Annotated in this window: 51 protein-coding genes (1 of these 51 only partly in view); 26 read left to right on the forward strand and 25 right to left on the reverse strand. The window is 75.0% G+C overall.

Annotated elements, in window-relative coordinates; all coding sequences use genetic code 11:
• From OG550_RS01300 to OG550_RS01310, 3 genes are all read right to left on the reverse strand, one after another.
• Window positions 1-183, reverse strand: the beginning of a protein-coding gene (locus tag OG550_RS01300; protein ID WP_327673569.1) for a sigma-70 family RNA polymerase sigma factor. 1467 nt of this gene lie to the left of the window's left edge; the window shows 183 of its 1650 coding nt (coding positions 1-183); its start codon is at window positions 181-183; the stop codon falls past the left edge of the window.
• Between the two features lie 215 nt (window positions 184-398).
• Window positions 399-1421, reverse strand: a complete 1023-nt coding sequence (locus tag OG550_RS01305; protein ID WP_327673571.1) for a CAP domain-containing protein — start codon at window positions 1419-1421, stop codon at window positions 399-401.
• 480 nt (window positions 1422-1901) lie between these two features.
• Entirely contained in the window at window positions 1902-2390 is a 489-nt protein-coding gene (locus OG550_RS01310) for a GNAT family N-acetyltransferase (RefSeq protein WP_327673573.1), read from the reverse strand.
• Between the two features lie 383 nt (window positions 2391-2773).
• On the opposite strand from OG550_RS01310, the gene OG550_RS01315 reads away from it, so the two are divergent.
• From OG550_RS01315 to OG550_RS01335, 5 genes are all read left to right on the forward strand, one after another.
• Window positions 2774-4318 carry an ATP-dependent DNA ligase gene (locus OG550_RS01315; RefSeq protein WP_327673575.1) on the forward strand — a complete coding sequence of 515 codons (1545 nt, stop codon included), beginning with the start codon at window positions 2774-2776 and terminating at the stop codon, window positions 4316-4318.
• A gap of 274 nt (window positions 4319-4592) precedes the next feature.
• Entirely contained in the window at window positions 4593-4829 is a 237-nt protein-coding gene (locus OG550_RS01320; RefSeq protein WP_327673577.1) for a ferredoxin, read from the forward strand.
• 69 nt (window positions 4830-4898) lie between these two features.
• The gene (locus OG550_RS01325) at window positions 4899-6113 is read left to right on the forward strand and encodes a cytochrome P450 (protein ID WP_327673579.1); all 1215 of its coding nucleotides are present in this window, start codon (window positions 4899-4901) and stop codon (window positions 6111-6113) included.
• A 476-nt stretch (window positions 6114-6589) separates the two neighbouring features.
• Entirely contained in the window at window positions 6590-6751 is a 162-nt protein-coding gene (locus OG550_RS01330) for a hypothetical protein (protein ID WP_327673581.1), read from the forward strand.
• A 362-nt stretch (window positions 6752-7113) separates the two neighbouring features.
• Window positions 7114-7410 carry a hypothetical protein gene (locus OG550_RS01335; protein WP_327683625.1) on the forward strand — a complete coding sequence of 99 codons (297 nt, stop codon included), beginning with the start codon at window positions 7114-7116 and terminating at the stop codon, window positions 7408-7410.
• Between the two features lie 284 nt (window positions 7411-7694).
• On the opposite strand, the gene OG550_RS01340 is transcribed toward OG550_RS01335, so the two are convergent.
• The 4 genes from OG550_RS01340 to OG550_RS01355 all read right to left on the reverse strand — a co-directional run bounded on the left by OG550_RS01340 (window position 7695) and on the right by OG550_RS01355 (window position 9811).
• Complete coding sequence (locus OG550_RS01340) at window positions 7695-8582, reverse strand: hypothetical protein (protein ID WP_327673583.1); 888 nt, start codon at window positions 8580-8582, stop codon at window positions 7695-7697.
• A gap of 103 nt (window positions 8583-8685) precedes the next feature.
• Window positions 8686-8970 (reverse strand): DUF427 domain-containing protein, encoded by a 285-nt coding sequence (locus OG550_RS01345; RefSeq protein WP_327673585.1) that lies wholly within the window; start codon window positions 8968-8970, stop codon window positions 8686-8688.
• 203 nt (window positions 8971-9173) lie between these two features.
• Window positions 9174-9410, reverse strand: coding sequence for a DUF6296 family protein (locus OG550_RS01350; RefSeq protein WP_327673587.1), 237 nt, complete (start codon window positions 9408-9410; stop codon window positions 9174-9176).
• Between the two features lie 164 nt (window positions 9411-9574).
• Window positions 9575-9811, reverse strand: coding sequence for a DUF2277 domain-containing protein (locus OG550_RS01355; RefSeq protein ID WP_327673589.1), 237 nt, complete (start codon window positions 9809-9811; stop codon window positions 9575-9577).
• A 145-nt stretch (window positions 9812-9956) separates the two neighbouring features.
• On the opposite strand from OG550_RS01355, the gene OG550_RS01360 reads away from it, so the two are divergent.
• Complete coding sequence (locus OG550_RS01360) at window positions 9957-11324, forward strand: MFS transporter (protein ID WP_327673591.1); 1368 nt, start codon at window positions 9957-9959, stop codon at window positions 11322-11324.
• 170 nt (window positions 11325-11494) lie between these two features.
• On the opposite strand, the gene OG550_RS01365 is transcribed toward OG550_RS01360, so the two are convergent.
• Together OG550_RS01365 and OG550_RS01370 are read right to left on the reverse strand one after the other, a co-directional pair.
• The gene (locus OG550_RS01365; RefSeq protein WP_327683627.1) at window positions 11495-12046 is read right to left on the reverse strand and encodes a gamma carbonic anhydrase family protein; all 552 of its coding nucleotides are present in this window, start codon (window positions 12044-12046) and stop codon (window positions 11495-11497) included.
• A gap of 146 nt (window positions 12047-12192) precedes the next feature.
• On the reverse strand, window positions 12193-13542 hold the full coding sequence (locus tag OG550_RS01370) for a serine hydrolase domain-containing protein (RefSeq protein WP_327673593.1): 1350 nt from the start codon (window positions 13540-13542) through the stop codon (window positions 12193-12195).
• A gap of 633 nt (window positions 13543-14175) precedes the next feature.
• On the opposite strand from OG550_RS01370, the gene OG550_RS01375 reads away from it, so the two are divergent.
• On the forward strand, window positions 14176-15039 hold the full coding sequence (locus tag OG550_RS01375; RefSeq protein WP_327673595.1) for a DUF6551 family protein: 864 nt from the start codon (window positions 14176-14178) through the stop codon (window positions 15037-15039).
• Window positions 15040-15387: 348 nt separating this feature from the next.
• Here the strand turns inward: OG550_RS01375 and OG550_RS01380 are convergent, their stop codons facing one another.
• Window positions 15388-15954, reverse strand: coding sequence for a DJ-1/PfpI family protein (locus OG550_RS01380; RefSeq protein ID WP_327673598.1), 567 nt, complete (start codon window positions 15952-15954; stop codon window positions 15388-15390).
• 240 nt (window positions 15955-16194) lie between these two features.
• Here OG550_RS01380 and OG550_RS01385 point away from each other — a divergent pair, with 240 nt between their 5' ends.
• The 4 genes from OG550_RS01385 (at window position 16195) to OG550_RS01400 (ending at window position 19139) form a co-directional block, all read left to right on the forward strand.
• A complete protein-coding gene (locus OG550_RS01385) occupies window positions 16195-16740 on the forward strand; it encodes an RBBP9/YdeN family alpha/beta hydrolase (protein ID WP_327673600.1) in 546 nt (181 codons plus the stop codon).
• 177 nt (window positions 16741-16917) lie between these two features.
• Window positions 16918-17187: a hypothetical protein gene (locus OG550_RS01390; RefSeq protein WP_327673602.1), complete on the forward strand. Its 270-nt coding sequence runs from the start codon at window positions 16918-16920 to the stop codon at window positions 17185-17187.
• A gap of 34 nt (window positions 17188-17221) precedes the next feature.
• Complete coding sequence (locus OG550_RS01395; protein ID WP_327673604.1) at window positions 17222-17647, forward strand: hypothetical protein; 426 nt, start codon at window positions 17222-17224, stop codon at window positions 17645-17647.
• Between the two features lie 205 nt (window positions 17648-17852).
• Complete coding sequence (locus tag OG550_RS01400) at window positions 17853-19139, forward strand: glycerophosphodiester phosphodiesterase (protein ID WP_327673606.1); 1287 nt, start codon at window positions 17853-17855, stop codon at window positions 19137-19139.
• 116 nt (window positions 19140-19255) lie between these two features.
• Here OG550_RS01400 and OG550_RS01405 read toward each other — a convergent pair whose 3' ends face one another.
• Window positions 19256-21610 (reverse strand): transglycosylase domain-containing protein, encoded by a 2355-nt coding sequence (locus tag OG550_RS01405; protein WP_327673607.1) that lies wholly within the window; start codon window positions 21608-21610, stop codon window positions 19256-19258.
• A 314-nt stretch (window positions 21611-21924) separates the two neighbouring features.
• The gene (locus OG550_RS01410; RefSeq protein ID WP_327673609.1) at window positions 21925-23016 is read right to left on the reverse strand and encodes a hypothetical protein; all 1092 of its coding nucleotides are present in this window, start codon (window positions 23014-23016) and stop codon (window positions 21925-21927) included.
• 121 nt (window positions 23017-23137) lie between these two features.
• On the opposite strand from OG550_RS01410, the gene OG550_RS01415 reads away from it, so the two are divergent.
• Together OG550_RS01415 and OG550_RS01420 are read left to right on the forward strand one after the other, a co-directional pair.
• Window positions 23138-24223 carry an SPFH domain-containing protein gene (locus OG550_RS01415; RefSeq protein ID WP_327673611.1) on the forward strand — a complete coding sequence of 362 codons (1086 nt, stop codon included), beginning with the start codon at window positions 23138-23140 and terminating at the stop codon, window positions 24221-24223.
• A complete protein-coding gene (locus OG550_RS01420) occupies window positions 24220-25245 on the forward strand; it encodes a hypothetical protein (RefSeq protein WP_327673613.1) in 1026 nt (341 codons plus the stop codon). Before OG550_RS01415 ends, OG550_RS01420 begins: the two co-directional genes overlap by 4 nt.
• 78 nt (window positions 25246-25323) lie before the next feature.
• On the opposite strand, the gene OG550_RS01425 is transcribed toward OG550_RS01420, so the two are convergent.
• The 3 genes from OG550_RS01425 to map form a co-directional block, all read right to left on the reverse strand.
• Window positions 25324-26163, reverse strand: coding sequence for a universal stress protein (locus OG550_RS01425; protein WP_327673615.1), 840 nt, complete (start codon window positions 26161-26163; stop codon window positions 25324-25326).
• Between the two features lie 123 nt (window positions 26164-26286).
• Window positions 26287-27330 (reverse strand): universal stress protein, encoded by a 1044-nt coding sequence (locus tag OG550_RS01430; RefSeq protein WP_327673617.1) that lies wholly within the window; start codon window positions 27328-27330, stop codon window positions 26287-26289.
• A gap of 291 nt (window positions 27331-27621) precedes the next feature.
• Complete coding sequence (map, locus tag OG550_RS01435; RefSeq protein WP_327683629.1) at window positions 27622-28389, reverse strand: type I methionyl aminopeptidase; 768 nt, start codon at window positions 28387-28389, stop codon at window positions 27622-27624.
• Window positions 28390-28783: 394 nt separating this feature from the next.
• Between map and OG550_RS01440 the strand changes: the two genes are divergently transcribed.
• Both OG550_RS01440 and OG550_RS01445 read left to right on the forward strand, forming a co-directional pair.
• Window positions 28784-29050: a hypothetical protein gene (locus OG550_RS01440; RefSeq protein WP_327673619.1), complete on the forward strand. Its 267-nt coding sequence runs from the start codon at window positions 28784-28786 to the stop codon at window positions 29048-29050.
• 262 nt (window positions 29051-29312) lie between these two features.
• Window positions 29313-30083, forward strand: coding sequence for a class I SAM-dependent methyltransferase (locus OG550_RS01445; RefSeq protein ID WP_327673621.1), 771 nt, complete (start codon window positions 29313-29315; stop codon window positions 30081-30083).
• Window positions 30084-30386: 303 nt separating this feature from the next.
• On the opposite strand, the gene OG550_RS01450 is transcribed toward OG550_RS01445, so the two are convergent.
• A complete protein-coding gene (locus OG550_RS01450) occupies window positions 30387-32561 on the reverse strand; it encodes a hypothetical protein (RefSeq protein WP_327673623.1) in 2175 nt (724 codons plus the stop codon).
• Window positions 32562-32795: 234 nt separating this feature from the next.
• Here OG550_RS01450 and OG550_RS01455 point away from each other — a divergent pair, with 234 nt between their 5' ends.
• Window positions 32796-33065 carry a helix-turn-helix domain-containing protein gene (locus OG550_RS01455; RefSeq protein WP_327673625.1) on the forward strand — a complete coding sequence of 90 codons (270 nt, stop codon included), beginning with the start codon at window positions 32796-32798 and terminating at the stop codon, window positions 33063-33065.
• Window positions 33066-33191: 126 nt separating this feature from the next.
• Here the strand turns inward: OG550_RS01455 and OG550_RS01460 are convergent, their stop codons facing one another.
• Both OG550_RS01460 and OG550_RS01465 read right to left on the reverse strand, forming a co-directional pair.
• The gene (locus OG550_RS01460; RefSeq protein WP_327673627.1) at window positions 33192-33962 is read right to left on the reverse strand and encodes an SDR family NAD(P)-dependent oxidoreductase; all 771 of its coding nucleotides are present in this window, start codon (window positions 33960-33962) and stop codon (window positions 33192-33194) included.
• A 233-nt stretch (window positions 33963-34195) separates the two neighbouring features.
• Entirely contained in the window at window positions 34196-34786 is a 591-nt protein-coding gene (locus OG550_RS01465) for a TetR/AcrR family transcriptional regulator (protein ID WP_327673629.1), read from the reverse strand.
• A gap of 161 nt (window positions 34787-34947) precedes the next feature.
• Between OG550_RS01465 and OG550_RS01470 the strand changes: the two genes are divergently transcribed.
• Complete coding sequence (locus OG550_RS01470) at window positions 34948-35364, forward strand: GNAT family N-acetyltransferase (protein WP_327673631.1); 417 nt, start codon at window positions 34948-34950, stop codon at window positions 35362-35364.
• Between the two features lie 134 nt (window positions 35365-35498).
• Here the strand turns inward: OG550_RS01470 and OG550_RS01475 are convergent, their stop codons facing one another.
• Window positions 35499-37016 carry a SulP family inorganic anion transporter gene (locus tag OG550_RS01475; protein WP_327683631.1) on the reverse strand — a complete coding sequence of 506 codons (1518 nt, stop codon included), beginning with the start codon at window positions 37014-37016 and terminating at the stop codon, window positions 35499-35501.
• 1187 nt (window positions 37017-38203) lie between these two features.
• On the opposite strand from OG550_RS01475, the gene gcl reads away from it, so the two are divergent.
• The 4 genes from gcl (at window position 38204) to OG550_RS01495 (ending at window position 42783) form a co-directional block, all read left to right on the forward strand.
• Window positions 38204-39985, forward strand: coding sequence for a glyoxylate carboligase (gcl, locus tag OG550_RS01480; RefSeq protein WP_327673633.1), 1782 nt, complete (start codon window positions 38204-38206; stop codon window positions 39983-39985).
• Between the two features lie 176 nt (window positions 39986-40161).
• Window positions 40162-40665, forward strand: a complete 504-nt coding sequence (locus OG550_RS01485; RefSeq protein ID WP_327673635.1) for a pyridoxamine 5'-phosphate oxidase family protein — start codon at window positions 40162-40164, stop codon at window positions 40663-40665.
• Window positions 40666-40811: 146 nt separating this feature from the next.
• A complete protein-coding gene (locus tag OG550_RS01490; protein ID WP_327673637.1) occupies window positions 40812-41300 on the forward strand; it encodes a glutathione peroxidase in 489 nt (162 codons plus the stop codon).
• A gap of 247 nt (window positions 41301-41547) precedes the next feature.
• Window positions 41548-42783 (forward strand): IS30 family transposase, encoded by a 1236-nt coding sequence (locus OG550_RS01495; protein WP_442906122.1) that lies wholly within the window; start codon window positions 41548-41550, stop codon window positions 42781-42783.
• A gap of 168 nt (window positions 42784-42951) precedes the next feature.
• Here the strand turns inward: OG550_RS01495 and OG550_RS01500 are convergent, their stop codons facing one another.
• The 3 genes from OG550_RS01500 to OG550_RS01510 all read right to left on the reverse strand — a co-directional run bounded on the left by OG550_RS01500 (window position 42952) and on the right by OG550_RS01510 (window position 47301).
• The gene (locus tag OG550_RS01500) at window positions 42952-43938 is read right to left on the reverse strand and encodes a hypothetical protein (RefSeq protein ID WP_327673639.1); all 987 of its coding nucleotides are present in this window, start codon (window positions 43936-43938) and stop codon (window positions 42952-42954) included.
• Window positions 43939-44053: 115 nt separating this feature from the next.
• Window positions 44054-46033: a serine/threonine-protein kinase gene (locus tag OG550_RS01505; protein WP_327673641.1), complete on the reverse strand. Its 1980-nt coding sequence runs from the start codon at window positions 46031-46033 to the stop codon at window positions 44054-44056.
• A 281-nt stretch (window positions 46034-46314) separates the two neighbouring features.
• Window positions 46315-47301, reverse strand: a complete 987-nt coding sequence (locus OG550_RS01510) for a LysR family transcriptional regulator (protein ID WP_327673642.1) — start codon at window positions 47299-47301, stop codon at window positions 46315-46317.
• 109 nt (window positions 47302-47410) lie between these two features.
• On the opposite strand from OG550_RS01510, the gene OG550_RS01515 reads away from it, so the two are divergent.
• The 3 genes from OG550_RS01515 to OG550_RS01525 are packed head-to-tail and all read left to right on the forward strand — an operon-like array spanning window position 47411 to window position 50807.
• A complete protein-coding gene (locus OG550_RS01515; RefSeq protein ID WP_327673644.1) occupies window positions 47411-48115 on the forward strand; it encodes a succinate dehydrogenase cytochrome b subunit in 705 nt (234 codons plus the stop codon).
• Window positions 48112-50070, forward strand: a complete 1959-nt coding sequence (locus OG550_RS01520; protein WP_327673646.1) for a fumarate reductase/succinate dehydrogenase flavoprotein subunit — start codon at window positions 48112-48114, stop codon at window positions 50068-50070. Before OG550_RS01515 ends, OG550_RS01520 begins: the two co-directional genes overlap by 4 nt.
• On the forward strand, window positions 50067-50807 hold the full coding sequence (locus OG550_RS01525) for a succinate dehydrogenase/fumarate reductase iron-sulfur subunit (RefSeq protein ID WP_327673648.1): 741 nt from the start codon (window positions 50067-50069) through the stop codon (window positions 50805-50807). Before OG550_RS01520 ends, OG550_RS01525 begins: the two co-directional genes overlap by 4 nt.
• A 95-nt stretch (window positions 50808-50902) precedes the next feature.
• Here OG550_RS01525 and OG550_RS01530 read toward each other — a convergent pair whose 3' ends face one another.
• Together OG550_RS01530 and OG550_RS01535 are read right to left on the reverse strand one after the other, a co-directional pair.
• Entirely contained in the window at window positions 50903-52699 is a 1797-nt protein-coding gene (locus OG550_RS01530; RefSeq protein WP_327673650.1) for a sulfatase, read from the reverse strand.
• Window positions 52696-53310, reverse strand: coding sequence for a PadR family transcriptional regulator (locus OG550_RS01535; protein ID WP_327673652.1), 615 nt, complete (start codon window positions 53308-53310; stop codon window positions 52696-52698). Before OG550_RS01535 ends, OG550_RS01530 begins: the two co-directional genes overlap by 4 nt.
• Window positions 53311-53489: 179 nt before the next feature.
• On the opposite strand from OG550_RS01535, the gene OG550_RS01540 reads away from it, so the two are divergent.
• Window positions 53490-54452, forward strand: a complete 963-nt coding sequence (locus tag OG550_RS01540; protein WP_327673654.1) for a formylglycine-generating enzyme family protein — start codon at window positions 53490-53492, stop codon at window positions 54450-54452.
• A 281-nt stretch (window positions 54453-54733) separates the two neighbouring features.
• Window positions 54734-55036 (forward strand): hypothetical protein, encoded by a 303-nt coding sequence (locus OG550_RS01545; protein WP_327673656.1) that lies wholly within the window; start codon window positions 54734-54736, stop codon window positions 55034-55036.
• A gap of 78 nt (window positions 55037-55114) precedes the next feature.
• Here the strand turns inward: OG550_RS01545 and OG550_RS01550 are convergent, their stop codons facing one another.
• A complete protein-coding gene (locus OG550_RS01550) occupies window positions 55115-56113 on the reverse strand; it encodes an alpha/beta fold hydrolase (RefSeq protein WP_327673658.1) in 999 nt (332 codons plus the stop codon).
• Window positions 56114-56178 lie beyond the last annotated feature (65 nt).

The raw sequence follows: 56178 nt of genomic DNA on the forward strand, positions 1-56178 counted from the left end.
GGCCCGGATCATCGTCTCCTGCGCGACGTCGTCCACGTCGGCATGGCCGTTCAGCGCCCGGCCTGCGACGTTGTAGACCAGCGGGAGCCAGGCGGCGACCAGCGCCTCCCGCGCCTGCGGGTCGCCCGCCTGGGCCGCGAGCACCAGGGTCGTCCCGGTCCTGCTCTGCACGTCAACGTTCATGGGTCCGCACTCCGTCTTGCTGTCGTCCGTCCGCCGTTGCCTCCTCGGAGACCTCTGGGGAGTGCTCAGATAACAACAATTCGCGCGGATTCGGAAAACCCGAGGTCAGCGGGGGTGTTCTCGGCGGCCGGTCCCGGCCCGGGGAGGAGCCGGAACCGGGGCCGGAACCGGGGCCGGAGCGGGGACCGGAGCCGGCCCCGGACCAGGGCCCGGGGTCACGACGGCGAGGCGAAGACCTGCGTCCACCAGGGACCGCCGGAGCCCGTCCGGACGCCCACCCCGATCTGCTTGAAGGAGCAGTTGAGGATGTTGGCCCGGTGGCCGGGGCTGTTCATCCACGACTCCATCACCGCCGCCGGGTCCTTCTGGCCGCGCGCGATGTTCTCGCCCCAGCTGCTCCAGCGGTAGCCGGCCGCCTCGATGCGCTGGTCCGCGTGGTTGCCCTCGGGGCTGGCGTGGTCGAAGAAGCCGCGGTTCGCCATGTCCTCGCTGTGGACCTGGGCGGCGGCGGTCAGCTTCGAGTCGACGGAGAGCGGGCCGCAGCCGGCTTGGGCGCGCTGGGCGTTGACCAGGTCCGCCACCTGCTGGGCGAACTGCGCGTTCGCCCCGCCCGGACCGGCGGTGGTGGTCGGCCGGGCGCTGGTCGCGGACGGCTTGGCGGTGGTGGGGGCGGCGGTGGTCGTGGCGGCCGGGGACTCCGGCTTCGTGGGGGAGGGGGCGGTCGGGCTCGCGGTGGGGTTGCGCGGTGTGCCGGAGGCCGAGGACGGCGCGGCCGAGGCCGACTGTCCGGGCGTGCCGGTGGAGGCGGAGGGCGTCGCGGACGCGGTGCCGGTGGCCGGGGCCGCGGTCGCCGCGTGGGCCGGATCGCCGGCGGGCGGGCTGCCCGCCGCCGCGACGGCGGCCAGGTCGCCGATGCCCGCCCCGGGGACCTGGATGCCGTTCTGGTCACCGGCTTCCGCCGCGATCAGCGGCTCGTAGGCCACGGCCACGGCCTGGTCCCCGCCGTCCTCGCCTTCGTCGCCCCGGTACACCGCGTACCCGGCACCGGCCAGGGCGGCTATCACCCCGGTTCCCGCGACGGCGGCGACCACCGCCACCATCGGTCCGAGGCCGCCGCGCCGCCGACCGCGGCGGCCGTGCCCGCGGCGCCGCTCGGCGCCCCGCCGCGCGGCACGCCCACCGGCGCCGCCGTGGCGTCCGGTAGCGGGGAGGATGGTCGTCCGGTCTTCGCTGTTCACCTGCGCACGCTTCCTGTGTCCGGGTCCGTCGGGAGGGTACCGACACCTGGGAGACCTCGGGGCGGAAGCGGGATAACAAAAAGTACGAACGAATTTCCGAGAACCTTCGGAGAACCGTGGCGAGGGGTGGGGAAGGAGCGCCCGGCCGCGGTTCCACGCCCCGCCCCCGCCCTCACCCCGGACGTCCGACGGACGTCGGCCGCCGCCCCCGACCACCGGGCGCCGGACCGTGGCTCCGCTCCGGTCAGGTCGCCCGCCGCCGGGCCCGCCGCGCCTCGCGGTCGACGGCCCGCCGACGGGGAGGCGGACGCTCGTCAGCCGGTCCGCGGGCGAGCACGGCACCGTGGCCCTCGTCTACGACCGGCTCCGTTGGGCCCGCTGACGGGGCCGGCCGGCGGACGCGCTTCCCGGCGGGGTCCGCGTCCCGGCGGGCGGATCCAGGCGGGCGGCGGGCGGCCGCGGGTGCCCCGCAGGATGCCGTCAGCGCCCGGCGGCGGAGTCGCCCGGAGGCATGTCGTAGGTGACGAACATCGTGCGCGTGGCGACCTGGTCGTACTTGCTGCGGGCCCGGTGGTTGTCGTCCGCGGTGATCCAGCGGACGGTGTTCCAGCCGCGTTCGGCGGCGATCTCGCGCAGTCGGGCGAGCAGGGCGTCGACCGCTCCGGCGCCCCGGGCGGACGGGGCGACGAAGAGGTCGTCGAGGAACCCCGCGACGGCGCCGTGCAGGGGCCGGACGAAGGGGCGGTAGTGGGCCAGGCCGACCGGCGTGCCGTCGGTGTCGCGGACCACCAGGCCGTCCAGCTCGTGGGCCGGGTCGGAGAGCCACGACCAGACCAGCCCGGCCTTCTCGTCCGACGCCGGCACCCGGTAGAACTCGCAGTACCCGCGGAACAGTTCGCGCCAGGCGGCGAAGTCGCCGCTCCCCGGCGCCTCGACGGTCCAGCGGGCGGCGGTGGTCACGGACGTCATACGGGCTCCCCGGTGTGCGCGGCGGTTCTGCGGTCGCGGGACAGCATGACGGTCCGTCGGGCCGCGGCCGATCGACAGTCCGGCCAAGAACGCCCCGGGTACCGCTCCATCCGGGCAGCGTCCGGCGGGCGCCGCGCCGCCGAACGGCGATCGCCCCGACCGGCGGCGTCCTTGCCACCGTGGCGTCCGGACGGGCGGGGCGGTGGGCGAGACACGGCGGTGGGCAGGCGCAGGACGACCGGCGGGTGCAGAGCGACCGACGGGCGCAGCGGCGAGCCGGGCGTGTCCGCCTCGCGCGATCGGCCCGCGTCGCCGATGCTGGACGCCCGCCTCCGTCACTCCCCCTCCCCCTCCCCGCCTCCCTGTCTCCCGAGGAGCCCGCGATGCTGCTGCGGCACCTGGCCCTGACCTCCCGCGCCGTGGCGGCCGAGCCCGGGCGACGGGCCAAGACCGACCTGCTCGCGGAGTGCCTGCGCGACCTCGGCCCGGAGGAGGCCCCGGCAGCGGTCGTGCTGCTCTCCGGCGAGTCCCAGCGGCTGCGGACCGGCATCGGACCGGCCGCCCTGCGGGACCTGCCGCCGCCCGCCGCCGAACCGGTGCTCGGGGTGCGGCAGACGGAGCGGATCCTGGAGGAGATCGCGGCCGTGCACGGCGCCGGAGCGCAGGCCGGACGGCACCGGCTGCTGGCCGGACTGTTCGAGCGGGCCACCGACGTCGAGCAGGGATTCCTGCGCGCGGTCCTGGTCGGCGACCTGCGCCAGGGTGCGCTGGACGCGGTGGTGGCCGACGCGGTGGCGCGGGCCGCCGGCGTCCCGGCGGCAGCGGTGCGCCGGGCACTGATGTTCCGCGGCTCGGCGCGGGCCGTCGCGGCGGCGGCGCTGACGGGCGGCGTCCCGGCGCTGGCCCGGTTCCGGCTGGAGGTGGGCCGCCCGGTCCGGCCGATGCTGGCGGCCTCGGCACCGGAGGTCGGGGCGGCGCTGGAGCGGATCACCGGTCCGGCCGCGCTGGAGTGGAAGCTGGACGGCATCCGGCTCCAGGTGCACCGGGACGGCGGCGAGGTCGCGGCGTTCACCCGTTCGCTGGACGACATCACCGCCCGGGTCCCCGAGGTGGTGGAGGCCGCCCTGGCCCTGCCGGTCCGGTCGGCGGTGCTGGACGGGGAGGCCATCGCGCTCGGCGCGGACGGGCGTCCGCGCCCCTTCCAGGAGACCGCCGCCCGGACCGCCGCCCGCCGCGATCCGGACCGGCTGCGCGCCGAAGTCCCGCTCAGCGCGCACTTCTTCGACCTGCTGCACCTGGACGGCGAGGACCTGGTGGACCGGCCGGGCCGGGAGCGCTGGGCCGCGCTGTCCGGGGCCGTCCCGGCGGAGCTGCGGGTGCCGCACACCGAGACCGGCGACCACGACGAGGCACTGGCCTTCTTCCGGGCCGCCCTCGCGCGCGGACACGAGGGGGTCCTGGTCAAGGATCCGGACGCCGGCTACCAGGCGGGCCGGCGCGGCGCCGGATGGATCAAGGTCAAGCCGCGGCACACCCTGGACCTGGTGGTGCTCGCCGCCGAATGGGGCAGCGGGCGGCGGCGCGGCTTCCTCAGCAACCTGCACCTGGGTGCCCGGGCCGGGGGCGAGGCCGGTCTGGGCCCGTGGGTGATGCTCGGCAAGACGTTCAAGGGACTCACCGACGAGACGCTCGCCTGGCAGACCGGGGCCCTGCTGGCCCGCGAGGTCGAGCGGGACGCCCGGGCGGTGCGGGTGCGGCCGGAACTGGTGGTGGAGATCGCCTTCGACGGCGTGCAGCGCAGCCCCCGCTACCCGGCCGGGCTGGCGCTGCGCTTCGCACGGGTGGTGCGCTACCGGCCCGACAAGGCCGCGGCCGAGGCGGACACCGTGGCCGCCGTCCGGGAGATCGCGGCAGCTGAGGGACTGTGAGGACGGCCTGCCCCGGCCGGCGGCCCCGGTGGACTCCCGCCCGGGCCGTGCGGCAGGTAGCCGTCCCCCGCGGCAGCACCTCGGCGGATCCGACGGTCACTCAAACTTCCTTTTCCTCAAGCCCGTTCAGCATCAGAGATGGAAACCGGCCATTCTGCGCAGGGCCGCCGCTCACTCTTCGTATGCGACAAGGGCTGCGGCTAGGTTGACACCGACAACAAGGGGCGGCACGGCCTGGGCCGTCCGGTGCCACACCAATGAGAGGTGTCCGACCATGCAGGTGAGCGTCGATCCGGACCGTTGCTGCAGCTCCGGCCAGTGCGTCATGACCGTGCCGGGGTTCTTCGAACAGGACGACGAGGACGGCCTCGTGAGGATCCGTCCGACCGCTCCGGAACCGGCGCAGTACGCCGATGTCCGGCTCGCCGCCGAGCTCTGCCCGGGCGGCGCGATCACCGTCACCGAGGGCGCCGAGCCCGTCGGGCACGCCGGGCACGGCCCCGCCAGGTAGCCCTGAGGCCCCGCCGCTGCCCCTCCCCCACCACAACGTGCCCACGTCGTCATCCAAGGAGACCTCACCTTGACGAGCACACCCACCACCCAGGCCCCGCTGCTCCCGGCCCGGCACGACACCCGCTGCCCGTTCAACCCGCCGCCCGCCTACACCGAGGCGGCGGCCACCGGCCCGGTCAGCCGCGCCGAGCTGCCCGACGGCACCTCCTGCTGGCTGGTCACCGGCTACCAGGAGGTCCGCACGGTCCTCTCCGACAGCCGGTTCAGCGCCGACGTCCGGCGGCCCGGGTTCCCGTTCCTCACCACCGGACAGCGCGAGATCCTCGCCGTCACCCCCTCCTTCGTCCGGCTCGACGACCCCGAGCACGCCCGACTCCGCCGGATGGTCACCGGCGACTTCCTGATCAAGCGGGTGGAGGCGCGGCGCCCCGCCATCCAGCGGATCGTGGACGAGGCGCTCGACCGGATGACCGCCGCGGGCGCGCCCGCCGACCTGGTCACCCACTTCGCGCTGCCGGTGCCCTCCCTGGTGATCTGCCTCCTGCTCGGCGTCCCGTACGCGGACCGGGAGGCGTTCCAGGAGCGCAGCCGGCTGCTGCTCAGCATCGAGGCCGGGCGGGAGGAGACCGCCCGGGCGCGGATCGAGCTGCTCGACTACCTCGGCGAGCTCGCCGTCCGGAAGCGGGAACACCCCGGTGACGACATCCTCAGCCGGCTCGCGGCCCGCGACGACCTGACCCCGCGGCAGATCGCCACGACCGGTGTGCTGCTCCTGGTCGCCGGCCACGAGACCACGGCCAACATGATCGGACTCTCCACCGCCATGCTGCTGCGCCATCCGGAGCAGGCCGCCCGGCTGGCCGACCCGGCGGCCCTCCCCGGAGCGGTGGAGGAGCTGCTGCGGCTGCTCACCATCGCGCACGCCGGCGTACCCCGGGTGGCGTTGGAGGACGTCGAGCTGGGCGACACGCTGGTCCGGGCCGGGGAGGGCGTGATCGCGATGCTGTCCACCGCCAACCGGGACGAGGAGCTGTTCGGCGGCGGGGACCGGCTGCCCACGGACGAGCTGGACCTCGACCGGGACGCGCGACGGCACGTCGCCTTCGGCTTCGGGGTGCACCAGTGCCTGGGCCAGCCGCTGGCCCGGGCGGAGCTGCAGATCGCACTCGCCACGCTGTTCCGGCGGCTGCCGGGGCTGCGGCTCGCGGTGCCGGAGAGCGAGCTGGAGTTCCGCACCGAGGCGGTGATCTACGGACCGAAGTCGCTGCCGGTCGCCTGGTGAGGTGACGGGGCCCGCCCCGGGTCCGGCCGTCGCCCGCCGGTGCCCGCGGGCGGGCCCGCTTCGCTCCGCCTCCACCGGCCCGGCCCGACGCGGTCGCGGCGTGCGCGGGCGGGATCGGTCGTCGCGCGCGGGATCGGCGGGTTGAGGGCGGGACCCGAAGGCGGAGGCCCGGCGGGAGCGGGAGCGGCGGGTGCGGCGGGAGTGGCGGGTGCGGGAGCGGCTAGGAGGACCCTGCCCGAGCGGACCGGGAGGGCAGGAATAGTCCCCCGGCGACCGGGCAGACGAGACGGCGGGCGGGCCTGGAAACCCTGGACCGGGCCCGCCCGCCCGACGTCCGGACCGGTCCGGTTGGCCGTGGCGCGGGCACAGGGGCAGGCTTGAGGGGCGAGACAGCACACCGGTCCGGTGGCCGCCCGGCGCCACGGCGTGTCGGAGCGGATCCGGGTGGCCCGGCCGGCCGAGGAGAGGAGCCCGCGATGACCGACATGAGCGCACGCTCCGAGGTGGGCGCCGACCGGGACGAGGACGTCCGTGCGGCCGACCCCGAGGAGGGCGTCACCTCGATGCAGAACCAGCACGCGCAGGACACCTCCCAGGCGGAGGGCGAGCCCGTGGAGGAGCCGGGGGCGGGCGGCTGACCGCCCCGACGCGAGAGTTGCCACGAGGCCGCCCGCTCCCCGGGCGGCCTCCGCGACCGCCGGTGCCACCCCGTGAGCGGCGGCGGACCGGCTGGGTCCCCTCCTTCGGATCCCGTCGGATCAGCGCACGGTGTCGGAGTGCGTGCACCGGCGGTGCGGAGGACGGGGGCACCTCACGGCCGAAGGCCGGGGGCCGTCGGCGGCCGGCGACGAGCCGGCGAAGTGCGTGCTCCGGCGGCGCGACCCCGGCAAGATCCGAAGAGACAGGACCCAGGGAGGATGGGCGCATGACCGAACAGCAGCAGGGCGCAGCAGGGCGGAACGCGGCCGGGCAGGTCGGTGCCGGGGCGGTGGAGCCCCCGGTGGATCCGCGGGCCTCGTGGGCCACCTGGACCACCCAGTCGATCATCAGCGGGCCGGGCGGGGTGACCACCACGGAGGTCGGCCCGATCTCCGGCGACCTCACCGTCCACACCACCTGGGTGGACGGCGAGGCGCGGCTCACCGTGCAGTACACGGGGGCCCTGGACTGGTACAGCGTGGCGGGAAGCCCGGTTCCGGCGGCCGACGAGAGCACGGCGCGGGCCGTGCACCAGGCGATGGTCAACGCCGTGAAGTCCGGGCGGGGCGCCGGAGCGCCGGCGGCACCGGCGGGCTGACGGCGTTCCCCGGGGGCCACTCGCCCCCCGGTTCCCGGGGCCCTGGCTTCACAGGGCCCCGGCTCTCGGGGTCCCGACTCTCGGGGTCCCGACTCAAAGGCCCCGGCCCCGGCGGTCCCGGCTCCTATGCTCCCCGTCCCGGCGCGCCCAGCCCCTGCGGCCTCCACCGCGCGGCCCTCGACCGCGGAGCGGCCGACGACGGCACGGTCGGTCGCGGGCCCCGGCGGTCGCCGGACGGCGGTCGTAGGGGCCCGCGATCGCCGTCCCGCCCCCTCGGGGCGCGCTCAGCCGCCCGCGCCTCCGCGGTGCGCCGGGGCGGCGGCCTCCCAGTAGCCCGGGTCCACCGGGAGCCGGCCGCGCAGGTCCGCGCGGACCTCACGGGCCACCTTGCGGGTGTCGCGGCGGTTGACCGTGGCACCGATGCCCGCGCCGACCAGCAGGGGGGTCAGTGAGGGCAGCCGGCGCAGCGAGCTGCGGGTGAGCCGGCGGCGGACCTGCTGGCGCACCTCGGAGCCGAGCGCCATCGCGGCCAGCCCCGCCGGTTTGACCAGGAGGGTGGCGTCGATGCCCCGCCGGTTGGCCCAGGCGGTGACGTAGGCGGTGGCCCGCTGGGTGGTGGTGCCGTGGGCGGGGACGCCGTAGACCTCGTGGAGTTCCGCGATCAGCTTGATCTCGACGGCAGCCACCGCGAGCGTCTCGGCCGCGATCTCGACCGGCATCGCGGGCGGCACCGGGAGCATCGCCGCTGCGCCGACCCCGGCACCGAGTGCGCTGGACGCCCTGGAGGCGCCGAGGACCAGCAGCTCGGCGAGCTTCTCGGGGTCGGTGGCCTTGGGGTGCTGGGAGCGCAGCGTCGCGAGGTTGCGGACCGGGATGCGCGGCGCGGCGTGGAGGAGCTGGTCGGTGAGGGCGCGGCCGCCGTACGCGGCGCCCTTGGCCGCGGCCTTGCCGCCGGTGCCGAGCCGGCGGGCGATGTCGGAGACCAGCCGGGCGCCGCGCCGTCGGCCGTACTCGACGCCCGCGCCGTACTCGACCACCTGTCCGACGGGGCCGCCGGGCGCCTCCGGTGCGGGACGCTCCAGCTCCTCGACCAGTTCGGCCAGCTCGTCGGCCACGCGGTCCGGGGTCGGCTCGGGCTCGCCGCCGCGTCCCGGCTTCCTGAAGATTGCCATGTTCTGCCGGTACCCGGCCGGGCGCCGCAGTACGCGCCCCCGGTGTCCGGGTCCTGTGACGGTCCCGCTACCGCGACGTGCCGCCCGGCCCGGCCCGGCCCGACTACTCGGTGATCTCGACGCCGCGCCAGAACGCCACCCGGTCCCGGACGTGCTCCGCCTCGGGCTTCGGGTCGCTGTAGTACCAGGCCGCGTCGGGGTTGGTCAGCCCGCCGACGTCCAGGGTGTAGTAGGCGGCGGTGCCCTTCCACCCGCAGACGGTGGTGGTGTCGGAGGGCCGCAGGTACTCCGCGCGGACCGAGTCCGCCGGGAAGTAGTGGTTGCCCTCGACGACGGTGGTGTCGTCGCTCTCGGCGATGATCGCGCCCTGCCAGCTCGCTGTGGTCATGCCCGCGATTCTGCCCGACGGCGTGCCGGGGGCGCCGCCGGTCCGGCGGGTTCAGGACAGCGGCGGTACGGCGCGCCGACGGGTACGGCCCGACGGCCGCGCGAGCGGGTGCGTCGGCGGGTACGGCGGCAGGCGCGTCGGCAGGCGCGTCGGCGGGTGCGTCGGCGCGGAGGCGGCCACCCGCGCGGGGCACGGGAGACGGATCAGGGCAGCGGCTCGGCGTGGACCGGGAGGTGCGGTGTCTGGTGGCCGCCGCTGGCGAGCATCCGGACCTCCCCCGCGTCGCTGATCTCGGCCCGGACGATGCCGCTGGCGTCCTCGTACACCGGGTGGCCGCCGGGGCCGGTCGCGCTGGTGCGGGCGACCACCACGACGTCCTGCGGCGCCTGGGTACCGGGGGTGCCGGGGAAGGTGAGTGCGTAACGGATGGCTGAGCTCATCGCCGGCCTCCTGGTTCCTGCTCGTCACTTCCGGTCACGGGTGACCGTTCCACATCGCCCGCCGTCGCCGCGTTCGCCGCGGCGTCCGGCGGTGTCTCCGCCCCGGCGACCGGCCCTGCACCGTCCACGACCGTCCAGGACCGCCCTGAAACCGTCCCGACCGTCTAGACCGTGGCCTTGGCGGGACTCGCGGTGCCGCCGCGGACCTCCAGCTCGGCCAGCAGCCGGGCGGTGGCCTCGGTGACGGCGTCCACGGCCCGGTCGAACGCCTCCCGGTTGTGCGCGGCGGGGGCCCGGAATCCGGAGACCTTCCGCACGTACTGGAGGGCTGCCGCCCGGAAGTCCTCCTCCGAGGCATCGGGCGTCACCGGCGGTCTCAGCGTCTTGATACTGCGGCACATGGTCCCAGTCTCGCGCGCGAGCGCCCGACTGGCGACCCCCGAAGGTCACCGGCCCGCCATGACGGCCACACAGTGTGGTCATCCGACCGGATTAGGATTTCGCCCGAACAATCCTGACTCCTCCCGCTCGTTCCGGAGTATCCCCTTGCCTCTCGCGCTGGTCGCCCTGGCCGTGACCGCCTTCGCCATCGGAACCACCGAGTTCGCCGCCATGGGGCTGCTCCCCCAGGTGGCCGACGGTCTGGACGTCTCCATCCCGCAGGCGGGCTGGCTGATCTCCGCCTACGCCGTCGGCGTGGTGGTCGGCGCCCCGCTGCTCACCGCGCTCGCCGCCGGGCGGCCCCGGAAGGCGGTGCTGGTCGCCCTGGCCGGGTTCTTCGCCGCCGGGAACCTGCTCTGCGCCCTCGCCCCCGACTTCTGGTCACTGGCCGCCGCCCGGCTCATCACCGGACTCCCGCACGGCGCCTTCTTCGGTGCCGGGGCGGTCGCCGCGGCCGAACTGGTCGCCCCGGACCGGCGCGCCCGCGCGGTGGCGGTGATGTTCTCCGGTCTGACCGTGGCCAACATCATCGGCGTCCCGGCGGCGACCCTGCTCGGCCAGCACCTGGGGTGGCGGGCGACGATGCTGGTGGTGGTCGTGATCGGGGTGGCCGGCACGGTGGCGATCGCGCGGCTGGTCCCGCACCTGCCCTCCCCCGCCCAGGGCGGGCTCCGGCACGAACTGGGTGCGTTCCGCAACGGGCAGCTCTGGCTGGCGCTGGCCACCGTGGTGTTCGGCTGCGGCGGGTTCTTCGCCTGCTACAGCTACATCGCCCCGCTGCTCACCGAGGTCTCCGGCTACGCGACCGGGTCGGTGACGCTGGTGCTGGCACTGTTCGGGGTGGGGATGACGATCGGCAACGTGCTCGGCGGGTACGCGGCCGACCGGGCGCTGCGGCCGACGGTCTGCGTCGCGTTCCTGCTGCTGGCCGCCGTACTGGCGCTGTTCGCGGTGACCGCGCGGGCCGAGTGGTCGGCGGCGCTGACGGTGGTGCTGGTCGGGCTGTTCGGCTTCGCGATCGTGCCGGCCGTGCAGACCCTCGTCATGCGGGAGGCCCGCAGCGCGCCCACGCTGGCCTCGGCGACCGTGCAGGGCGCGTTCAACCTGGCCAACGCCCAGGGTGCGTTCTTCGGCGGGCTCGCCCTGGACGCCGGGCTCGGCTGGACCTCGCCGACCCTGGTCGGATCCGGGCTGGCGGCGTCCGGTGCGGTGATCGCGGTACTCGCCTGGGCCCTCGACCGGCGGGGGAGGAAACGGGTGGGCGGCCCGCCGGTCGCGGGCGGGGCGGTCGCGGGTGTGGCGGTCGCCGGTGGGGCGAACGCCGGTGGGGCGATCGCGGGTGGGGCGGTCACAGGCGGGGCTGCCGCGGGCGGGGCGGTCGCCGGTGCACCGGACCCCGGTGTCGCGGTCGTTCCCGGGCCGGCACCCGCGGGCGACGACGTGATTCGCGTGGCGGCCGGCACCGGCCGCTGAGCCGCACCGCCCCACCACCACCACCGCCGCACCGCCGCGTGACCGGGCGGCCCGGTCGGGTGGTGGTGCGGCGGGTGGCGAGCCGCCCCGGCGTGCTCTTTGCAAAGTGAAATCGCACTTTGCAAAGAGCACGGCCGGGCAGCGGAGGCGGGGCCGCCGAGGCGGGGCGGTTATCCGGGCAGACCGGCGGCCGGCGGCACGGGGCGGATGTCCCGGTGGCCGTCGGCCAGCAGGCGGTACCCCTCCGCGTTGAACTTGATGCCGCCGCGCTCCTCCTCTGTCAGCTCGCGGCGGACCTTGGCGGGGACGCCGGCGACCAGGGAGCCGGGCGGGACCTCCATGCCCTGCGGCACCACGGCACCGGCCGCGACGAGCGAGCCGGCCCCGATCCGGGCACCGTTCAGCACCGTGGCGTTCATCCCGACCAGGACATCGTCCTCGATCACACAGCCGTGCAGGACGGCGTTGTGCCCGACCGAGATCCGCTCGCCCATCACCAGCGGGAAGCCCAGATCGGCGTGGAGGGTGCAGTTGTCCTGGACGTTGCTGCCCGGTCCGACCGTGATCGCCTCGGCGTCCCCGCGCAGCACCGCCCCGTACCAGATGCTCGCCCCTGCGCCGACCGTGACGCTGCCCACCACGACGGCGTTCGGCGCGACGAACGCCGTCGGGTCCACGGCGGGGACCCGGCCCGCGACCTCGGCTATCAGCGGCTCTGCCATCTCGTCCTCCAGGTGACGACTGCCCATCAGGTCCGGGCCATGATGGCATCCCCGGCGGACGGCCCGATCAAGGACCCCGGACCGTCCGACCGGGCCCGCCTGTCGGACCCGGTCGGGCCCGACGGCGTCAGGCGGGCCCGGCGCGGTCAGTCGAGCGGACCCGCGACGGGCGACTCGGCCGGAGTCAGGACCGGCGACTCCGCCGAGACCGGGGCCGGGGGCGGGCCACCGCACGCGGCAGTGTCGATCAGGTGCCCGAATGCCGCGTTGGTGGCGTCGATGTCCGACATGTCGTAGGAGTTGACCGAGGCGACGAACTGGCGGCGGTTGTCGGAGTCGCCGTACATGAACGTGTCGTAGCCCGGAACGCCGCCGGCGTGGCCCCAGGTCTCGCCGCAGGCGGTCAGGTTCCGCTGGAGGCCGAGGCCGTAGTGCGCCTCCTGGCTCTGCGGGGTGACCGCCTTCATCTCGGAGAGCAGCCGCCCGGGCAGCAGCCGCCCCCCGAGCAGGGCCGTCAGGAAGGTGGTGAGGTCGGCCGTCGTCGAGATCCCCGCGCCGGCCGCGCCCGCCATGCTCGGGTCCAGTTCGGTGGCGTCGGCCGGACCGGTGGACAGCTTGTAGTAGCCGTGCGCGTGCGGGCCGGGGACGGTCGTCGAGTGGATCGGCATCGAGGTGCCGGTCAGGCCGAGCCGGCGGACGATCCGGCGGTCCACCTCGTCGGCCCAGCTGCGGCCGGTGATCCGCTCGATCAGCAGCCCGACCACGATGTAGTTGGTGTTGGAGTAGTGCCAGCCCTGCCCGGGGGCGAAGTACGGCTGGTGGGCGTTGGCGATCGCGATGAGCTGCTGGGGCCGGTAGGCCGTCCAGCGGCCGGTGTCCAGCCACCGCTGCAGCGCGCCGGTGCTCTCGTCGAACGAGAAGGCGTCGTCCTCGGTGTAGTTGAAGATGCCGCTGGTGTGGTCGAGCAGCTGGCGGACGGTGATGTTCCGCCCGTCGGGCACGAGGCCGGGCAGGAACCGCTCGACCTTGCCGTCGAGGTCCAGTCGGCCCTCGGCGACCAGCTGGAGGGCCACCGTGGCGACGAAGGTCTTGGTCACGCTGCCGATCCGGAACCGGCCGTCCGCGGAGGCCTTCGCCCCGGTGGCGAAGTCGGCGGTGCCGGCCGCACCCTTCCACACCGACCGCCCGCGCTCGCTGACCCGGACCAGCGTGGCCGAGGCCCCGCCCTGCTCCACCATCCGGCGCACCGCCGCGTCCAGCGCCTTCCCGTCCACGCCCTTCTTCGCCCCCTGCCCCGCCACCGTCACCCGGTACGGTTCGGACGCCGCGTGCGCGCCGGCCGCCGGGGCGACCACACCCGCCAGGCCCGCGCCGGCCAGCGCGACCGCGAGCACGCGGACGGCCGCACCCCGCCGTCGGCGCCCGGCGCCCGCCGCCCCGGCCGTGGGGGACCCGCTCCCCCGGCCGTCCACCGCTCCCCTGTCCGTCCCGCCCATGCCGCCTCCCGAGTCAGTACCCACGAGTGCCGTCAACACCCCTGCCGCTTCCGACAGCTGACACTCTGGCAGGTGTGCACGAAGGAATCGTCGGCCCCAGGTCCAGACCGTCTCCGCCCCTGGCCCGATCCTTCCTGGCGTGTCCCTCCACCCTGAGGGTGAGTCGCGAGTCAGGGTCCGTTTCGTCGCCGACACCGGGGTGAGGCCGACGGCGGCCGCCCGGGGAGGTCGACGGCACGGCTCCGCGCCCACACCCCGGGGCCGGCCGGCGACCCGACGGGAGCCCTCGCGGGGATGCGGTACCGGAGTCCGCCGTGGTCCCCGTCGACCCACCGGGTCGACGACCGCCACGGCTGGAACGGAGAGCGACCGGCCCTCTTGTGCCGCCCTCGGATCCCATCCGATGCACCGTTCAGACGCAGTACGTCGAAATCGGCGCCTTCGATATCACCGAAAGCCATGCACTCCGATCAATCTCCATCAACTCCGGTCGGATCAGAAGATCGACGTTTCGTCATGCATGTGACCTTCTACGGTCGTTGCTCAAGCGTCGCAGTGGCCCGCAGAAGGGTCCGGACACCACCGTGCCGCAGTGACCCACGCATGGGTGCTGGCACAGGAAGTGGGAGAGTCATGCCCGTATCCAGGAACTACAGCTACGACATCCCGGACCACCCGATCTCGTACGAGAAGGTGGACCCGAGGACCGTCAAGTTCGATCCCCGCGCGCAGCGCAACCTCAACAGGGCCCGCGCGAAGGCCATCGCCGAGAAGCTGGTCCCCACCGCGATCGGCACACCGATCCTCTCCCTCCGGTTGGACCGGTTCCGCTACGCGGTGGACGGGATGCACCGCATCCACGCCTGCCAGCTCATCCTGAACGGCGACGTCAAGGCCCCGGTCAAGGTCCGCAAGGCCGTCGAGGCCATCACCTGCGAGGTCCACGCGAAGCTGTCGATGGCCAACGAGGCGTCCATGTTCATCATCAAGAACAAGGAGTCCTCCAAGGTCGGCGCCAACGACGAGTACCGTATCGGCCTCCTCGCCGGCCACCCGCTCTTCGTGGACACCGACAGCGTCCTGGAGAAGCACAGCCTCAAGGTCGGCAGTCGCACCACCAACGGCCTGCGCGGCATCAAGGGCATCCTCAACATCGTCGCGGAGTACGGCCCCGAGACGCTGGACCTGGCGCTCACCATCGCCGAGGACGCGTGGGGCCGCACCCCGGACACCTGGGACTCCGTCACGGTGGGCGGCATCGCCACGGTGGCGGCCAGGCACTCCGACGTGGTCAAGCCGAGGGACCTCGCGGAGAAGCTGAAGCGGCAGGGCGATCCGGCGTCCTTCCGCGCGAAGATCCAGACCATCGCCACCAACGGCAACACCCACGGCGACGGGACCATGGGGCGGCTGAAGGCCGCCCACTTCTCGGTCGCCTCCGCCTGGAACAGCAACCGCCGCACGAACAAGATCCCCGTCCCGAATATTTTCGAGTAGGGACCCCGGCCCGAGCGGAGCCCCCGTCGCAGTCCGCGACGGGGGCTCCGGCGTTTCCACACCCCGGGGCCGGCCGGGAGGGGAACGAGCCGTGCGACCAGCGACTGGGCGACCCTCCGGGCGCGCTCCCGGGGAGGCCGTGAGCGGCATCGCTGCGCGGGCGTCCTCGGCGCGGAACCCGGCCCCGGCGCCGCGCGTCGGCGCCGCTCATGGGTACGGCACGGGCGTGCCCCGCACCTCCGGCGGCTGACGGCCGGTCCGGGACGGGATCCCGGCCGGCCGGCGCGCGGGTCGCGGGGCCGCGACCCGCGTGACGGTCGGAGGCGCGGGAAACGGCCCCGGAACGGATCAGGCGACCGGGGCCTTCACCCGCAGCACCTCGATGAACGCCCGCAGCCACGCCGGGTGGTCGGGCCAGGCGCGGGCCGAGACGACCACGCCGTCGACCACCGCCTCGCCGTCCACGTACGCGGCGCCGGCCGCCTTCACGTCCGGCTCCAGGGCCGGGTAGGCGGCACTGGTGCGCCCGGCCAGCACGCCGGCGGCGGCCGTGATCAGCGGGCCGTGGCAGATCTGCGCGACCGGCTTCTCGCCCTCGAAGAAGTGCCGGACGATCCGCTGCACCTCCGGGTCGTTGCGCAGGTACTCGGGAGCGCGGCCGCCGGGGATCACCAGGGCCACGTACTCGGCCGGGTCGACGTCGGCGAACGCGACGTCGGCGGGCCAGGTGTAGCCGGGCTTCTCCGTGTAGGTGTCGAACCCCTCGACGAAGTCGTGCACGACGAACTGCAGCCGTTTCCTGGCCGGAGCCGCGATGTCGACCTGGTAGCCCTCCTCGCGCAGCCGCTGGTAGGGGTAGAACACCTCCAGCGACTCCGCGGCGTCCCCGGTGACGAGCAGGATCTTCGATGCCATCGCCGACATCCCTCCGAATCGATCGATCGTCGGACACGGTGCAGGCCCGCTCGGTCTGCACCGGCGCGGGCCGCGACCAACCTCCCGCACCGGGCGGCGCCCGCGCAACAGGGCGCACGGGCGTCCCGCAGCGTGTCGGCTGCCACGCGCGCCGGTCGTGGACGGCGTGCGCCCCCTGGGCGGCGGACGCCTAGACTCCGTGCTGCCCGCACCCGTTGATCTTGGAGGGAGTCCGCCCCGATGTCGGACCGCACCACCTACCTCGTCCTGCCCGGCTACCAGAGCTCCGGCCCGGCCCACTGGCAGAGCCGCTGGGAGGCGGCCGACCCGGCGTTCGTCCGCGTCGAGCAGGCGGACTGGGAGCACCCGGACCCGGAGGACTGGGTGGCCCGGGTGGACGCGGCGGTCGGCGCGGCGGCCGCCGCCGGGCCCGTGGTGCTGGTGGCGCACAGCCTGGGCTGCGCGACGGTGGCGCGCTGGGCGGCAGCGGCACCCGCCGAACGGACCGCCGCCGTCCGGGGCGCGCTGCTCGTCGCCCCCGCCGACATCGACCACGCCGACGTCCCCCCGCTGCTGGGGTTCCGCCCGGTCGCGCTGCCCCGCCTCCCGTTCCCCTCCGTCGTGGTCTCCAGCAGCGACGACCCGTGGGTCACGCCGGACCGCGCCCGCCACTTCGCCGCCGCCTGGGGCTCCCGCTACGTCGAGCCCGGCGCGTACGGGCACCTCAACTCCGACTCGGGGCTGGGCGACTGGCCCGAGGGCCGCGAGCTGCTCGCCGGGCTCTGACCCGAGGCCGGAGGCGGCTGGCGCAGCGGCGCGCGGGGAGCGAGCGGCGCGCCGGGCGCGGCGGCCTCCGAAGGCCCGCCGTCCCGGTGGTCATCCCAGACTTCGGGGATGGGAAGGCGGTCACCCCTGCGACCAGAATGCGGAGCAGACCGACTCCCCCCGAAAGGTGTGCCGGAGATGAACCGTCCCGTCCGCTCGCTCGCCGTCCTCGCGCTCAGCGCCGTCGCCGCCCTCACCGGGACGGCCGCCGCCCAGGCGGCCGCCCCGCCCGGCACCACGGTGGTGACGCCCACCGTCGACCCCAAGCCGCTCGAAGAGGCCGCCGCCTACAGGTGCGACGTCGAGTACACCGTCGCCTACTACAGCTACCGCCAGCTGGGCTACCCCGAGCTGGAGTCCGTGCTGCACGCCGAGAAGACCTATGCCCTCTGCGCCTCGCAGGGCTGACCGGCGACCGGTGACCGGCGCGGAGGAGACCGCGATGCGCCGGGGGCCGTTCTCGCCGCTCGCCCTGTGCACCATCGCCCTGGGCACCGCCCCCGCCCCGCAGGGCGCCTGCGAGGCCGGCACCGGGCGGGAGTCGATCGGCGGCCACGGCGTGCTGGAGCCGCTGCCGGCCCCCGTCACGCCGGCTGTTCACTGCACCGGGCGCCGCCTGTACCTCGAACCCGGCACGTACGGGTGGTCGTTGCTGTCGCCCGGCGGGACCGCGCCCGGCCGCGACGTGTGGCTCGCGGGTGACTGGTACGCGTGGTCGCTCTGCGTCCACGCGAGCTCCGGCGGCTACGCCGCGACCACGATGCTGTGCCCGGAGAGCGGCACCGGACCGGCGCGGTCGATGACCCAGTCGTTCGACGTCGCCTTCGAGTACACCTACTCCTGGGAGTCCCGGCTGCACCGCCGGTAGCCCGGTCCTCGCTGAGCCCGGGCCGGACGGGCCCTCAGCGGACCCTCAGCGGACCCCCGGCGTGCTCCCGGCGTGCTCCCGGCGGGCGGTGGGTGTCGGAACTTCTCCCGCAGTTCGTCCGGAGGCCACCCGGAGGGGCGCGGCGGCTCCTAGTCTGCGGGCGACGACCCCGACGCCACGCCACCAGGGCGAGCAAGGAGATCCCATGACGAACCGTCCGCTCGACGGCAGCAGCCCGGCGGAGCCCGCCGAGGGCACCGGCTCCTCCCGCCGACGCTTCCTGCGCGCCACCGGCGCGGCCGGGCTCGGCGCGGCCGCGTTCGTCTCGGCCGGTGCCGGTGAGGCCTCCGCGGCCCCCGGCGGCGACCCGTCGGGTGCCGAGCAGCCCTCCGCCGACGAGCGCGCCGCCGCCGCGGGCCGCCCGTCCGGCACCCGCCCGCCGGTCCGCACCGGCACCGGCCTGGACCGGCTCCCGCACCCGCTGATCGTGGGGCACCGCGGTGCCCCCGGCTACCGCCCGGAGCACACCCTGGGCTCCTACGACCTCGCCCTCCAGCTGGGCGCGGACGTCATCGAGCCGGACCTCGTCCCGACCAAGGACGGCCACCTGGTGGTCCGGCACGAGAACAACATCGCCGAGACGACGGACGTCGCCGACCACCCGGAGTTCGCCGGCCGCAAGGCCACCAAGACCATCGACGGCGCGGCCCAGACCGGCTGGTTCACCGAGGACTTCACGCTCGCCGAGCTCCGCACCCTGCGCGCCAAGGAGCGGCTGCCGCAGCAGCGCCAGCGGAACACCCTCTACGACGGCCGCTGGGCGATCCCGACCCTCCGCGAGGTGGCCGACTTCGCCCGCAAGCGCGGCCGCGAGCTGGGCCGGGACGTCTGGATCTACCCGGAGACCAAGCACCCGAGCTACTTCCGGTCGATCGGCCTTCCCCTGGAGGAGCGGCTCGCGGACGAGTTGCGCCGCACCGGGCTGGCCGGGCGCAACGGCCGGGCGATCCTGCAGTCCTTCGAGCCGAGCAGCCTCCAGCGGCTCGCCAAGCTGGTCGACAACCCGCGGATCCAGCTGCTGGGCGGCGCGACCACCCGCCCGTACGACTTCGAGCTGGCCAAGGACCCTCGCACGGTGGCCGACCTGGTGACCCCGGCCGGTCTGCGCTGGATCTCCTCCTTCGCGCACGGCATCGGCCCGACCACGCAGCTGATCGCACCGGTCGACGCCACCGGCAAGCTGCTGCCGCCGACCACCCTCGTCCGGGACGCGCACGCGGCCGGCCTGCTGCTGCACCCCTACACGGTGCGCAACGAGAACGGCTTCCTGCCGCTGGACTACCGCAGGGGCACCGACCCGAACGCGTACGGCGACGCCATCGGCTGGGCCCGCTACCTGTACGAGCTGGGTGTGGACGGGTTCTTCACCGACCAGACCGACACCAGCGTGCTGGCCCGTCAGGACTTCTGGGCCGCCAAGGGCGTGCACTGACCCCGGACGCACGAGGCCGAACGCCCGTGCCCCGGACCGTCACCGGACGGTCCGGGGCACGGGCGTCGGTACGTCCGCGGCCCTGCCCCGGCCGGGCCCCGCGGGGCCCGGCCGCCTCAGCCGTCGGCCGGTTCGCCCTCCGGCTGCCCCTGCGTCTCCGCGCGCTCGGTCGGCTGCGGCTGGACGGGCTTGGCCGGCTGGGTGGGCTGCGGCGAGCGCGGCCGGCCGGTGGGGCGGTTGCCGGGCCAGGTCGGCGCGGTGTCCGTCGCGGAGTCGCCCGGCCCCGGGGTGCCGCCCGAGCCGCCGGGGCTCGCGGACGGGTCGCGCTTCGGCGGCGGGTCCGGGATGTGGACGGTGGCGAACTCCTTCTCCGGCAGGTCCTTCACCGCGGCGCTCATGCCCGCCTGCCAGATCGGTCCCGGGCCGGTGGCGCCGAAGACCTCCTCGAAGTACTTGCCGCCGATCCTGATGTTCTTCATCGGCACGCCCCCGGCCGGGCCGCCCAGCCAGACCGAGGCCGCCAGGTTGGCGGTGTAGCCGCTGAACCAGGCCGACTTCTTCTCGTCGCTGGTGCCGGTCTTGCCGGCGATCTGCCGGTCGTCGTCGAGGCCGAGGTCGCGCCCGGTGCCGCCCTTCTCGGTGACGCCGAGCAGCACGGTGTTGATGACGTCGGCGGTGCCCTCGGAGAGCACCCGGTCGCACTTGGGCGGGCTGACCGGGATCTCCTTGCCGTCCACCGTGGTGATCCTGTTGATCGCCACCGGCGCGCAGTGGGTGCCCCGGGCGGCGAAGGTCGCGTAGACGTTGGCCATCACCAGCGGGCTCACCTCCTGGGTGCCGAGGCCGAGGGCCGGCAGCTCCTCCAGCGGCTTGCCGCTCGCCTTGGTCGCCACGCCGAGCTTGTTGGCCATCTGCTTGACCGCGCAGAGGCCGATCTCCTGCTCCATCTGCACGAAGTAGGTGTTGACCGAGAGCGCCATCGCCTGCTTGAGCTCGTACGGACCGACCTCGCCCGCCGACTCGTTGGGGACGGTGCCGTTCTTCTTGTCGTTCTTGGCCAGGTTCTTCCAGGTGCCGTCGCAGGTGCTCATCGTCGGCCATTCCATCCGGTTCGGCGACGGGTAGGACTGGGTGGGCGGCAGCCCGGCCTCCAGGGCGGCGGCGGCCACGATCGGCTTGAAGTTGGAGCCCGGCTGGAAGCCGTTGCCGCCGCCCATCGCCGCGTCCACGTTGTAGTTGACGACGGTCTGGTTCTTGTTCGGGTCGAGCCCGTACGGGCGGGTCTGGGCCATCGCGAGGATCTTGCCGCTGCCCGGCTCCACCATGGTCATCGCCGCCGAGACCGGGTCGGTGACGTTGACCCGCTTGGTCACCGCGTTCTGCGCGGCCGTCTGCTTGACCGGGTCCAGGGTCGTGTGGACGGCCAGGCCGCCCTGGTCCCACAGCTTCTTGCGGTCGGCGGCGGTCTTGCCGAACACCGGGTCCTGCTTGACCACGTGCCGCACGTAGTCGCAGAAGAAGCCCATCCCCGCCTGGGCGGTGATGCACCCGTTCTGCGGCTCCTTGTAGCGCAGCCCGAGCGGCGCGGCCTTCGCCTCGCGGGCCTGCTCGGCGGTGAGGTGCTTGTTCTCCACCATCTTGTCGATGACGGTGTCGCGGCGCTTCTGCGCGGCCACCGGGTGGAGCTTCGGGTCGTACTGGGAGGGGTTCTGCACCAGGCCGGCCAGGGTGGCCGCCTCGGGGACGGTCAGGTCCTTCGCGTCCTTGCTGAAGTACCGCTGGGAGGCGGCCTGGATGCCGTACGCCTGGTGGCCGTAGAAGGTGATGTTGAGGTAGTTGGTGAGGATCTGCTCCTTGGTCAGGTCCTCCTCCAGCTTGATGGCGTACTTGAGTTCCTGGATCTTGCGGCCCAGCGTCTTGCGCTGAGCCGCCAGCACGGCGGCCTGGTCGTCGCCGGCCTTCTCGACGTTGACGTTCTTCACGTACTGCTGGGTGAGGGTCGAGGCGCCCTGGACGGTGGCCCCGCTCTCGGCGTTCTTCGTGACGGCCCGCAGGACACCCTTGAGGTCGACGGCGCCGTGCTCGTAGAAGCGGGCGTCCTCGATGTCCACCTGGGCCTGGCGTATCAGGGGCGACATCTGTTCGGCGGCGAGCACCGTGCGGTCCCGCTCGAAGACCTTGGCTATCAGGCCGCCGGTCGAGTCGTAGATCCAGCTGGCCTGGGTCAGCGGCGGGGTCATGAAGTCATCGGGGATGTTGTCGAACCCGTCTACGCTGCTCTTCACCCCGAGGCCGAGGGCGCCGGCCGCCGGCAGGGCGATGCCCGCCAGCAGGACGCCGGCCAGGGTGCTGTAGCCGAGGAACTTCACGCCGTGGCCGAGCAGGCCCAGCGGGGTCTCGCGGCGCCGGGGGCGCGGCACCCAGGTGTCGAAGGGCTCCGGGGAGGCGATGCGGCGGCTTCTCCGTGACATAGTCGGAACACTACGTCCACGAAAACCGCGCGAGGGGCCGGTGTTGGCCAACCTTGGTCACAAATCGGCGACAGATCGGCCGGGTTGGCGCGGGTGGTCGACCGGGTCGACGAACGATCCGCCGGAAGCCGGGGCCGTTCGTCCACGTTCAGGTGATTCGATCAAGGCGGTGGACACCCGGCCCCACGGGTACCCCGACGGACGCGCGGGCAGACCCGGCGGGCATTCGGGCACAGGCGGGCCGGTCGAGACGGAAGGCGGGCCGCGCGGGCACCCCGACGGACGCGCGGACGGGCCGGGCTGGCGCGCGGGCGTCAGTCCTTCCGCTTCTTCCGCCGCAGGCTCAGCACCGCCCCCACCACGGCCGCCAGGAAGAGCACGCCGATCGCCTGGTCGACCGGGTCTCCCGAGGAGTCCCCGGAGGACGAGGCCGCGGGCGGGGCGCTGCCGCCGCCGGAGGGCGGGGCGGCCGAGCCCGGGGGCGCGGCGGGGTCGGCGGAGGGCAGCGGCTTGACGGTGTCCGGGAGCTGGTCGGCGTCCAGCGGGGCGCGCCAGACCGGACTGCCCTTGCCCTCGCTGCCGTAGAGCAGCGCGCGACCGTCCGCACTGAAGGTGACCGACTCGCCCTGGCGCTGGAACGGCGTCGCGGGTGAGCCGATCTCGCTCGGCGCGCCGTCCTTCCAGCGGTAGAGGGTGGCGGAGAAGTAGCTGCGCAGGACGAGCCGGGTGCCGTCCGGGGAGAAGGCGCCGTCGGTGATCCACGGGACGTCGCCGATCCGGCGGAAGGTGTTCACGCCGGTCGGGGAGAGCTTCTCGGGGCCCTGGTAGAGGCCGCCGCCGCCCTGCCGCTTGCTGGCGATGTAGGCGCGGCCGGTGACCGGATGGACCATCAGTGCCTCGGCGTCGCGCGGCCCGTCCTCGTAGCGGACCTTGTAGCGCGTCGCGTCCACGGTCTGGTCGCGCAGTTCGGCGGGTTCGGCGAAGGCGTAGATCCAGACCTCGGGCCACTTGCCGCCGAGGTTGTCGCCGATGTCGCCGAGGTAGAGCCGACCGTCCGGTCCGAGCGAGACGGCCTCGACGTCGCGCGGCTCGACGCCCCGCAGGGTGACGGTGGCGACGGTGCGGCCCCGGGAGTCGACGGCGTAGACGTACGGACCGTCGTCGCTGTCGTTGTGGGTCCAGTAGACGCCGGGGTGGGCCTGGCTGGCGGCGAGCCCGCTGGATTCGGTGATCCGCGGGTCGGTGATGGTGAACGCCTCCCCCGGGCCGTCGGCCGCGCGGGCGGGCGGGGCGCCGACCGCGAGGACGGCGCAGGCGGCGGTGCAGGCGGCGAGCAGCGCCGCGGGGAGCCGCGCGGCCGTGCCCGGACCGGCGGGCTGCGTGGCCGCCTGCCTCTTCGTTCGCATCCTCAGCACCCGCCGATCCTCCCACGAGTCCCGTGCGCGGGGCCGAAAACCCCTTTTCGTCACCTTGACGAGATGGGGTGTCAGCCCATAGCGTCCGCATGACGAGAAGAGGTACGCACTCATGGCCGACATCACCAGGCGCTTCGGACTGCGCCACCTGCGCGCAGTCCCGACCGCGCACATCCGCCACTTCCGGCGCGGACGCCTCACCCACGACGGCACCGGGCTCGCCTTCTGGTTCCGCCCGCTCACCGCGGCCCTCTCCGAGGTTCCGGTCGACGACCGCGAACTCGCCATGCTCTTCCACGCCCGCACCGCCGACTTCCAGGACCTCACCGTCCAGGCCACCCTCACCTACCGGATCACCGACCCGGCCACCGCCGCCACCCGCGTCGACTTCGGCATCGACCCCGACACCGGCGCCTGGCGCGCCGCCCCGCTCGACCAGCTCGCCACCCTGCTCACCGAGACCGCCCAGCAGCACGCGCTCGGCCTGCTCGCCCGCACCCCGCTCGCCGCCGCGCTGGCCGACGGCGTCGCCACCGTCCGCGACCGGATGGCCGCCGGGCTCGGCGCCGAGGCACGGCTCGCCGAGACCGGGCTCGCCGTCATCGCCGTCCGCGTCGTCGCGCTGCGCCCCGAGCCGGAGGTGGAGCGCGCGCTGCGCACCCCCGCCCGCGAACTGGTCCAGCAGGAGGCCGACCGGGCCACCTTCGAACGGCGTGCCGTCGCGGTCGAGCACGAGCGCGGCATCGCCGAGAACGAGCTCGCCAACCGGATCGAACTCGCCCGGCGGGAGGAGCAGCTGATCACCCAGCAGGGTGCCAACGGCCGGCTCAAGGCCGAGGACGACGCGGTCGCCGACCGGATCCGCACCGAGGCGGAGGCCGGGCGGCGGACCCGGCTCGCCGTCGCCGAGGCCGACGCCGCCCGCGCGCTCGGCGACGCCAGGGCCGCGTCCGAGGCCGCCTGGCTGGCCGCCCACCAGCAGGCCGACCCGGCCGTGCTGCGGGCGCTCGCCCTGATGCGGCTGGCCGAACACCTCCCGCGCATCGACAGCCTCACGCTCACCCCGGACGTGCTCACCGGGCTGCTCGCCCGGCTCGGCGCGGGCGGCGGCAGTGCCGGCGGCGGCAGTGCCGGCGGGGGAACGGACGGCGGGGGAACGGACGGCGGGGGAACGGGCGGCGGCGGGGGCGACCGGTGACGCTCGCGCCCCGGGCGGTCCTGGTCCACCGCCGCACCGAGTACGAGGAGCTGGTCGCCCACCACGGGACCCCGGGCCAGGCCGCGTACTTCCTGCACAGCCGCGGGCGCTCGATCGACGAGGTCGAGCAGCGCCACCGGCGGCAGGCCGAGGCACTGCTCCGGGCGGCCGCCGCCGTCCCGCTCGACTGGCGGCGCACCCGGGTCGAACGGTCCGACCTGCCCCGCTTCCTCTTCGAGCCGGAGGACGTGGTGGTCGTGGTCGGCCAGGACGGCCTGGTCGCGAACGTCGCTAAGTACCTCGGCGGCCAGCCCGTCATCGGGGTGGACGCCGACCCCGGCCGCAACCCCGGCGTGCTGGTCCGGCACCGTGCGGACGCCCTGCCGCTGCTCCTCCCGGCCGCGGCCGGCCCCGGCGTCGACCGTCGAGTCGACGAGCGGACCATGGTCGAGGCCGTGGCGGACGACACCCAGCGGCTGCTCGCACTCAACGAGGTCTACGTCGGCCAGCCCGGCCACCAGACCGCCCGCTACCGGCTGGCCGTCGAGGACACCCCCGGTCAGGCGCCGGACGCGGCCGGCACCGGGAAGGCGGTCGGCACCGGGAAGAAGGCCGGCGACAGGAAGGCGACCGGCACCGGGAAGGCGGCCGGCGCCAGGAAGGCGGCCGACGGAGGCGGGGCCGGGGAGGCCCAGGCGTCCTCGGGCGTCCTGGTCGGCACCGGGACGGGAGGCACCGGCTGGTGCCGCTCCGCCTGGCTGGAGCGCGGGGCGCCGCTCGCGCTGCCCGCGCCGTCCGCCCCCGCGCTGGCCTGGTTCGTCCGCGAGGCCTGGCCGTCCCCCACCACCGGGACGGCCCGGGTGCACGGCCTGCTCGACGCCGGCCGGCAGCTCGTCCTCACGGTCGAGTCCGACCGGCTGGTCGCGTTCGGCGACGGCATCGAGAGCGACGCCCTGGAGCTGACCTGGGGCCAGACCGTGCGGGTGGGCGTCGCCGCCGCACGGCTGCGGCTGCTGGGTTGAGGCCCCGGCGACCCCACCGCCCGCGCCGCCCGGCCGGGGGCGGGCCGAGCGGGACGGCGGAGCCGGAGGGCCGACGGCTCAGGCCGGCTCCGCCGGTTCGGTGTGGCGGACGACGGCGACCGGGCAGTCGGCGTGCTGGATGACGGCCTGGCTGGTGGAGCCGAGCATCAGCCCCGCGAAGCCGCCCCGGCCGCGGGCACCGACCACCAGCAGCTGGGCACCGCGGCTCGCCTCGATCAGGGCCGGGCGGGTGTGCTGCTCCACCAGCCGGGTCCGGACGTCGACGTCCGGGTACTTCTCGCGCCAGCCGACCACCGCCTCCTCCGGCACCCGCTCCGCGCGGTCCAGCCGGCCCGTGTGGGAGTGCCAGGCGTGCAGGGCGGTCAGCGGGGCCCGGCGCACGGACGCCTCGGCGAAGGCGAAGCCGACCGCCTCGGCGCCCACACCCGAGCCGTCCACCGCCACCAGGACGTCGCCCTCCGGCTCCGGGCGGCCCCGGACGATGAGCACCGGACAGGCGGCGTGCGCCGCGAGGTGCACCGCCACCGAGCCGATCAGCAGGGCGCTGAAGCGTCCGAGCCCCCGGCTGCCGACGACGACCAGGCAGGCACCGCGCGACCGGCCGGCGAGCACCCCCAGCGGTTCGCCGGTGACGAGTTCCGTGTCGACGTGCAGGTCGGGATCCAGTTCCCGGGCCCGGCGCCGCGCGTCGGCGAGGACGTCCTCCGCCTGGTGGCGCAGCCCGCCCTCCGCGGGGCCGTTCGGGGACGGCCCGAGCGACACGTGCATCAGCGGCCAGATGAACGCGTGCACGACCTTCAGGCCGCAGCCGCGCAGCCGGGCCTCGCGCACCCCGACGTCCACCGCGGCCAGGCTCGCCTCCGAGCCGTCCACTCCCACCAGCACCGGGTCGTTCATCTGCCGTCTCCTGTCTCCGCCGGGAACACCCGCGGTCACCTGCTCCCACCTGAACCCGCCTGACGCCGTGCCGCCGCGCCGTCCGCCGTCACGCCGTGACCCGTCGGGCGCCGCCGGTCCCGCCTACCCGGCCTCCCGGGGGTCCTCGTCGGACTCGCCCCGGTCCCACGCGCGCTCCTGCTCGCGCACCCGCTCGTACGGCACCACGGCGACCGGGCACGGCGCGTGGTGCAGGACGGCGTGGGCGACCGCGCCGACGTGCACGCCCACCGGCGACCTGCGCACCCGGCGCCCCACCACCAGCAGCTCCGCGCCCGCCGCACGCTCGGCCAGGACCCTGGCCGGCCGGGCGTTCACGGTCTCCTCCACCACTGTCACCTGCGGGTACTTCTCCCGCCACGGCTGGAGCAGCCGGACCAGTTCGCGCCGCGCCTGGGACGACATCTCCGCGGTCACGTCGACGCCGGCCGCGATGCCCGCGTACTGGTAGGAGGGCGGGAGCGTCCACGCGTAGACGGCGCGCACCGGCAGACCCAGCCGCCCGGCCGCCTCGAAGGCGTGGGCGAGCACCTCGTCGGCGCCGGCGTAGGGGTCGACACCCGCCACGACCTCGGGTCCCACGACCTCGGGTCCCACGACCTCGGGTCCCACGACCTCGGGTCCGGCGGCCGCCGTTCCGGCAGGTCCACCGGCACCGGCGGACGCGGCGGTGCCATCGGCCCCGGCAGGCCCGTCGGGTCCGGCGGCGGCCTCGCCCCTGCGGACCAGCACCACCGGGCAGGCCGCCCGGCCGAGCACCCGGTGGCTCACCGAGCCGACCAGGAAGCCCGTCACCACGCCCAGCCCGCGCGAGCCGAGCACCAGCAGCCCGGCCCCGTCCGCCTCCGCGAGCAGCGCGCGCACGGCGTCGCCCGGCAGGTGCACGGCCGTGACCACCGAGTCACGGCACCGCTCCCGCGCCCTCAGCTCGGCCTCGCGCAGCACCACGTCCGCCTGCTGGCGCTCCAGGTCGGCCGTGCCCAGCACCGACAGCGGTGTGACCGGGCTCGGCCAGGCGTGCACCAGGCGCAGCGGCGCGGCGCGGCGGGACGCCTCGTCGGCCGCCCAGTCCAGGGCCGCCAGGCTCTCGGGCGAACCATCGACGCCGACCACGACGGGAGCGGACATGCGAGCCTCCGGCATTCGTACGGAGCGGCCGGACGGGGTACTTCCCGGCCGCATGCACCACCCTTCCCGTCCGGGTCGGGCGCTCCCAGGGCCCAAGGTCCCCGTCGGGGGGTCCGTCCGGCCCGGGGCCGGCGCGGCGGCGGCCGGGGCCCTCGGCGGGGCGACCCCGAACCGTCCGGGCCGCCCTCCGCACGGGTTCCCGCCGTACGTCCCGCCGTCCTACCGGCCCGCCGTCCCTCCAGGTTCCGTCCGTCCCCGCGTTTCCGCCTGCCCGGCGGCCCCGGGCGGCGGCTACGGGAGCGTGAGGATCCGGGGCCCGGCCTCGGTGACCGCCACGGTGTGCTCGACGTGCGCGGCCCGGGTGCCGTCGGCGGTGCGGACCGTCCACCCGTCCGGGTCGGTGTCGTGGGCGTCCCCGCCCCCGGCGGTGAGCATCGGCTCGATCGCCAGCACCAGCCCCGGCTTCAGCGGGAAGCCGCGGCCCGGCCGGCCCTCGTTCGGCAGGTGCGGGTCCTCGTGCATCCGCCGGCCGATGCCGTGACCGCCGAAGCCCTCCGGGAGGCCGTAGCCCGCCCCGCGGGCGACGCGGCCGACCGCGTGCGCGATGTCGCCGGTCCGGTTGCCGACCACCGCCGCCGCGATCCCGGCCTCCAGTGCCCGGCGGGCGGTGGCGATCAGCTCCACGTCCTCGGGACGCGCGGCGCCGACGGTGAAGCTGACGGCGGCGTCGCCGGCCCACCCGTCCAGCACGGCGCCGCAGTCGATGCTCACCAGGTCGCCGTCCCGCAGCCGGTAGCCGTCCGGGATGCCGTGCACCACGGCGTCGTTGACGGAGGCGCAGATCACCGCCGGGAACGGCACCGGTGCGAAGGAGGGCCGGTAGCCGAGGAAGGGCGAGGTGGCGCCGGCCGCCCGCAGCACTCCGCGTGCGACCTCGTCGAGCTCCAGCAGGCTCACGCCGACCGCGGCGGCCCGTTCGACCTCCGCCAGTGCGGTGCCGACCACCCGCCCGGCCTCCCTCATCGCGCCCAGTGCCGCCTCCGACTTGAACTCCACCATGTGGTCCCTCCGAGGATCCGTCATCCAATTCTTATACCGGTATTTCTATCACGGTCGACGGATCTCCGGAACCGGGCGCCGCAGTGTCCGCAGGGTTCGCAGGGCAGCCGGACGCGTCGGCCCGCCGCAGCCCGGGGCAGGCCCAGGGCGTGTCGGCAGAGTCGCGTCGGACCAGGGCGCGGCGTTGGACGCCTGGCCGGGCGTGCGCCCGGATCGTCCTCGTACCGGACGTACTCGGGCGATTCGGGCGTGTGTCCAGGCGGGATGCCCGGCGTCGCGGCCCGGCGGGACTCTGCCGACACGCCCTCGCCCCGGCGGGCACCCCGGGACCGGGCGCCGCCACGGACGGTGCACCCCGGATGTGGGCCCGGCCGCCGTCCCCGAGCCTGGACCCATGGGATCGATCATCGTCCTCTTCGAGACGGAACCCGACCGGGCGCTCGGCCCGGACGGCGTCGAGCCCGCGGTACTGGCGGTGCACGCCGCGGGCGCCGACCCGGACGTCCCCGAGGACCCGCAGCCGCGCACCCTGTGCGGCCTGGACACCGGCCCGATGGAGCACGCCCACTACCGGCCCGCCCGGCCCGGTGAGCCCTGGTACCCGCCGGCGCTCGCCGACCGGCGCTGCACCGAGTGCGAGCGGGCCCTGCGGACGCGGTAGCCCCGCCGAGCCTGCGGGCTGCGGGCTGCGGGCTGCGCTTGATGCGGGATGCGCAGGAATCGGGCTACGGGATGCGGGCCGGGCTCCTTCCCGCGTACCGGCCGTCGGGGCGCGTACTACTCAGGACCGGTCCCGTCTGTCACCCTCGTCTTTCGTCGGGCACCGTCGGGTCGGGTGTCCGGCGCGCAGGGTACGCCATGTGAGAGCGCGTCCGGCTGCGGTACCGACGCCGGGCGGCGCGCCCCGACCGGAAGAGGCGAACGTGCTCGGTGAGACCGCCCGTACCTGGCTGCGGCGATGGGACCGGCAGCAGGAGCGCTACAGCCCCGACCGGGACGAACGCTTCGAGGTGGTCGTCGACACCGTCGGCTGGCTGCTCGAAGGGCGCGACGCACCCCGGCCCCGCCTGGTGGACCTGGGCTGCGGCACCGGATCGCTCACCACCCGTCTCGCCCGCGCCTTCCCGCGCGCCGAGGTGGTCGGCGTGGACGCCGATCCGCTCCTCCTGGGCCTCGCCGAGGAGGCCGTCGCCGGCACGGGCACCCGGCTCCTCGCCCGGGACCTCACCGCGCCCGGGTGGGCCGACGAGATCGGGCCGCCCGCCTCCTGGGACGCGGTGGTGTCCTCCACCGCCCTCCACTGGCTGACCCCCGACGAGCTCGGCGCGCTGTACCGCACCCTGGCCGGCCGCCTGCGGCCCGGCGGGATCCTGGTCGACGCCGACAACCGGCCGCCCACCGACGTCCCCGCGCTCCTCGAACTCACCCGCCATCTGCGCGCGCGGCGGGCCCACCGGACAGGGCGCCGCGGCCGCGAGGACTGGGACGGCTGGTGGAAGTCGGTCCTGTCCGCGCCGGAGCTCGCGCCCCTCGCCGAGGCCCGTGCCCGCTCGCCGATCGCGTCCCGCACCTTCACCGAGCCCCACGATCTGACGACCGCCGAGCAGGTCCGCCTCCTCCGCGAGGCCGGTTTCACGCACGCCTGCACCGTCTGGCAGTGCGGGGACGACGGCGTCCTGGTCGCCGTCCGCTGAACGGGCGGGCCGACCGCAGCGGCGGGGCCGGGTCTGCGGGCCGGCGCGGCAACGCCGGTGAAGGCGCATCAGGCGGACGGCGGCCCGGGGCCGTACCGGGCGCGACCGGGGCCGTACCGCGCGCGCCGGGCGTACCGACCGGGCCGACCGGGCCGACCCGGCCGACCGCACGGGGGAACGACGACGCCGGGGTGCCGAAGGGCACCCCGGCGTGATGTCGGGGGCGAGGAAAGCGGAGGGACTAGTTCGTGGATGAGTGAGAAGGAAGTCCCCCCATGGCCTCGCCTGCGCCCACCGTAGCAGTCAGCCCGGGATCAGGTCGCGCAGATTCGCCGGAGTGACGACCAGGGAGTCCGGGTGCAGTCCCTCCGGGCGCTCCAGGCCGATGAAGGTGACCGGACCGTCCGGGACCGTCGTGCCGTCCCACAGCGTGGTGGCCGTGGCGGACCCGCCCATCAGGTCGGTGAGGTGCCGGACCGTGAGGTGGTCGCGCTCGACGATGCCGCGCAGCAGTGTCGCGACCGAGACCCGGTTCCCCTCGACCCGGTTGGAGTCCGGGTCGCCCCTCAGGTAGAGGTGCAGCCACTTGGCGCGCCATTCGCCGTCGCGCCCGCGCACGAACGCCAGCGGCAGTGCGACCCTGGCCGGGCCCCGCAGCTCCGACTTCATGCGCACGGTGCGCGCCTCGAAGGGACGGCCGTGCTGTTCGCCGTCGCGCAGCATGAAGCCGAACAGCGACTCCTCGACCTGCTCGAAGCCCTCCCCCGAGTAGACGTTGACCTGCGGGACGATGAAGTCGCCGCGCACGGCGCCCAGCCGCAGGTTGATGAACTCCGAGGCACCGTCCGGCGCGTCGGTGATGTCCCCGGAGTGCTCGCCCTCGACCTGCGTGAGCGCGGTGTACGAGAGCCAGCAGACGGTCTGGTAGGAGGCGTCCAGCACCAGCGCCGACAGGTCGAAGTCGGTGCTGCGGGCGGTCTGCTTCCAGTGGACGAAGAAGCGCAGCAGTTCGCCGTCGACCGGCGAGAGGGAGCCGCGGGGCAGCACGCCGAGCCCGGCCGCCGTCGCCCTGCCGCTGAGCGGGAGGGCGACGTCGAGGACGTCCGGGTCGATCAGCAGGTGCCCCGGCGCCGGGAGTCGGCGGCGCGTCTCGGCGTCCACGGCGGCGATCAGGCGCTCGCGCTCGGACGGCGGCACCGGTGGGCGGGTGTCGGTGGTCACCCAGGCTCCGCCGAGCCGGTTGACGAAGACCCGGCGCCCGACCGTCGTCCCGTCCGCCCGGTTGAGGAGGTGCTCGCGGACCGACAGCAGCACCCTGCCGGAGACCCGCGGGGCGACCTGCTCGGCGGCGGCCACGACGGCGTCGCGCTCGTCCTGGGTCCGGCAGGCGCGCAGCAGGCGGTCCAGGGAGCGGAACAGCTTGCCCGGGGCGGCCGTGAGCAGCCGCGCGGCGCCGGTGACGTCGTTCGCGCCGAGCAGCTCCTCGACGCGGCCGTCGAACGACCGGGCCTCCTTCTCGCCCCGGGCCACGGCGAACACGTCGGCGGCGTGCGGCCAGCGCGGGTACTCGTGCGGGTGGAGGCGTTCGCCGAGGCGTTTGAACGCCTCGCGGTGCGCGGTGACGTCGGCGAGCTTGTCGGGGGCGGCCGCGACCACGGCGTCGAGGCCCGCGAGCAGGGCCCGGCGCGTCCGCCGGGACAGCGCCCGGAACCGGGTCGGTGCCACGAGGGTCACGTCGCCGCCCGACAGCGCGCAGGCCAGGCGGAGGACATCGGTGACGGTGTCCAGCAGGAGGTCGGCGCCGGCGTCGAGGCGGGCGAGGTTGACCACGGCCCGGGACTCCCGCACCGGGATGGCCCCGGGCTGGGGGCCGCCGACGCAGTGCGCGGCGAGCGGGCCGAGGTCGCGCAGGCCCTCCTCGCCCAGCGGGGTGGTGCTGCCCGCCAGGGCCAGGTATAGGGCGGTGACCTCGTCGGCCGGGGCGGCGCCGAGGTGCAGGACCGTCATGCGGTCGCCTGCGGCGGCGGTCAGTTCGTCGTGCGCGGCGAGCATCTCGGCGTACGTGTGCCGGTAGTCGCCGTACGAGGGGAGGGTCAGGAGGTCGACCACGCCGGTGCGCAGAGCGGCTGTCGTGCTCGCGCGTGAGGCGTCGTCGGCGAGCGCCTCGGCGATGCAACGCATCCAGAAGTCGAACGTGTCCGGCACGTTGGCCGGGAAGTCCACGAAGTAGGTGTTGTGGCGGACGTGGTCGCCGACCATCTCGCGGACGGTGCCGAGCGTGCGCACGGCCGTGTCGACGACCGCCTCCTCGGCCAGCCCCGAGAGGTGCGCCAGGAGGTCGGCCGAGAGCTTGAAGCCCACCGACATCAGCGCGGCGTCGAACTGCCGCGCCGCGGCGCCGCCCTCCCCGGCGGGCCCGCCGGGAGCGGGGAGGCGGTGCGTGTGCCGGACGACCATGGGTTCGAGGTGGTGGGGCATCCGGGCATGATCCCAGAACCGCCCGAGGCGGCGCATGCGGGTTTTCGGGATCGGAGTGCGCCGACCGGACGCCCGCCCGGGGCGGGGGCCCGGTCCCGCCCGGTCCCGCCCGGCACGGCGCCGGTGGCCGGGCGGGAGGGCGGGACCGGCGGGAGCGGCGGGACCGGCGGGGCGGACCGGGCCGACGGGCGGGGGCGGTGCCCTCCGCCGTGCGGCTGGCCTACCATCGGGGGCATGGTGAGGACTCCGCTGACCCCCCGGGAGCGCGAGCGCGGCGAGCGCTTCGGTGCGCTGCTGCGCGAGGCGCGTGGCGAGCGCAGCATGGTCGAGGTGGCGGCCGCCGCCGGCGTCTCGGCCGAGACGCTCCGCAAGATCGAGACCGGGCGGGCGCCGACTCCCGCCTTCTTCACCGTCGCCGCCCTGGCCTTCGCCCTCGGCCTCTCGCTCGACGACCTGGCCGCCGCGTGCGGCGCCCCGGCCGACGACGAGGCCCTCTCCGCGTAGGGAGGCCCTTTCCACGTAGGGAGGCCCTTTCCGCGTAGGGGAAGGCCGGACACCCCCGTGGCCCGGCCTCCCCCCCGGACATCCGAACGGCCGGGTGGGGGTCCGGCCGTTCGGGGTCGCGGTGCCTCAGGCGGTGATGCCGCCGTCGAGGACGAGGTCGGCGCCGACGGTGTAGGCCGACTCGGGGGACGCCAGGTGCAGGACCGCCGCGGCGACCTCCTCGACGGCCCCGGCCCGGCCGACGGGCACGTCGCCCTTCATGCGGTCGGCCTTGTCGGCGGCGGTCTCACCCGGGCGGGAGGACATGTCGGTGTCGATCGGGCCGGGGCTGACCAGGTTGATCCGGACGCCTTCGGCGATGTGGTCGCGGGCGGCGCTGCGGGTCAGGGCCGCGACGGCGGCCTTGGAGACGGCGTAGGCGCCGAGGCCCTCCAGCCGCATGTGGACGCCCAGGTTGGAGGCGATGTTGACGATGGCTCCGCCGCCGTTGGCCCGCAGGTGGGCGATCTGGTGCTTCATCACGAGCCAGGTGCCGGTGAGGTTGGTGTCGATCAGCCGCTGCCAGTCCTCCTCGGCGACGTCGGCGACCGGGCCGAGGCCGCCGAGTATGCCGGCGTTGTTGACCGCGATGTCCAGTCCGCCGAGCTGTTCGACGGCCTCCCGGACCAGCCGGGCGGCGTCCTGGCCGTCGGCCACGGAGCCGACCAGGGCCACGGCGGTGCCGCCCTCGGCCTCGATCAGGGCGACCGTCTCGGCGAGGGCGCCCGCGGTCCGTCCGGCGACGGCGACCCGGGCCCCTTCCCGGGCGAAGGCGAGGGCGACGGCGCGGCCGATGCCGCTGCCGCCACCAGTGACGAGGACGGAGTTGCCGGCGAAGCGCGTGGTGGTGCTGGTCATGCTGGGACTCCTCGATCGTGGTCTAAATCGACCGTTCGGTTCAGTATCAGGACAGCAGTTCAGAACAGACGGGAACAGCGCGGCGAACAGCGCGGCGAACGGAGCGACGGGGGAACGGGGTGACGGAGCCGCCCGGGGGCGGGCTCGGCGGTACGGACCGCCGGGCGGGAACACCCGGGCGGGGCGGGGCGGCGGGCGCGGACCGGGGTGCCGCGGCGCGGGCCCCGCTCCGGTCAGTCCAGCAGGGCCAGCGCCTGCTCGGCGGCGTCGCGCAGACGCGCCGAGCCGTCACCGGCCTTGCCGATCACCCGCATGCCCTGGAACAGCACCAGCAGCAGCCGCGCCAGCGCCTGCGGGTCCCGGCCGTCGGGCAGTTCGCCCTGGGCGCGGGCCCGGACCAGGGCCGCGGTCAGCAGCGTCTCCAGGTGGCCCAGACTGGCCTCCACCCGGCGGGCGGCGCCCTCGTCGTGCGGGGCCAGCTCGACCGCCGTGTTGGTGACGAAGCATCCGCGCTGCAGGCCCCCGTCACCGTCCGCGGCGGACTCCCGGGCGAAGCGGTGGACCAGCGCGCGGACGGCCGGCAGCACCGGCCCCGGCTGGGACAGTTCGGAGAGCAGCAGCGGGTTCTGCTGCTCCCCGTACCGCTCCAGCGCCCTCAGGTAGAGCTCGCGCTTGCTGCCGAAGGTGGCGTAGATGCTGGCGCGGGCGATCCCCAGGTGGTCGACCAGGTCGGCCATCGAGGTGGCCTCGTAGCCGCGCCGCCAGAAGAGCTCCAGTGCGGACTGGAGCGCTGCGTCGGGATCGAATTCCTTGGTTCGCGCCATGGGTGAACCGTAGCCCTTTCCAGATCGATCGGTCAAGAAAGATGGGAGGGAGGATCACGGTGGGCGGGAGAGGGAGCGCCGGGTCGCGGCAGAGGGATCCGGCGGGACCCTGAGGCGGAAAGACCCGGATCCGCGGGGGCGGGACCTGACAGTATCGCCGCATGGAGATCCGTCGCATCACCCGGGCCGGGGCCGTCGAGGCGGCCGGCCACCTGTTCGATGATCCCCCGCAGCCCGGAGCGACCGGGCGCTTCCTGGCGGACGACCGCCACCACCTGCTGATCGCCTACGTCGACGGCGCCCCGGCGGGCATGGCCACCGGCGTCGAGATGACCCACCCGGACAAGGGAACCGAGATGTTCCTCTACGAGCTCGGCGTGGACGAGCCGTTCCGCGGACGCGGCGTCGGACGGGCCCTGGTGTCGGCGCTCGCCGACCTGGCGCGCGAACGCGACTGCTACGGCATGTGGTCGATCACCGAGGAGGGGAACGCGGCGGCGCTGGCGACGTACGCGCGGGCCGGGGCGGTGGCCGAGGAGGGGCAGGTGGCGCTCACCTGGACCTTCGACGGGGCGTAGCACCGGGGACGGGAGGGGCGTGGCGGGCCGGGCCGGGGCCGACCCCTGCGGACGTTCAGGGCCCCGGAGGCTCGGGGCCGGGGGCTCGGGCCGCGGGGGCCGGCGAGCGGTCGCCGGCCCCCGCGGCCGCTCCGTCAGACCACCGTCGGCAGCGGAGGTTCGACCTCCAGCGGGGCCGAGCTGCGGGCGCGGTGCTGCGCGGCCCAGGTGGTCAGCGCGACCGTGCAGGCGTGGTCGAGGTGGCGCAGTCCCGACCAGTCCAGCTCGACCGGGCGGTCCGCCGGGAGCCGCTCCAGCGTGTCCAGCAGCCGGGGCAGCCGCAGGAAGGTCGCGTTGCCGCTCAACCGGACCCGCAGCCGGGGTTCGCCGGGGCCGTCGGCGGCGGCCGGGAGCTCCTCCACGCCGATCTGCAGGTGGGAGGTCTGCCAGGCGGACTTCACGACGGCCAGCCCGATGCCGATCAGCACGCCCTCGAACAGGTCGGTGGTGATGATCGAGACGGCCGTCACGGCGAGCACCGCCGCCTCGCCCCGGTGCTCCCGGCAGAGCGCGGCCATCCGCCGCACCGGGACCAGCTTGGCACCGGCGTGCACCAGGACGGCGGCCAGCGCGGTCAGCGGGACCAGGCCGAGCGCGCCGGGCAGGAGGGCGGTGAAGAGCAGCAGCCAGCAGCCGTGCAGCACCCGGGACGCCTTGGTCCGGGCGCCGGCCTGCACGTTGGCGGCGCTGCGGACGATCACCGCGGTCATCGGCAGCGCGCCGAGCAGTCCGCAGAGCGTGTTGCCGACGCCCTGGGCGGTGAGTTCGCGGTCGTAGTCGGTGCGCGGGCCGTGGTGCATCCGGTCCACGGCCGCGGCGCTGAACAGGGTCTCGGCGGACGCGATCAGGGTGAACGCGAGGATCGTACCGAGCCCCGCCGAGCCGGCCAGGGTCCCGAGCGCGTCGCGGTCGGGCAGCCGGACCACGTCGAGCAGTCCGGCCACCCGGACCCGGGCCACCGGCAGGTCGGCGGCGGCCGTGACGGCGGCGGCCAGGCCGACCGCGGCCAGCGGGGCGGGCACCGCCTTCCCGATCCGGGGCGGCAGGTACTTCCAGGCGACCAGCACCAGCAGGGTGGCTGTGCCGAGCGCCAGCGCGCTGCTGTTCGCGGCGCCGGTGACACTGTCGCGCAGCAGCGCGGGCAGGCCGCCGATCTTCTCCGTGCCGGTGCCGGGGGCCCGGCGGTCGGCGAGCGCGTAGAGCTGGCCGAAGAGCAGCGTGAGGCCGATCCCGGCCAGCATGCCGTGCACCACCGAGGCCGACATGGCACGGAACCAGCGCCCCAACCGCAGGGCGCCCATGGCGAGTTGGAGGAGTCCGGTGAGCAGCACCAGCATCCCGAGGGCGGCGGCGCCGAACTGCTGGACGGCCTCGTAGACGAGGACGGTCAGTCCGGCGGCCGGTCCGCTGACCTGGAGGCTGCTGCCCGGGAGGGCGCCGACCACCAGGCCGCCGACGATCCCGGTGACCAGGCCGAGTTCGGCGGGGACGCCGGAGGCGACGGCGACGCCCACGCAGAGCGGGAGCGCGACCAGGAAGACCACCAGCGAGGCGGGCAGGTCGTAGCGCCAGGGCACGGCGCGCAGCGCGGCGGCCGGGGTGCGGCCGCGCAGCGAACGGCGGGGGCGGGCGCGGCCGGGCGGAGCCTTGCGGCGCGGGCCGGCGGGCGGGCTCTTGCGCCGACGGGGCAGGTCGTTCACCGGGGCACCCCCGGGGCACACGAGGGGAGGCGGGCGGCGGCGGAACGGGCGGCAGTGGAGCGGGCGGCGGCGGAGCGGGGGCCGGCGGCGATGGAGCGCACGGCCCCGGTGGCGGAACGGGAGGTCCCGGCGGCCGGGTCTTCGGCCGGGCGGCGGCGTCGGGGCATGGGGCGATTCCTTCCGTACGCCCGCCGCGGGCGGGCGCGCTGCTGCTGGGAGGGCGGAACGGCGGCACGGGCGGGCGGCCTGGCCGGTCGCGGCCCGCCCGGGGCGATCGGGTCGGCCGGGGCGGGGGCGGGGGCGGTCGGGGCAGCCGGGAGGGACCCCGGCCGGGGCGGGGACGGGCGGAGCAGGACGGGCCCGGCGGCTCCGGAGGGCCCCGGAGGCCTCGGGATTCTCCGGACCCGGAGGTTCCGGTGGTCCGGACGGTGGTGGCGGGCGGCGGGTCGGGGCCGATGCGGGCCGCGGTGGGCGGGTCACCCCGGTCGGGAGCGGGCGGGCCGGACGGGCGCGGCCCGAACCGGCCCGAACCGGCCCGGAAGGTCCTCGCGCGTCCTTGAGCGTCCTTGGACGTCCTTGAGCGTCCTGCGGAAGGGGAACCGGACGCCGGAGCTCCCCCGCTCCCCTGCCGGCCCCAAACCCCCTTGCCGCGACCCGAGTTGAACATGGCAACCATGACGGGTCCGGCGTGCCACCGACGGTACCCAGTGGTCCCGGCCGGGCCAACCTCGCTCACCGTCCCTTCACCCGGGCGACACACCGGGACCGCGTTCGGCCCGGAATCCGGGGCTCGGGCGGGTACGCACGTACGCCTGTCGAGCACCAGGTCGAGCCCGGGGCCGGGCGGGCGACCCGCCGGACGGCCGACCCCGGCGAGGACTCCCGGCGACGGCCCCGAGCGAGGAGCCCTGGCGGCAGCCCCTCGGCGGCAGCCCCTCGGCGACGGGCACCCCGCCTTCCACATTCTGTTGAACTCCCTCTTGACGCTCCGGCGGGGCCCGCCATACTTTTGTTTCCGCATAAAGAAACCTTTCTTCCGCATGATGGAATTTTGGAGATGAGCCCTCCGGTTCCCAGCGGGCCGACGCAGGAGAAGTCCGATGCCTCGTATGACAGCCGCCCGCGCGGCCGTGGAGATCCTCAAGCTCGAAGGCGTCGAGGTCGCGTTCGGCGTGCCGGGCGCGGCGATCAACCCCTTCTACGCCGCCCTCAAGGCCTCCGGCGGGATCCGGCACACGCTGGCCCGCCACGTCGAGGGCGCCTCCCACATGGCGGAGGGCTACACCCGGGCCGGGGCCGGAAACATCGGCGTCTGCATCGGCACCTCCGGACCGGCCGGCACCGACATGATCACCGGCCTCTACTCGGCCATCGCCGACTCGATCCCGATCCTGTGCATCACCGGCCAGGCCCCGGTCGCCCGCCTGCACAAGGAGGACTTCCAGGCGGTCGACATCGCCTCGATCGCCAAGCCCGTGACCAAGGCCGCCACCACCGTGCTGGAGGCCGCCCAGGTCCCCGGCGTCTTCCAGCAGGCCTTCCACCTGATGCGCTCGGGCCGCCCCGGCCCGGTCCTGATCGACCTGCCGATCGACGTCCAGCTCACCGAGATCGAGTTCGACCCCGAGGCCTACCAGCCGCTGCCGGTCTACAAGCCCGCCGCCAACCGCACCCAGATCGAGAAGGCCGTCGCGCTGCTCCAGCAGTCCGAGCGGCCGCTGATCGTGGCCGGCGGCGGCGTGATCAACGCCGACGCGGCCGACCTGCTGCTGGAGTTCGCCGAGCTGACCGGCGTCCCGGTGGTGCCGACCCTGATGGGCTGGGGCATCGTCCCGGACGACCACGGGCTCAACGCCGGCATGGTCGGCCTGCAGACCTCCCACCGGTACGGCAACGAGAACTTCCTCGCCTCCGACTTCGTGCTCGGCATCGGGAACCGCTGGGCCAACCGCCACACCGGCGGCCTCGACGTCTACACCGCCGGCCGCACCTTCGTCCACGTCGACGTGGAGCCGACCCAGATCGGAAGGATCTTCGCCCCCGCGCTCGGGATCGCCTCGGACGCCGGGGCCGCGCTGGAGCTGTTCGTCGAGGTCGCCCGGGAGCTCAAGGCCGCCGGCACCCTCAAGGACCGCAGCGCCTGGGCCGCCTCCACCCAGGAGCGCAAGGCCCGGCTGCAGCGCCGCACCCACTTCGACGACGTCCCGCTGAAGCCGCAGCGCGTGTACGAGGAGATGAACCGGGCGTTCGGCCCGGAGACCCGGTACGTCACCACGATCGGCCTCTCCCAGATCGCCGGCGCCCAGCTGCTGCACGTCTACCGGCCGCGGCACTGGATCAACTGCGGCCAGGCCGGTCCGCTCGGCTGGACCATCCCGGCCGCGCTGGGCGTCGCCACCGCCGACCCGGAGGGCCGGATCGTGGCGCTCTCGGGCGACTACGACTTCCAGTTCATGGTCGAGGAGCTGGCCGTCGGCGCCCAGCACCGGATCCCGTACGTCCATGTCCTGGTGAACAACTCCTACCTGGGCCTGATCCGCCAGGCGCAGCGGAACTTCGACATCGACTTCCAGGTCAAGCTGGAGTTCGAGAACGTCAACTCCCCGGAGCTGGGCGTCTACGGCGTGGACCACGTCAAGGTCGCCGAGGGCCTCGGCTGCAAGGCGATCCGGGTCACCGAACCGGATGGGCTGCTGCCCGCCTTCGAGGAGGCCAAGAAGCTGGCCGCCGAGTTCCGGGTGCCGGTCGTGGTCGAGGCGATCCTGGAGCGGGTCACCGACATCTCGATGGGCGCCGCCGACATCGACAAGGTCATGGAGTGGGAGGAGGTCGCCACGCTCCCGGGCCACGCCCCCACGGCGATCCGGCCGCTGGCGCCCTGACCCCGTCCCCGGCCGGTCCCTGCGCCGTCCGGTCCCTCCCGCCGCGTACGGACGGGGGACGGCGTCCGGGGCCGCGTTCGGGACGGATACCGTACGGGTACGTATCAAGGACACGTATCAGGGACCGCCCGCGCGCCCTCGGCGCGCGGGCCCGCCCACTCCGGGAGGCCCACGCCGTGTCCTTCACCATGAGCAGCGCCGACCGCGAACGGTTCCTGGCCGCCGTGCACGTCGGCGTCCTCGCCGTCGGCGGCGCCGACACGGCCGCCGCCCCGCTCGCCGTCCCGGTCTGGTACTCCTACCGGCCCGGCGGACTCGTCACCGTGCTCACCGGGCGGGACTCCGTCAAGGCCCGGCGGATCCGGGCCGTCGGCCGGTTCACACTCTGCGCCCAGCAGGAGGAGGCGCCCTGCCGCTACGTGAGCGTCGAGGGGCCGGTGGTGGCGATCGAGGACCGGCTCGACCCGGACGAACGGGCCGCGATGGCCCACCGCTACCTGACCCCCGACACCGCGCCGGCGTACCTGGCGGCCACCACCGAACAGCTGGTGGCCGACGTGGCCATCCGGATGCGGCCCGAGCGGTGGCTCAGCGCCGACTTCAGCGCCGTCGCCGAGCGGCTCGCGGCCGCCGCGCCTCCCCCGGTGTCCGACCGGCCCGTCGCCGAGCGGCTCACCTGACCTCCGCTCCCGGAACACCCGCGGGCCGGTGGCGGTTGAGGGAGCGGGAGCGGCTAGCGTTCCGGGCGGGCCGGTCCCGGCCGCCGGTATCCGCACACCCTCAGAAGCCGACCTCAAAAGCCGACCCTCAGAATGGGGACCACACCGTGAGCCTGTACGACATCCCGCTGCGCACGCTGTCCGGCGAAGCCGCGTCGCTCGCCGACTACAAGGGCAAGGCGCTGCTGATCGTCAACGTCGCCTCCAAGTGCGGCCTGACCCCGCAGTACGCGGGTCTGGAGCGGCTCCAGGAGCGCTACGCCGAGCGCGGGTTCACCGTGCTGGGCTTCCCCTCGAACCAGTTCGCCGGGCAGGAGCCGGGCAGCGCCGAGGAGATCCAGACCTTCTGCTCCACCACCTACGGCGTCTCCTTCCCGCTGTTCGAGAAGACCGACGTGAACGGCGAGGACCGGCACCCGCTCTACGCCGCGCTGACCCGGACCGCCGACGCCGAGGGCCAGGCCGGTGACGTCTCCTGGAACTTCGAGAAGTTCCTGGTCTCGCCGGACGGCACCGTCGCCGCCCGGATCCGGCCGCGCACCGAGCCGGAGTCGGACGAGGTCGTCGCCGCCATCGAGGCCGTGCTCCCCGCCTGACGCGGACGTACCGCCCGCACGGAGGGGCCCGGGGCACCTTGGGTTCTAACGGTCCTCGCAACACCCGTGATCGATGGGAGTTGCGGGGACCGTGGGCGTTGGACGCGATGATCTTTCGGGGTTGAGGGAGCGTTTCCTTGCGCGGCTGGATGCCGTGGGGAACGTGACCGTGGTGGCGCGTGAGCTGGGGATGAACCGGAACACCGCCTTCGGCTGGGCCCGGAAGGCCGGACAGAGCTCGGTGCGCCTGCCACGGCGGCACCCCGGGCGCGACGAGTACGAGCGGCTCCGGGCCGGGGGTGTCGCGCGTCAGGAGGCGGCCCGGCGGGTCGGTGTGAGCGAGCGCACGGCCAGGGACTGGGACCAGGGCGTCAAGAAGAGTGCCATGACGCGGACCTATCCCGACGGCCGCCGTGTCGACTACGCCACCGGGACCGTCACGATGTGCGGTGTGACCACGGCACCAGTGGGCCTGACGGCCCTGGAACAGCAACTGCACCCGAGGTTCCTGACACTGGCCGAGCGCGAACGGATACGGGATCTCCAGGCACTCGGTCAGTCGTTGCGGGCGATCGGACGTGCCCTGGGGCGGCCGGCGAGCACGGTCAAGCGGGAGATCGACGCGAACTCGGGCAGCAAGGGATACCAGCCCTACGCGGCCCACCGGGCGGCCGCCGCACGCAGGCCCCGGCCCAAGGAGCGCAAGCTGCTGCGCGAGGGACGACTGCGCGGCTTCGTGCAGGACAGACTGCGCGTCCGGTGGTCACCGGAACAGATCTGCCACGCTCTACCGACGGAGCATCCCGACGACGAGAGCATGCGGGTGAGCGTGGAAACGATCTACCAGGCGCTGTACTTCCAGGCCCGTGGCGGCCTGAAACGGGAAGTACAGGCAGCCGTCCGCTCCGGCCGGACCCGCCGCAAACCCCGCCGCGACCCCGAGCGGCGCACCCCGCGGTTCATCGACCCGATGGTGATGATCAGCGACCGACCCGCCGACGTCGAGGACCGGGCCGTGCCCGGTCACTGGGAAGGGGACCTGATCATCGGCGCGGGCGGCCGCTCCGCGATCGCCACCCTGGTCGAGCGCAGCACCCGTTACACCATGCTGGTCCACCTGCCGGGCGGTGCCCACGACGCCGAGACCGTCCGCGACGGCCTCGTCCGCACCATCCAGACCCTGCCCGCCCACCTGCGCGGCTCCCTCACCTGGGACCAGGGCAGCGAGATGGCACGCCACAGGCAGTTCACCATGGCCACCGGCATGCCCGTCTACTTCTGCGACCCCGCCTCACCCTGGCAACGCGGTTCGAACGAGAACACGAACGGGCTCCTGCGGCAGTACTTCCCGAAGGGAACCGACCTCAGCCCGCACAGCCCCGAAGACCTCGAACACGTCGCCCAAGAACTCAACGGCCGCCCACGCAAGACGCTCGGCTGGGATACCCCAGCCGAGCGTCTACGTGATCTACTCACCACCTAAAACCAAGTGGTGTTGCGACGACCCCTTGAACCCAAGCACCGCCCCGGGCCCCTCCGTGTGTCCGCTTCCGGACGGCCGACCGGGCACGGGACGGCACGGCGCGGCACGCCCGGACCACCGGGCGGGGGCGGGCACGGGCACGGGCACGGACGCCGGGGCCCCGCGGGTTCAGGGGCAGCGGTAGGGGAACGAGGTGGCCGCGGTCCTGGCCTGCGGAGCCAGGATCTCCAGGGTCGCGGTGGCGTCGAACGACCCCCGGCCCTCGAAGCTCCAGCGCAGCACCAGCTCGGTGCGGTGGGTGCCGGAGCGGACGTCCTGGCGGATCTCGCCGGAGGTGGTGCCGTCGCTGCGCAGCCAGCGGTACCGGACGGTTCCGGCCCCGCCCCTGGTCTCCAGCACGGCCGTGACCACCGCCGTGCCGCCGCAGCCGGGGCCCGCCGGATCGGCGGTGGTGACGCCGACGCCGGTGACCTCCAGGGCGGGGCCCTGGAAGCGCCAGAACAGGAACGCCAGGACGGCCGCCGCCACCGCCACCGGCACCAGCCACCGGAGTGCCCGGCGGCGGCGCGGCTGCTCCGCACCCGGTACGGCCCGGCCGTGCCAGACGGCGGCGGCCTGCGGCGGGACGCCCGGTCCGAACCGCCGCAACTCGCCCGGGGCGAACGGGCGATCGTCCTCCGCACCCTCGCCGGGCGACGCGCCGGACGCCGCCGTGGCACCGAGCGCCGCCGTCACCCCGGGCACCGCCGAGGCGGACGGGTCCGCGCCGGGCGCAGGCGGAACGGTGCCGGGCGCGGGCGGAACGGTGCCGGGCGCGGGCGCCGGGGGCTCCGCCAGGGTGACGCTCTCCCCCGGGGCCGGTGCGCCTCCCCAGGCCCGGGGATCGAGGAACGTCGCGCTCGCGGCCTCGGTGTCCTCCAGCCCGACCGTGGCCTCGGCGTCCGGTCCGCCCGTGGCCGGTGCACCGGCGGGGCGGTCCAGCCGGACGGTCCGCTCCGGTGCCGCCGCCCCCGGGCCGAGCCGGACGGTGGCCGCCCCGCCGGAGCCGTCGGAGCCGTCGGAACCGTCGACCGCCCCGTCGGCCGGGGCGAGGCGGACGGTCCGGTCGGTGTCCGCGCCCGGTGCCGGGGCGGAGTCGGGTCGGGGCTTGGACATGGCTCCTCCAGTGAGCGGGATCGGGGCGGGTCGTCAGGGCCGGGACGGGTCGTCAGGGCCCCGGCGCACGGGGCCGATGCGCCGGGGGAAGGCCAGGGGGTGGCCGGGGTGCGGATCAGCGGGGCGGATCGCAGAGGTAGGCGGCCAGTTCGGAGGACGTCCTGCCGGGTTTGGCGGCGGACGGTGCGGTGCCGACGCGCACGCCCCAGGTCGGGAAGGTGTCGGCCGAGCCGAAGTCGTGCGTCCGGGTCACGGTGGCGCGACCGTCGCGGAGCGCCACGGTGTCGGTCGCGACGGTGACCGCCCGGCCGCCCGAGCTGTGGTACCAGCTCAGCGTCAGCGTCCCGGTGCCGCCGCCCTGCGCGACCACCGTGACCGTCGTGCTCAGGCTCCAGCGCCCGGCGCAGGAGAGCGAGTCCACGTTCACCGAGCCCACCGTCACCGCCGGGGCGAGCGTCGGGCTCGGCGGCGGCGAACTGGACGACGGGCCCGCGGGCGGGGTCGACGGCGGCGCGGCGGTGCCGGCCGGGGTGGGGGCGGCGGTCGGCGCCGCGGTGGGGGCACCGGTGCCGGGCGGGGCCGGCGGCAGGCCGGTGGTCGGGGCGGCGGTGCCGGGCGGGAGCCCCGGCGGCGTGGGGGTCCCGCCGGTCGGCGCGGCCGTGGGACCGCCGCTCGGGCCCGCCGAAGGCCCGCCGGTCGGGGCGGAGGGCTTCGGGCCCGGCGTGCCCGGGCTCGGCGACGGCCCGGCCGTCGAGGCGGACGGATCCGGGCTCGTGGACGCCGGCCCCTCCGGCGAGGGGTCGCCGGGGCCGCCCGTCGCGGGGTCGCCCGTCGCGGGGCCTGCCGTCGGATCGGGCGCGCCGAGGCTGGTGGTCGCCTCCGGCGAGGTGCCGCCGACGACCGTACGGGCACCGCCGTCGGCGGCCCCCGCCATCGCCATCCCGGCCATGCCGGCCAGGGTGGCGAGGGCCAGCGCCCCGGCGGCGGCGCCCGCGAGGGCCTTGCCGCGGGCGCCGAGGCGCACGGCGCGCCCGCCCGGGGACACGGTCTCGCGGGCGGCGCCCCGGAGGGTGTCGGCACCGGCCGCGGCCTCCGCCCCCGGCGTCCCGGTGGTGCCCACGGAGGTGTGGGCCAGCGAGGTGCCGCCGGCCGCGCCGCCCGCGCCGGGCAGCAGCAGGGCCAGCAGGGCGACCAGCGCGGTCAGGTCGAGCCGCCCCTTCTCCTCCCACTGCGGCCCGTACCCGGCCGCCGCGACCGCCTCCAGCTCCTCGACGAGCGCGGCCGCGCTGTCCGGCCGGTCCTCCGGGGACTTGGCGAGGCCGGACAGGATCAGCGGCCGGACCGGGTCCGGGGCCCGCTCGGCCGGGATCGGGGCCTCGGTGTGCTGGACGGCGAGCTCGGCGATCGTGGTGCCGCCGTAGGGACGGGCGCCGGTGAGGCACTCGAAGAAGGTGACGGTCGCGGCGTAGACGTCCCCGGCCGGGGAGGCGGGCCGGCCGGCCCACTGCTCCGGCGGCATGTAGGCGGGGGTGCCGGAGACGTCGCGGTCGTCACCGCTCGGGACCGCGATGCCGAAGTCGACCAGCTTGGACGTGCCGCCGGTGTCCACCAGGACGTTCGCGGGCTTGTAGTCGCGGTGGACCACCCCGGCCCCGTGCGCGGCGGCCAGGCCGAGCAGCGAGCCCTTCAGCACGACCAGGGCGGCTTCCGGGGTGGTGGCGCCCTCCGCGCGGAGCAGGTCGCGCAGCGCGATCCCGTCCACCAGCTCCATCACGATGGCCGCGCCGCGCTCGCCCTCCACGTACTCGTAGAGCCGGGTGACGTGCGGGGAGTCGATTCCGGCGAGGACCCGGGCCTCCGCGCGCAGACCGGGCGTGCCGGCGGAGCCGCGCAGGTACTTGATCGCGACGGGCGTGCCGGTCTCCCGGTGCCGGGCGAGGACCACCCGGCCGCTCGCCCCGGCCCCGAGCTCCCGCTCGTGGAGGTACTCGGGAAGCTCCCAGGGCCGCTCGTCGGCGGGCACCCGGGCGTCGCCCGCGGCGGGGGCGCTTCCGCCCCCGGTCGGTCTGTGGTCCTGCTGCTTCCGGTCGTCCATCGCTCCGCGCTCTCCCCGTCGCCGCCTCGGCTGTGCGGCGTCGCACCTTACGGCACCACCGCCGCTGCCTGGGACGCAGCCCGTGAGCAGCGGGTTCCGGGCCGGTGGATCCGCGAGGTCACGATTCGGGTGATTCGCACACCGTGCCAACCGTTCGGCCGTGCGGCCGGGTTCGCGCGGCGGGATGAGGGCGGCGTGCGGGGGCGGAGCGGCGACGGCCGAGGCCGGGCGGTGCCGCTGACGACCGCCGCGACCGCCCGACCGCCCGACCGCCCGACCGCTCACTCCAGCAGCAGCCTCGTGCCGGGTGGCAGCTCACCCGAGCGGGCCGCGTCGTGCAGGTGGTCCAGCAGGGTCGTCCGCAGCGCCTCCGCGGCGCGGGTGAGCGGCACCTCCGAGCCGTGCGCCACCGCGATGGTCCGGCCCAGGCCGGGTGCGGCGAACGGGGTCACCGCCAGCCCCGAGCGGGCCGCCACCATGCCGGGCAGCACGGCCGGCCCGAGCCCGGCCCGGACGAAGCCGAGCACCGCGTCCATCTCGCCGCCCTCCACCGCGAGCTCCGGCTCGAACCCGGCCGCCCGGCAGGCCGTCAGGGTGGCCTCGCGCAGGTCGTAGCCCTCGCGGAACATCACCAGCGGCCGGCCGCGCAGCTCCGTCACCCGGACCCCGCGCCGCCGGGCGGGCTTGCGGCCCGCGGGGGCGCGGCCGCCGGACCCGCCGGGACCGCCCTCCGCGGCCTCGCGCTCCACCAGCACCAGTTCCTCGTGCAGCAGCTCGGTGACGGCCAGCGGGTGCGCGGACTGGCTTCCCGCGCCGTTGCGCCGGGTGATGACCAGCGCGAGGTCCAGCTCGCCCGAGGTCAGCGCGGGCACCAGGTCACCCGAGCCGCCCTCGCGGACCACCAGCGCGACCCCGGGGTGCCGGTCCCGGAAGGCCCGGAGCACGTCCGGCACCAGGCTGGTGCAGAGGCTCGGGGGCGCACCCAGCCGGACCCGGCCGCGGCGCAGCTGGACGGTCTCCTGGACGGCGTGGCGTGCGCTCTCGGTGTCGGCGATGATGCGCCGGGCGAGCGGCAGCAGTGCCTCACCGGCGTCGGTCAGGGCGATGTTGCCGCGTGCGCGGTGGAACAGCTCGGCGCCCAACTCCCTTTCCAGGGAGCGGATCTGTTGCGAGAGCGACGGCTGGGCCACGTGCGCCGCCTCGGCGGCCCGGGTGAAGTGGCGGGTCTCGGCGACGGCCAGGAAGTAGCGGAGTTGCTGGAGCTGCACCCGGCCAGGATAGGCCCGCCCGGCGGCCCGGCACGATAGGCCAGGGCTATGGTCGTGAGCCGTATCATGTCTTGGACGCACCACCGTCCGTGTCCTTACCGTTGGCGCCATGACAACCGCGACACGGACGGCCCGGCATCCGTCCATCCTGCTGACCCTGTGGCGGTCGACCGTCGGCAAGAAGGCGGTCATGGCCGTCAGCGGACTGGTCATGCTGCTCTACCTGGTCGCGCACATGCTGGGGAACCTCAAGGTCTTCTTCGGGCCCGAGGACATCAACGGCTACGCGGCCTGGCTGCGGACCCTCGGCCAGCCCTTCCTCGGGCACGAGTGGTTCCTCTGGATCGCCCGGGTCGGCCTGCTGGCCGCCGTGGTGCTGCACGGCGTGGCCGCGTACCAGCTGAGCCGGCGCGACCTCGCGGCCCGTCCGAGCAAGTACGCGCACCAGCGGCGGCGGGCGAGCTACGCGACCCGGACCATGCGCTGGGGCGGGGTGATCCTGGCGCTGTTCATCGTCTGGCACGTCCTCGACCTGACCACGCTGACCGTGAACCCCAACGCCGAGCACGGCAAGCCGTACCAGAACATCGTGGCCTCGTTCGGGACGTGGTACGGCTGCACGATCTACATCGTGGCGATGCTCGCCGTCGGCCTGCACGTCCGGCACGGCTTCTGGAGCGCCGCGCAGACCCTCGGCGCCAACAACGCCCGCCGGGACCGCGCGCTGAAGCTGACCGCCGACGGCCTGGCCCTGCTGCTGACCGCGGGCTTCCTGTCCGTCCCCGTGGCCGTGATGACCGGAGTGGTGAGTTGAGCACCGACGACAGCGACTACAGCGACTACCGGACCGGCGAGCCGGTCGCCGACACCCGGGCCCCCGCCGGGCCGATCGAACAGCGCTGGGACCAACGGCGGTTCGAGGCCAGACTGGTCAACCCGGCCAACCGGCGCAAGCACACCGTCATCGTGGTCGGCACCGGCCTGGCCGGCGGCGCGGCCGGCGCCACCCTCGCCGAACAGGGCTACCACGTCGTCCAGTTCTGCTTCCAGGACTCCCCCCGGCGGGCGCACTCGATCGCCGCCCAGGGCGGCATCAACGCCGCCAAGAACTACCGCAACGACGGCGACTCGGTCCGCCGGCTGTTCTACGACACCGTCAAGGGCGGCGACTTCCGGGCCCGCGAGTCGAACGTGCACCGCCTCGCCCAGGTCTCGGTGGAGATCATCGACCAGTGCGTGGCCCAGGGCGTCCCGTTCGCCCGCGAGTACGGCGGCCTGCTGGACACCCGCTCGTTCGGCGGCGTCCAGGTCTCCCGGACCTTCTACGCCCGCGGCCAGACCGGCCAGCAGCTACTGCTCGGCGCCTACCAGGCGCTGTCCCGGCAGATCGCCGCCGGGAACGTCGAGATGCACGCCCGCACCGAGATGCTGGACCTGCTGGTGGTCGACGGCCGGGCGCGCGGGATCGTCGCCCGCGACCTGGTCACCGGAGAGGTCTCGACGTACACCGCCGACGCGGTCGTCCTCGCCAGCGGCGGCTACGGCAACGTCTTCTACCTCTCCACCAACGCCAAGAACTCCAACGCCACCGCGATCTGGCGGGCGCACCGGCGCGGCGCGTACTTCGCCAACCCGTGCTTCACCCAGATCCACCCGACCTGCATCCCGCGCTCCGGCGACCACCAGTCCAAGCTCACCCTGATGAGCGAGTCGCTGCGCAACGACGGCCGGATCTGGGTGCCGGCGGCGAAGGGCGACGCCCGGCCGCCGGCCGAGATCCCGGAGGCCGAGCGGGACTACTACCTGGAGCGGATCTACCCGGCGTTCGGCAACCTGGTGCCGCGCGACATCGCCTCCCGGGCCGCCAAGAACGTCTGCGACGAGGGCCGCGGCGTCGGCCCCGGCGGGCAGGGGGTCTACCTGGACTTCGCCGACGCCATCCGCCGGCTGGGCCGGGACGCCGTGGAGGCCAGGTACGGCAACCTGTTCGAGATGTACGAGCGGATCACCGCCGAGGACCCGTACCGGGTGCCGATGCGGATCTACCCGGCGATCCACTACACCATGGGCGGACTCTGGGTCGACTACGACCTGCAGACCACCGTCCCGGGGCTGTTCGCGATCGGCGAGGCCAACTTCTCCGACCACGGCGCCAACCGGCTCGGCGCCAGCGCGCTGATGCAGGGCCTGGCCGACGGCTACTTCGTGCTCCCGCCGGTGCTCAACGACTACCTGGCCGGGGAGAGGCTCCCCGCCGTCCCGGCCGACCACGAGGAGATCGCGGCGGTGGAGGCCGAGGTGGCGGACCGGCTCAACCTGATCCTCGCGGTGGACGGCGACCGCACGCCCGACTCCTTCCACCGGGAGCTCGGCGGACTGCTCTGGGACGAGTGCGGGATGGCCCGCGACGCGGCCGGGCTGCGCCGGGCCCTGGCGCGGATCCCGCAGCTGCGCGAGGAGTTCTGGCGCCGGATCAAGGTGCCCGGGACCGGCGCGGAGCTCAACCAGTCGCTGGAGAAGGCCAACCGGCTGGTCGACTACTTCGAGCTCGCCGAGCTGATGTGCCTGGACGCGCTGCACCGCGCCGAGTCCTGCGGCGGCCACTTCCGCACCGAGAGCCAGGCCGCGGACGGCGAGGCCGCCCGGCGCGACGAGGAGTTCTCCTACGCCGCCGCCTGGGAGTTCACCGGTACCGGCGAGGCGCCCGTACTCCACCGCGAGCACCTCGACTTCGAGCACGTCCACCCCACCCAGCGGAGCTACGCGTGAACCTCACCCTTCGGATCTGGCGCCAGGCGGGCCCCGACACGCCCGGCTCGATGACCACCTACCAGGTCGGCGGGATCAGCCCGGACATGTCCTTCCTGGAGATGCTCGACAGCCTCAACGAGGAGCTGATCACCCGCGGCGACACGCCCGTCGCCTTCGACCACGACTGCCGCGAGGGCATCTGCGGCGCCTGCGGCATGGTCATCAACGGCCGGGCGCACGGCCCCGAGCGGACCACCACCTGCCAGCTGCACATGCGGCACTTCGCCGACGGCGACACCATCGACGTCGAGCCGTGGCGCGCGGCGGCGTTCCCCGTGGTCAAGGACCTGGTGGTGGACCGCTCGGCGTTCGACCGGATCATCGGCGCGGGCGGCTACATCACCGCCCCGACCGGCAGCGCCCCCGACGCGCACGCCACCCCGGTGCCCAAGGAGGCGGCCGACACCGCCTTCGAGCACGCCGAGTGCATCGGCTGCGGCGCGTGCGTGGCCGCCTGCCCGAACGGCTCGGCGATGCTCTTCACCTCCGCGAAGGTGGTCCACCTGAACGTCCTCCCGCAGGGCGCCCCGGAGCGGAGGTCGCGGGTGCGCGACATGGTCTCCGCGATGGACGCCGAGGGGTTCGGCGGCTGCACCAACACCGGCGAGTGCGCGACCGCCTGCCCGAAGGGCATCCCGCTGCCCAGCATCGCCGCGATGAACCGCGAGTTCCTGCGCAGCACGCTGGGGGGCTGAGGCACCCGCCGCGCCCCCCGGTCCGCCCTCCGGCCGTCCGCGGCCCCCTCCCGTCGGGGTGGGGCCGCGGACGGCCGACCCGGCCGCCCCGGCCGCTACTGCGCCGGGGCGGCCGGGTCGGCCTGGTCGGGGAGTCCGCCGAGGGTGTCGGCGAGGGCGCGCAGGTCGGCGGGCCGGACGGACGGGCCCATCGCGGCGAGCCGGAACGGGGAGAGCCCGCCGAGCATCGCCCGCAGGCCGGGGTTGGCCAGCATCGGCAGCCGCTCCAGGACGGCGGCGGCGGCCCGTTCGTCCTCCAGCAGGGTGCGCAGCGGGGTGTGCACGGAGAGCGGTGCGTCGGGGAAGTCGCCCGCCTCGGGGAGGGGTTCGGCGGCGGCGAGCGCCTGCGGCTGCTGGGCGCGGACCTGGAGGTGCCCGGCGGTGACCGGGCCCTCGGCGGGCAGGCCCAGCCGTTCGAACTGGTCGGCCGGGGCGTCGGCGTCGCGCAGTGCCTGGGTGAGCAGCGCGGCCAGCTGCAGCTCCAGCTCGTCGTCGACCAGGGGGTGTTCCTGGTCGGGGTCGGCGTAGAGGTCGAACAGCAGGGTTCCGAAGGCGTACGGGTTGCCCCAGGAGTTCGCGGGCAGGCGCAGGACGGGCATGCCCTTGGTGAAGGGCAGCGGTCCGGCGAGGGTCGCGGGGGCCAGCTCCTGCGGGGTGAAGTGGCCGCGCATGTGGGTGGGCATCAGGGTGTGCTCGTACAGCGGCCGGTTGCCGGCGTCCTTGCAGGCGCGCATGTAGACGTAGCGGCCGTCGGTGATGTTGACGTGCCCGCCGAAGACGCCGAACAGGCCGTGCAGCCGGACGGGGGTGTCGTGGGCGACGGTGTCGGCGAGCGCGCGGCCCTGCATGTCGGGGGTGCGCGGGACGCCGAAGTACTCCAGCAGGGTGGGCCCGAGGTCGATGGTCTGGACGAGGGCGGCGCGGCGGCCGGTGGCGCGGGTGCGCGGGTCCCAGACGAACAGCGGGGTGTGGATGTTCTCGTCGTACCAGGGCTGGATGTTCTTGCCCCACCAGCCGCGCTCGCCGAGCAGGAGGCCGTGGTCGGTGCAGACGATCAGCAGGGTGTCGTCCCAGAGGCCGTGCTCGTCGAAGGCGTCGAGGACCCTGCCGAGCGAGTCGTCGCACATGGTGAGCAGCGCGGCGTACTCGTTGCGGGCGTGCTCGACGGCTTCGGGGCTCTCGGTGACGCGCTTGTAGTCGGGCCAGTCGAAGTGCGGGCCGTCCCAGTCGTGCGGGTAGTGCTTCTTGTGCTCGGCGTAGGAGTAGAACGGCTCGTGCGGGTCGAAGCACTCGATCTGCAGGAACCAGCGGTCCTGGTCGCGGTTGGTGGCGATGAACTCCAGGCCGGCGTCGAAGGTGCGGGTCTGCGGGTGGTCGGCGATGTCCTGCAGGTACTGGCGGTTGACCCAGTCCTGGCGCCAGGCCGGGCCGTCGCGCCAGGAGAGCGTCTCGGGGATGTCCGGGTCGGCGACGTGCCCCTTCCACTTGTCGCCCTCCTGGCCGCGGAAGAACTCGTAGCTGTCGTAGCGGTTGTGGTAGGTGGCGCCGCCGTCCTCCCAGTAGTGCTGGTGGTCGGTGACCAGGTGGGTGTAGACGCCGGCCTTGCCGAGCAGGTCGGGGACGGAGTCGTCGAAGGGCTCCAGCGGGCCCCAGGAGCGGTGCAGGAAGTTGTACCGGCCGGTGTGCATCTCGCGACGGGCCGGCATGCAGGGCATCGAGCCGCCGTAGCAGTTGTCGAAGGTGGCGGAGCGGGCGGCGAGGCGGCTGAAGTTCGGGGCCAGGGTCCAGTCGCAGCCGTAGGGCGGCAGGAAGCGGCGGTTGAGGCTGTCGAACATGACCAGGACGGCTTTCACCGGGCGGACTCTCCTTCGGTGGGCGCGGGGCGGGTTTCGGTCGCGGGTTCGGGCAGTGCGTCCTGGAGGAGGCGGCGGGTGCGCTCCAGCCAGTCGAGCCAGGCGTCGACGGCGGACGCCCCGTACTGGTGGGTGAGTTCGCGGAGCAGGCGGACCCGGTGGGCGTCCGCCTCCGGCACGTCGTCCGCGAAGGCGACGGACCGGTCGCGCCCGCGCATGGTCGCCACCTGGCGGCGGCGGTAGGCGAGTTCGGTGTCGATCAGCCCGATCAGGCGGTCCGGGGCGACCAGGCCGGTGAAGTAGAACCGGGCCATGAAGTCCGGGTCCTGGAAGCGGCTGGTCGGCTGGTACGGGGAGCGGGCCTCGGTGACCAGTTCGGCGCGGCCGGCCTCGGTCAGCCGGTACACCTTGGCGTCCGGGCGGCCGTCCCGGGGGTCGGTCTCGAAGGAGACCCAGCCCTGGTCGGCCATCCGGTTGAGCAGCCGGTAGATCTGGCTCTGGTGGGCGTTCGAGCGGACGAACTGCCCCTCCCCCGCCAGCCACTGCTTGAGGTCCCAGCCGCTGCGGGGGTGGATGGCCAGCAGGCCGAGCAGGACGTGGTCGAACTTCACCGGTGGTTCTTCTCCTCTTCCGTGGCGGCCGTGGCGGCCGTGACGGCCCGCGGAGCCCGTGACGACCGCGGGGCCCGCTCTCCGCCGGTCGGCGGGCCGCCGGGTCCGCGGGTCCCCCGGTCTCTCCAGGTTCGCTAGGTGCATTCTCACCTAGGTGAAAAGTGCTATAGCTTGGCCCCATGAGTCAACCCCCCGCCGGACGCGCCTGCTGCCTGCCGTCGGCCCGGGGCGCCGACGCGCCCGCCCTCCCGCTCCCCGCCGCGCCGTCCACCGCGCGGCCCGCACACCCCGAATCATCCCTTCCCGGAGGCGTGTTCGCGATGGGGGACGCCCACGGCGAGGGCTACCCCGCCGACGGCGAGACGCCGGTGCACGAGGTGGAACTGTCACCGTTCACCATCGACTCCGAGCCCGTCACCACCGCCCGGTTCGCCGCCTTCGCCGAGGCCACCGGCTACCGCACCGACGCCGAGCGGGCCGGATCCTCCGCCGTCTTCCACCTGTTCGCCCTCGCCGATCCCGCCGACGTGCTCGGCCGCTCCCCCGCCGCGCCCTGGTGGCTGGAGGTCCGCGGCGCCGACTGGCGCCACCCGTACGGCCCGCTCGGGGACGCCGCCGACCTGCTCGACCACCCCGTGGTGCACGTCAGCCACCGCGACGCGCTCGCCTACTGCCGCTGGGCCGGCCGCCGACTGCCCACCGAGGCCGAGTGGGAGTACGCCGCCCGCGGCCCGCTGGCCGGCCGCCGCTACCCGTGGGGCGACGAGCTGCGACCCGGCGGCGAGCACCACTGCCGGATCTGGCAGGGCCGGTTCCCCGACCTGCCGACCGGCGAGGACGGCTGGTACGCGACCGCGCCGGTCGGCAGCTACCCGCCCAACGGCTTCGGCCTGTCCGACGCGGCCGGCAACGTCTGGGAGTGGTGCGCCGACCGCTTCGACCCCGGCTGGTACGCGCGCTCGCCGCGCCGCGACCCGCGCGGGCCGGAGTCCTGCCCGGACGGCACCGGGCGCCGGGTGCTGCGCGGCGGCTCCTACCTGTGCCACGACTCGTACTGCAACCGCTACCGGGTCGCCGCGCGCACCGGCAACACCCCGGAGTCGACCAGCGGCAACTGCGGCTTCCGGACGGTGGCCTGCTGAACGTCCGGCGGGGCGCGCGCACCGGTCGTGCGCGCCCCGCTTCTTGGACGGTTCGTCAGGATCGGTGCTGGGGGGCCGGAATTCGCGCTACCGTGGTGCCCGCGCCAAGGAGGAACGCATATGCCCGAGGTTCAGTCCTGCTCCGGGTGCGGCGGTTCCGGGGGGACCGAGAAGACCGAGGCCACGGTCGAGCTCGATGAGGAAGGGAGCATGGTGCCGAGGATCCACACCTTCTGGTCGCCATGCAGTCGGTGCCACGGTTCCGGGACGGTGATCGTCGGATGAGGCTGGTCTTCGAATGCGTCGAGTGCGGCAGCCACTACCTGCCGCCCGAGGGGATGGACTACCCGGACGGGCCCGCCTCGCCGCTGTGGTGCACACGGTGCCAGGCGGCGAAGCGGGCGGCGGGCGTCCGGGAGGACCCGCTGATGGCGCGGATCGCGCTGGCGGCGGCACGGGCCGCGCGCGCCGGCGCCGCGCCGGAGGAACCGGCCGGCGGGCGCCCGGACGTCAGGCCCTCGCGGCCGCCGCTGTCCCGGCGGGCGCGCTCCGGGCCGGGCGGGGTGCGCGGCAAGCTCGCGTAGCCGGGCCCGCCCCGCGGCGGACCGCGCCCTGACGGAGCGTCCTGACGGAACGCCCCGGCGGACCGGACGCCGTCCCGGTCAGGCCGTGTCGGGAGCAGCGGGAGCACCGGTGTCGGGAGCAGCGGCGGCGGGAACGGCGGCGTCCGGAGCAGCGGCGTCCGGGTCGGTTTCGGCCAGGAAGCGTGCGATCAGGTCGGCGACGGCCTCCGGGGCGTCCTCCGTGCTGTAGTGGCCGACCCCCGGCAGTTCGGCGACCCGACCGTCCGGGAAGGCCGCGCGGAACAGCGGGAGGAAGTACCGGGCGTTCAGCGTCCGGTCGGCGGTGCCCCAGACCGCCAGCGCGGGGACGGCGGCCAGCGCGGCGCGGGCCTCGTCCGACGGCGTCTCGAAGCGGTGTGCGCCGGTCGCGAACCCCTTCGCCCAGCCGATCGCGCCGCGGCTCTGCTCCGGCGTCGGGAACGGCGAGGCGTACGCGCGGACCCAGGTGTCGGTGACCACGGCGGGGTTCTCGAAGCCGTTGAGCCGCAGGGTGGCGAGGACGCCGCGGCCGAGGTCCCCGAGGACGGTGTCGAGGGTGCCGTCGGCGTGGGCGCGGGCGATCCAGGTGAACCACGGGGAGTCGGCGGCGTTGGCGGCCAGCACCCGGGCGAGGTCGGGCTGGCCGAACGGAGTGGGGCCGTTGACGCTGACGACCCGGGCGATCAGGTCGGGGCGCCGGGCCGCCAGGCCCATGCCGACCGGGCCGCCGAAGTCGTGCACGACCAGGGTGATCCCGGTCAGGCCGAGGTCGAGGACGAGGGCCTCGACGTTGTCGACGTGGTCCTGCAGCCAGTACGTGCGGTCGGCCGGGGTCTCGCTCCTGCCGAAGCCCATGTGGTCGGGGACGACGACCCGGTGGGTGGGTGCGAGGCGGCGGACGAGGTCGCGGAAGAGGTAGCCCCAGGTCGGTTCGCCGTGCAGGCAGAGGACGACCGGACCGGTGCCCTCGTCGACGTGGTGCATCCGGAAGCCGGGGGCACTGCTGAAGTGCGGACGGTACGGGAAGGTGCCGTCGAAGGTCTCGTGGGCGGCGGTCATGGCGGGCCTCTCGGGATCGGGCGCACATAGTGGTAGCAAAGTAAAACCACGTGCAGCCGAGCCTA

It is taken from the genome of Kitasatospora sp. NBC_00458, assembly GCF_036013975.1.
Taxonomy (GTDB): domain Bacteria; phylum Actinomycetota; class Actinomycetes; order Streptomycetales; family Streptomycetaceae; genus Kitasatospora.

Excerpts from the sequence above, each read along its gene's own strand:
- OG550_RS01310 (WP_327673573.1), bottom strand. The coding sequence starts at position 2,390 with ATGACGTCCGTGACCACCGCCGCCCGCTGGACCGTCGAGGCGCCGGGG.
- OG550_RS01315 (WP_327673575.1), top strand. The coding sequence starts at position 2,774 with ATGCTGCTGCGGCACCTGGCCCTGACCTCCCGCGCCGTGGCGGCCGAG.
- OG550_RS01320 (WP_327673577.1), top strand. The coding sequence starts at position 4,593 with ATGCAGGTGAGCGTCGATCCGGACCGTTGCTGCAGCTCCGGCCAGTGC.
- OG550_RS01330 (WP_327673581.1), top strand. The coding sequence starts at position 6,590 with ATGACCGACATGAGCGCACGCTCCGAGGTGGGCGCCGACCGGGACGAG.
- OG550_RS01340 (WP_327673583.1), bottom strand. The coding sequence starts at position 8,582 with ATGGCAATCTTCAGGAAGCCGGGACGCGGCGGCGAGCCCGAGCCGACC.
- OG550_RS01345 (WP_327673585.1), bottom strand. The coding sequence starts at position 8,970 with ATGACCACAGCGAGCTGGCAGGGCGCGATCATCGCCGAGAGCGACGAC.
- OG550_RS01350 (WP_327673587.1), bottom strand. The coding sequence starts at position 9,410 with ATGAGCTCAGCCATCCGTTACGCACTCACCTTCCCCGGCACCCCCGGT.
- OG550_RS01355 (WP_327673589.1), bottom strand. The coding sequence starts at position 9,811 with ATGTGCCGCAGTATCAAGACGCTGAGACCGCCGGTGACGCCCGATGCC.
- OG550_RS01365 (WP_327683627.1), bottom strand. The coding sequence starts at position 12,046 with ATGGCAGAGCCGCTGATAGCCGAGGTCGCGGGCCGGGTCCCCGCCGTG.
- OG550_RS01370 (WP_327673593.1), bottom strand. The coding sequence starts at position 13,542 with ATGGGCGGGACGGACAGGGGAGCGGTGGACGGCCGGGGGAGCGGGTCC.
- OG550_RS01375 (WP_327673595.1), top strand. The coding sequence starts at position 14,176 with ATGCCCGTATCCAGGAACTACAGCTACGACATCCCGGACCACCCGATC.
- OG550_RS01380 (WP_327673598.1), bottom strand. The coding sequence starts at position 15,954 with ATGGCATCGAAGATCCTGCTCGTCACCGGGGACGCCGCGGAGTCGCTG.
- OG550_RS01385 (WP_327673600.1), top strand. The coding sequence starts at position 16,195 with ATGTCGGACCGCACCACCTACCTCGTCCTGCCCGGCTACCAGAGCTCC.
- OG550_RS01390 (WP_327673602.1), top strand. The coding sequence starts at position 16,918 with ATGAACCGTCCCGTCCGCTCGCTCGCCGTCCTCGCGCTCAGCGCCGTC.
- OG550_RS01395 (WP_327673604.1), top strand. The coding sequence starts at position 17,222 with ATGCGCCGGGGGCCGTTCTCGCCGCTCGCCCTGTGCACCATCGCCCTG.
- OG550_RS01400 (WP_327673606.1), top strand. The coding sequence starts at position 17,853 with ATGACGAACCGTCCGCTCGACGGCAGCAGCCCGGCGGAGCCCGCCGAG.
- OG550_RS01405 (WP_327673607.1), bottom strand. The coding sequence starts at position 21,610 with ATGTCACGGAGAAGCCGCCGCATCGCCTCCCCGGAGCCCTTCGACACC.
- OG550_RS01410 (WP_327673609.1), bottom strand. The coding sequence starts at position 23,016 with ATGCGAACGAAGAGGCAGGCGGCCACGCAGCCCGCCGGTCCGGGCACG.
- OG550_RS01415 (WP_327673611.1), top strand. The coding sequence starts at position 23,138 with ATGGCCGACATCACCAGGCGCTTCGGACTGCGCCACCTGCGCGCAGTC.
- OG550_RS01425 (WP_327673615.1), bottom strand. The coding sequence starts at position 26,163 with ATGAACGACCCGGTGCTGGTGGGAGTGGACGGCTCGGAGGCGAGCCTG.
- OG550_RS01430 (WP_327673617.1), bottom strand. The coding sequence starts at position 27,330 with ATGTCCGCTCCCGTCGTGGTCGGCGTCGATGGTTCGCCCGAGAGCCTG.
- map (WP_327683629.1), bottom strand. The coding sequence starts at position 28,389 with ATGGTGGAGTTCAAGTCGGAGGCGGCACTGGGCGCGATGAGGGAGGCC.
- OG550_RS01440 (WP_327673619.1), top strand. The coding sequence starts at position 28,784 with ATGGGATCGATCATCGTCCTCTTCGAGACGGAACCCGACCGGGCGCTC.
- OG550_RS01450 (WP_327673623.1), bottom strand. The coding sequence starts at position 32,561 with ATGCCCCACCACCTCGAACCCATGGTCGTCCGGCACACGCACCGCCTC.
- OG550_RS01455 (WP_327673625.1), top strand. The coding sequence starts at position 32,796 with ATGGTGAGGACTCCGCTGACCCCCCGGGAGCGCGAGCGCGGCGAGCGC.
- OG550_RS01460 (WP_327673627.1), bottom strand. The coding sequence starts at position 33,962 with ATGACCAGCACCACCACGCGCTTCGCCGGCAACTCCGTCCTCGTCACT.
- OG550_RS01465 (WP_327673629.1), bottom strand. The coding sequence starts at position 34,786 with ATGGCGCGAACCAAGGAATTCGATCCCGACGCAGCGCTCCAGTCCGCA.
- OG550_RS01470 (WP_327673631.1), top strand. The coding sequence starts at position 34,948 with ATGGAGATCCGTCGCATCACCCGGGCCGGGGCCGTCGAGGCGGCCGGC.
- gcl (WP_327673633.1), top strand. The coding sequence starts at position 38,204 with ATGCCTCGTATGACAGCCGCCCGCGCGGCCGTGGAGATCCTCAAGCTC.
- OG550_RS01500 (WP_327673639.1), bottom strand. The coding sequence starts at position 43,938 with ATGTCCAAGCCCCGACCCGACTCCGCCCCGGCACCGGGCGCGGACACC.
- OG550_RS01505 (WP_327673641.1), bottom strand. The coding sequence starts at position 46,033 with ATGGACGACCGGAAGCAGCAGGACCACAGACCGACCGGGGGCGGAAGC.
- OG550_RS01515 (WP_327673644.1), top strand. The coding sequence starts at position 47,411 with ATGACAACCGCGACACGGACGGCCCGGCATCCGTCCATCCTGCTGACC.
- OG550_RS01540 (WP_327673654.1), top strand. The coding sequence starts at position 53,490 with ATGAGTCAACCCCCCGCCGGACGCGCCTGCTGCCTGCCGTCGGCCCGG.
- OG550_RS01545 (WP_327673656.1), top strand. The coding sequence starts at position 54,734 with ATGAGGCTGGTCTTCGAATGCGTCGAGTGCGGCAGCCACTACCTGCCG.
- OG550_RS01550 (WP_327673658.1), bottom strand. The coding sequence starts at position 56,113 with ATGACCGCCGCCCACGAGACCTTCGACGGCACCTTCCCGTACCGTCCG.